Below are 57,671 nucleotides of genomic sequence, written 5' to 3'. Positions count from 1 at the left end.
ACATTTGCTGAACTGAATATAGATGCCGTAAAAATCGATCGGTTCTTTATCGGTAAGATAAGCCACACATCTGAAAAAAACCTGGTCATTTCAGACATTATCTCTATGGCCCATAAAATTGGTTTAAGCGTTGTAGCAGAGGGCGTAGAGGACGAACAGCAAAAGGCGTACCTGAAAAAATATGGGTGCGATATCATCCAAGGCTATCTTCTTAGCAAACCCTTACCGGAAGAGAGTGCCATTAACTTTTTAAGACGTTACGAAAGTGACATACAGCGATGAATTGGCTCAGTAAAGGGGACAAAAGCATAACTTGAATGCACCGGGAAAGTAATTAAAGGAGGATAAAATGGTAGATGGATTTCAAGAAAATAACCTGGGTAAACTTGACTCGGTAATTGAGACTGATCCCCATGAGGACAGCTCAGTTGGAAATCAAACAGAAAATAATCTGAGGGAGGAAAACATCGAGCTTCAGCGCTATATCTCAGTGACAAAAGATTTATTCTGTATTTGTTCATTCAATGGAATAATCATTAAAAGCAATCGGACGTGGCGCGAATCATTGGGTTACAATGATTCGCAGATGATTGGCAAGAGTATTTTTGAGATCATCGTAAAGGATGATTTATATGCCACAAAATTTGCCATCAGTGAGTCAGTGAAAGATGGCGGGCTTGATAAATTTGTCAACCGAGTCCTGAACCATAAGGGGGTAGTCCGTTATTATGAGTGGCGTGTGAAAGTTTTTGAGAATAGTATCTATGCATCAGGACGCGATATCTCAGATCTGATTATGACGCGGGAAAAACTTGAGTTCTATCATAACAGGGATACATTAACAGGGATGTATCAGCGCAGCTTTATCCAGTCTTCATCCGAGGCGATGGTTCTGCCCTATCAACTGCCTCTTAGCGTCATTTTTGTTGATCTGAATGGTTTGAAACTGATCAATGACTCTTATGGGCATGATCAAGGGGATGAATTGTTACGCACGATTTCAGAGAAAATGCTAAGTTATCAACGGGAAGGCGATATTTTTGTCCGTTATGGTGGAGATGAGTTTGTGTTGTTGCTCCCATACACACCTTATGATGTTGCCTATTCACTTGCTGACAAAATAAAAAATAGCGATACTTTAAAAATTTCCGGGAGATTCCCGTCAGAATGGGTTTCTATTTCATTAGGGGTTGCAACAAAGACAGGGATAGAAGACTCTGTTGAAGATATCATTTTGGAAGCAGATAGATTGATGTACGAAGATAAGTTGCGCAAAAGCCGGAAGCACAAAAATTCGATTATTGAAGGTATCAAGTCGAATCCTAGGTTATTAAGGAAATGGGATCCGACGCACGCAGAAAATGTTGCCGACCATGCCGGGAAAATTGCAGAAAAAATGGGACTTGAGCCATACTTACAAAAATTAGTGAAGAAAGCTGCCTTAGTGCATGATATCGGAAAAATCACGATACCGTCAAAAATTCTCAATAAGGACTCTTCATTAACTCAAAAAGAATTAGAGCAGATCAAACGCCATCCTGAATCGGGGTACCAAATCCTTCGGTCCGTAGATGAATACGCATCTGTTGCGATGATTGTCTTGTCCCATCATGAGTGGGTAGATGGATCAGGCTATCCAGAAAAATTGAAAGGAGAGGACATTCCTTTAGCTTCCCGAATCATCGCAGTTGCAGATTCATATGATGCAATGACCAGTGGGCGTAGCTATACCGACTGCAAAACAATGGAAGAAGCTATTCAAGAATTAAGAGCATGCGCAGGATCCCAGTTCGATCCTGAAGTTGTCTCCGTATTCATCGAAAAAGTACTTCTTTATGGAGAATAATGAGGCTGAAGATCACTTTGATCCATTTAAAATAAGGAGATACCCCCCTTTTTGGGTACACAACGATCAGGAATGGATGATGCGATTTCGGCCAGTATTTTTTGCGTGGTAGAGACGCTTGTCGGAAAGATCCAAGAGTTCCATCAAATCTTGCGTTTCGTGGCTTGAGGCGATGCCGGCGCTGATCGTCAACACATGCTCGATGGGAAAATCAGTATTTTTCAGGCTCTGCTGAATGCGTTCACCTATAATTCTGGCGTTTTCCCTGCCTAAATCTGGGAAGACAATCAAAAATTCTTCTCCGCCATATCGAGCAGCGATATCTACTTCACGAATGTTGGAACGGAGGACAGGACCGAACCTGTTCAATACCTGATCACCTACCAAATGGCCGTAGGTATCATTTATGTTTTTGAAGTGATCAATATCCAATAACAAAATAGAGTAGTTTTTATGGTTCAGAAGACTATATTGATGAATAAAAGATAACTTTTCATTCAATGCCGCCCGTGTGTACAACTTGGTCAGGCTATCAATTTCTGCCCGTGCACGCCAGAAAGTCGATTTATGAAGCAGTTCCCGTTTCTGGTTCTCGTCTTCAGTTATATCAAACACATTTCCTACAAGGAAAAGTGGTTTATGATCGGCTGACCATTGCGTAACTTTGCCGCGATCATAAAAAACTTTCCAAGATCCGTCCTTTGCTTGAATGCGATACTTGACTTCCCATACAGGGACTAAACCTTTGAGGTGTGCACGCATTTCATCCATCACAGTGTCATAATCTTCAGGATGCAACTTTTCTGTGAAAAATTCAAATCCTGTTTCTGCAGGTACTTCATCCTGTGAATACCCCAGCGCACTTGCTTTCAAAGGATTGAAAGTTACAATATTTTTTTGGCAATCCCAAAACCACTGCCCCAGGTTTCCCAACCATGGGAATTTCGAGAAATCATCTTCATATAATTGACTGCTCAGTTCCTTGTTCAAACGCTTCAAATAGGCAATTTCGTCCAATAGTCTCTTTTGCTCTGTTTCATTTGTCTTCATGATAACCTCCGTGTCAGTATGCTCCATAACAACCATTTTACCATCATATTTGTGAATAGTCTTGTTGTAAAATGGGGGCTGTATGCTCCAACGAAGGGGCATCGTTTTCCATGAATTCAATATCATTGACAGTCAATCGTTAAGATAATATACTCAATAATAACATTTTTAACAAAATTGTTGCATTCTGAGATTGGCAAAACGGTCCGTATTTATAAATATATTTCCAAAGAGGGAAGAAGACAATGAAATGTTGGTATAGAAAACTAATGAAAGGTATGTTATCAGAAGAAGAAGGGATGACGCTCGTCGAGGTGTTGGCATCCATTCTGCTTCTGTCGCTTATCATCACAACTTTTTTATCCTTTTTTATCCAAGCAGCAAAAATAAATAATAAGACCGATGCCGTCAATGAAGCAACTTTTATCGCACAAGAACAAATCGAATTGCTTACCTACTATTCAGAGACAGAGAGTGTGGGTGATACGTTGAGCTTTATTGAGGACGAAGGCCCTAAAACGGTCTCCGGTTTTGAAGTGACATCTAAAGTTGAATCATCAGAGCTGAATGCTGCCCTTTATAAGGGAACAGTGACGGTTTCTAAGGGAGAAAAAAAATATGCGGAAATGGAAACGCTGCTGTCGTTCCGTACAGCAGAATAGCTCGAAGATTAGTCTGCGGAACGAATCAGGTATGACGCTCATAGAACTGTTGGCGAGCATTGCGCTACTTTCGGTTGTGCTATCGCTCGTAGGGGCCGTTCATCTGTTTGGGCAGAAGCAATACTTGGCTCAGTCCTATTCTGCTGGCCAGTCAAATGATTTCGCTTACACACTCTCTGTCATTTCCAGAGAAGTTCGCAAGAAGCCTTTTGCTGATATAACAGTATCGGAATCAGAATCAGAATCAGGGGATGCCATTTTGACTGTCGGTGCTGAGTCATTCAGCCAAAAAGGCGCACAGCTTGTGAAAAATAATGATCAGGTTTTGGCGGATGGGGTTGCTGATTTTACGGTTGAATTGAATGCTACTGAAAAGAGTGTGGCCATCGTATTAGAAAGTATGGCCAAATACAACAATCAATCAATAGAATATCAAACGAAGATCTATTTGAGGAGGTGAGTGGGAAAATGAGAATCAAACATCTCCGAGAAGAAAAAGGCAGTGGCCTCGTTTTGACATTGATGGTGCTGCTCGTGCTGTCTGTACTTGGTGTTGCAATCGGGACACTCACACTCGGCAGCTATCGTCTGAGTGTTGCCAACCGTGATGATACGTCCGCTTATTATGTGGCAGAGGCAGGAGCTGTTGCAGCTTATGAAGAGATTCAGAGTAAAGTGTTGAGCGCTTATGAAACCAATGCGACAGAGGATTCCTTCGATGCTAAAGTGTCGGCAATTGTGAGCGAGCATAATGATCGATTCGCTGATGGTTCTGTGTACCATTTTGACAGTGGAGCGACCGCAACAACTAAAATAAACCCAGAAACCTACACAATCACCTCCATTGGAGAAGTGGGTGGAAAAAAAAGAACCGTCACCAAAAAATTCAGTGTGACTTGGGTCGATAAGAATACCGGTGGCAGTGGTGGATTGCCGACACTTCCTACTGATGCGGTTTTATTGACCGAAGGAGCTATTTACATTGGTGGTAGTAGTACTATAACAGGCGATAGTATATACACGAATGCTCCAAAAACAGGCATAAATATTTTTGGAAGTACTAAATATAAAGGCAATGAAGTGAAGTCTATTGATTTTGAACCCTATGCAGCTATTAAAGCGCCTGATATAAACAATCTTAATACAGAAATAAACTTAACGATCTCAAAAAAAAGCACTAAGCTCGTTTTAGATTCAGATGTTTATATTTCGGAAATCCAAAATAAATCCAATGAAACGTATACAATCGATACTACAGGACAAGATCGGACGATTGTAGTGAACACGCTGAATAGTGGTGGAAACATTGTAGTTACTGGTGGAGGGACGCTAACAATTGTTACTGATACAATCACGAATATTAATAACATATCTTTCAACGGAGGTGAGTCCGCAAATATCACTTTAGTGTATTTGGGGGATACTGCGTTGGATTTCGCTGGAAATGCAGTCTACAACATGATGCTGATAGCTCCGAATGCGGCGGTCTCGTTAACGGGCACCTGTTCAATAAACGGCATGGTCATCGCAAAAACATTCAAAATGTTGGGCAATGCAAGCCTCAACTATGCGGCCGTAAACACGGCAGGCTTTCCGGTCGGGTCGACGGCGCCTACTGCTGAACCGGATCCGGAAGATATCATCAGCTCAGGGCCAATCATTGAAAACTAGTAGAAAGGTGGGAGAATGTGGCAGATTTTAGGAAGAAAAAACTAGGGGATTTATTGAAAGAAACGGGTATCATAACGGAACTGCAGATTGTGGAAGCACTCAGCATGAAAAAGCAAGACGGAAAACTAGGTGATTTGCTGGTTGATCAAGGGTACATCACTGAGAAGCAATTATTGGATGCACTGGAAATCCAATTGAAACTGGAAAGTGTGTCATTGTATCAATATCCGATCGACATGTCTGTAGTGGAGCTGATATCAAAAGATTTTGCCCGATCGAAATTATTGCTCCCAATCAAAAAAGAGCATAACCGCTTGATTGTGGCAATGAATGATCCGTTGGACTTCTATGCCATAGAGGAGCTTGAATTTTCTACTGGCTATGCTGTCAGGCCGGTGATAGCGACACGGGATGACTTACTGCAGACAATCAACCGCTTATACGACTCAAAAGAAGTGAATATTGAGTATGTCGAGGGTGAGGATGCTCCAGCAGTGAGGATCTTCAATCAATTGCTGGAAACAGGTGTATCGCTTCGTGCATCAGATATTCATTTGGATCAAACTGAACGCCAAGTATCCGTTCGGTACCGCGTAGATGGCCTGCTTCGTAATGAACGACCGTTGCCGAAAACCCTGATGAACGCTTTGGTTGCTCGAATCAAAATCATAGCCGGATTGAACGTTACGGAGACGCGCCTGCCGCAGGACGGACGTATCAGCACGACGGTTTTAGGTAAACGGGTGAATTTGCGTGTGGCTACTTTGCCGACCGTTTTTGGTGAAAAAATTGTGCTGCGGATATTGGATATGTCCAATATGTTCAGAAAAGTAGAGGATATCGGCTTAGAAAAGGATATTTTAGCTGATTATCGGGAATTGATCGCGCAACCGTCAGGACTGATTCTGTTGACAGGTCCGACTGGTTCAGGGAAAACGTCCACGCTGTATGGTTCCATTAATGAACTGAACCATCCCGAAAGTAATATCATTACGATCGAAGACCCGGTTGAATATCAACTCGAGGGCATCAACCAAGTCCAGGTCAATACGCAGATTGGGCTGACCTTTGCGACGGGCTTGCGTTCAGTTTTGCGTCAGGATCCGAATATCATCATGGTGGGAGAAATCCGCGATAAAGAAACGGCTGAGAACAGTGTGCGCGCGGCTCTAACGGGCCATTTGGTGTTCAGCACGCTGCATACGAACAGCGCCATTGAGGCCATTCCCCGCTTGCTCGATATGGGGATCGAACCCTACTTGATTGTATCTGCCTTAAGTGGTGTCGTAGCGCAACGGCTCGTCAAAACCATATGCAAAGATTGTGCCGACACAAGAGAAGCAACCCCGGTAGAGAGGGAAATATTTGAGCGACGCAATCAGACCATCGACACGATCACCTTCGGCAGGGGATGCGATGTTTGCCGTCATACCGGATACCGTGGACGGATGGCCATTCATGAATTGATTGTGATCACGGAAGAGGTAAGGCAGTTGATGATGAATCAGGCATCCATCCAGGAAATCAAGCAACATATCAAGCAACAAGGAGTCCGCTTTTTGGTTGACGATGGCTTGATAAAAGTGAAGGCAGGCAAGACGACGTTGGAAGAGGTGTTGCGGGTTGCTTCAATCAATGAATAAGCATGCGGAAACAATGGAACAATTGGATGCTATATTAATCGCAGCAAATGAAAAAAAAGCTTCCGATGTTCATCTTGTCGTAGGTTCTGCACCGGTTTTCCGGGTGGACGGAAAGCTGATTCCCCAAAAACAAGCTTCCCTTGCGCCTCAAGATACGGAGCAGTTTGCCAAAACATGCCTTAGCCAAGAATCGTGGGAGGTGCTGGAACAGAAACGGGAAATTGATTTTTCGTACGACATCGTTGGTATTGCCCGCTTCCGCGTGAACGTGTTCTACCAGCGCAGTGCGCTTTCGCTTGCTTTTCGGATCATTTCAAAAGAAATTCCCAGTGTGGAAAGCTTAGGTCTTCCCGAAATCGCCAAAAAATTGGTTCAACAACCACACGGACTTTTTTTAGTGACGGGTCCAACCGGCAGCGGGAAAAGCACATCTTTGGCGGCCCTGATCGATTATGTGAACGAAACGATGAACCGACACATCATTACCTTGGAAGATCCCATCGAATATTTGCATATGCATAAGCAATCCCTCATTGAACAAAGGGAAGTCGGATTCGATACCTTATCATTCAAAGAAGGTCTGCGCGCGAGCTTGCGCCAGGATCCCGATGTCATTCTGGTAGGGGAGTTGCGCGATATGGATACCATTTCCACGGCCATCACGGCATCGGAAACGGGCCATTTAGTTTTGGGGACGTTGCACACTTCGGATGCAGCCGGCAGCATTGAACGGATGATTGATGTTTTCCCAGCAGGGCAAAGGGATCAGATCCGTTTGATGCTGGCGAATGTGCTCTTGGGCATCTTGTCGCAGCGATTGCTGCCGACCAAGAAGGTTGATGGTCGCGTGGCAGCAACCGAAATGTTGGTCAATAATGCCGCAATCAAGAATTTGATCCGAGCTGAAAAAATGCATCAAATCCCCAATGTGCTGCAGACATCACTTGATCAAGGAATGCACACTATGGAGATGAGCATCAAGCGGCTCGTGGAAGATGAAACAATCAGCCGGTCGCATCTATTATTATAGTAGAAGAAAACAATCGTTAAATAAGAAAGGAGGGTAATGATGGCTGTTTTTGCCTACAAAGCCAAAACAAGAGACGGAAAACTGATGAAGGGGAAAATAGAGAGCACCAATAAAAAAGAAGCCCTGAATGAACTCAGGCACATGGATCTTATCGTCTTTGAAGTGGATGCGCTGAACGCTGTCTTGAACAAGGACATCAATTTTCGTACCTCATTGAAATCAAAGGATTTCATCGTGTTCCTGAGACAGTTTTCCTCTTTGACGAATGCAGGAATCTTACTTGTCGACGCTTTGGACCTGCTGGCTGTCCAATCAACGAGCCTTGCCCTGAAAGAAGCATTGGAAGAATTATCCGAGGAAATAAGGGAAGGGGTTGCTTTGTCTGAAGCGATGGCGAAAAAACCGAAATTATTCCCTAATTTATTGGTACACATGATTCATTCGGCGGAAGTCAGCGGGCGTTTGGAAGAAGCCCTCCAGCAAATGGCGGACTATTATGAAAAGCAGCACCGCATCAAGCAGAAAATCACGACAGCCATGACCTATCCGCTTATTGTAGGTGTGTTAGCCTTATTAATCACAGCCTTCCTATTGGTATTCATCGTGCCTATTTTCGGGGATATGTTTGCCTCCATGGGAAGTGAACTTCCTGCGATTACCCAGTTTGTCCTGACACTGAGCGGGTTGTTTCAGCATTACTGGTGGCTTATGATCGTAGTGGTCGGAGTTCTCGTGGCGGTTATCATTCAGCTTGGTAAAAAAGATCAGGTCGCGTACGTGTTCGATGTGGTGCAACTGAAGATGCCTATTCTGGGAACCTTCTTGCAGAAAACATTGCTTGCGCGGATGACGCAAACATTAAGTTCCTTGATCAATAGTTCCGTACCGATTCTCCAGGCCATCGAAGTGACCAGTCAAGTAGTGGGCAATCGTGTGGTTGAAAATGTACTGTTGAAAGCACAAAAAGATGTTGAACAAGGAGAATCGTTGGCTAAGCCGATGGTCGACCATTGGTTTTTCCCTCCGCTGATCATTCAGATGATCCAAGTCGGGGAATCAAGCGGAGAATTGGACGAGATGCTGAAAAAAGTTTCGGAAATCTACGATCAGGAAGTGCAGGAGTCATCCGAAAGACTGCAAGCTTTGATTGAACCGGTTATGATAATTTTCCTTTCAGCCATCGTTGGTCTGATCGTTCTTTCAATCGTTGTGCCGATGTTCAGTATGTTCGAAACTTTCGGATAATCCAGCGCTAAATAGATTGCATGTCCAAAATAATTGTTGTATGATTTGGATTGGAAATAAACTTCTGTTGGTTTAAGAAGTGAGTTTTTTTACTAAACAAACATTCATAAAATAGAAAAGAAAATGGAGGGAAAGAATATGAGGAATAAAATCAAACAGTTGTTGAAAAAAGAAGGCGGGTTCACATTAGTTGAATTACTAGGGGTTATCGTAATCTTGGGGCTTATCATTGGTATCTCGATTCCGTTGATCGGGAATGTTGTTGATAAGGCTAAAACCGATACTGATAAAGCTGAAGCAGAGCTAGTTTTCGATGCTGCGAAAATGTACTACCTTCAAGAAACAGATGCAGTAGATCCTGTTACAACTGTTATCTTAATCGATAAAGAATACCTTGAAGCCGGCTATAAAGGTACTGTAACATCAGTGACAAAAGCTGAAGTGAAAGCAGGGAAATTGGCAACAACAACACAGTAACACCCATTTAAATACATAGAAAGACTCCTTCGTGGAGTCTTTCTTGCTTACTAGGAGTTTTTTCATGCAGACAATCGTAACCGTTATTTTTTTCATCTACGGCTTGGTATTTGGGTCTTTCTTTAATGTGGTGGGGTTGCGGGTGCCGAACGGAACGTTATTGGCTCAGACGCGTTCCTATTGTGACACGTGCCAACGGACCTTGACTTGGAAAGAATTGATTCCGGTCTGGTCTTTTTTGCGCCAAAGGGGCCGATGCAGTCAATGCAAGGAACAAATTTCGTTGCTGTACCCAATCATGGAGCTGGCGACCGGAATTTTGGCGGCCATTACTTTCTACCGTTATGGTTGGAATGAACAAACGTTTCTGGGTTTGCTTTTGATTGCGCTCATCATTCCGATCACGGTATCGGATTTGGCCTACAGGAAAATCCCAAATAAGTTACTTTTGTTTTTCACGCCATTGTTTGTGGGTTTGCGCTTCCTGTATCCGCAGCCCTCTCTTTGGGAGTCCTCAATCGGAGCGGTCCTGGCCTTTGTTTTAGTGTTCGTGATCATCCTCGTATCTAATGGGGGCATGGGCGCGGGTGATCTGAAATACTTCACTTTGTTGGGCTTTATTTTCGGACCTTATCTATTTTTGTTGCTTTTCTTTTTGGCCACGCTTTACGGAGCAATCACGGGAATGATCATCATGAAGTTAAAAGGTGGCGATCGAAAAATGACCATTCCGTTTGGTCCCTATATCAGTCTGGCTGCAGTAACTGTTTTTTATTATGGAGAAACGATGATTCAGTGGTACCTAGCACTTTTTAGCTGAGTTGGACCACTTTTTGCGTTTCGGATACGGAGGGAGGCACATTATGTTGTTTCAGAAAAAAACATTGCTTTATTTTGAATTTTTGGAAAGGCGGATCCGCTATCTGGTCGTGGATGCGCAATCCCGCACAGTACTGGAAAAAAATGAGATTCTGTTTGATACCGAAATCCTTCATGAAGGGAGAATCAACAATCCTTCGTTGCTTGAGAATCGACTGAACGCACTTGTTATTGAAAAAAAGTTGAAAAATGCGCAAGCAGCTATCTTGTTGCCGGACGATTTTGTCATAGTGCGTGAAGAAAAAATACCGGCACAGCTGGCACCGTCAGAAATAAAGGCTTACGTCACGCTGCATATGGGCCAGCTGATCCGTTCCCCGTTCAAGGAGACGCGTTTTCAATTTGAGTTGCTTGAGGTTGGCGATATATACCAGACTATTCTTCTGATGCTCTATCCGCAAGAAGTCATTTTCCAGTACGAATCCTTGTTGCAAAAGGCATTCTTGAATCCGGTCGTAGCGGATATTTCTTCCCTATGCCTGTACCGGATCATCTTGCAACAAAATGACTTGGAACAGAGTCCCGATAAGCATGTGATGGTGTTGCAATGGAGCCCTGTAGATCATGCAATCATGGTTTTTCACCAAAATTTGCCCAAATTTTCGCGCCATTCGCGCTTAGCCCGTTTGGTTGATTTATGGGATGTAACCAAAGAAGGTGAATGGATCTGGAAAGACGATCAAAATTCTTTTGAAGAGGCAATTACGGACATGTTGGATGTTTTGGAAAGGCTACTGGAGTTTTATCGCTATTCTGTGATGAACGGCCAAGGCGGAGTGACGCATATCTTTTTGACGGGTGATTTTCCGGATCTGGAAAAGGTAAGGGAACAATTATCTCAGCGTTTCTTCCTGCCGATTCATATTCTGCAGGCTTCTGAAGAAATCGGCTCCAAATTTTTGCCATTATATGGGCTTGCATCGAAAGAGAAGCATGCAGCCGTTCCGAAGAAGGTTGCTCAGAAAAAAGTGAAGCTTGCCAGAAAACAAGTACAGGAGGAAAACGAACATGTTTGAAGTCAATTTTTTTGAGAAAAAACAGAGAAACTTTCTTCCTTATGTGCTCGGTGGTTCTTTCATAATCCTGCTTGTCCTTGTGGGCATTTATTTCTTCTCAGCGCAAGCGTATTATACAAAAGCGGAAATACGTGCCCAGGAGTGGCTTCAAGCCGAGGAAGAGCAGCTGAGGATGTCTCGGCAAATGCAAGAGTACGCGCAATTGACGGATCAAGTGGCAGAAAATAAAGCCACTTTTGAAGCGAAGCAATATCCAATGGCCTTCGTATCAAAGGCAATCATTGAGCAGGTTCCGAACGGGGAACAGCATGTGACCATTTTTAATAAAAATGAAACGAATCAAATCACCTTAGTATTGGAAGGATTGACGGTTACGGAGATTTCCGAAGCTGTCGAAAATTTTAAAGCACTGGAGTACGTCTCGGATGTTCAATTCATAAGCATGGAAAATCAACTGGATGGAGCGGATTCGACAGTTGAGCTCTGGCTGGAACTTGATGAAGCAGCTTTGAGAGAGGAGGTTCTTTCATGAAGCTGAAATGGAATCGCATGTCTTTTGTACTGGCTTTTGTGATGGGGCTGATGGTTCTGGCGACTTTCATTTTCGGGCAAGTGTATTTTCTCGATCCGATTAAGCAGCAAGCTGATCTTGTAGCGCAACAGGTGAATGAAGAAACGCGTTTGAAGGCCGAATATCCACCAGAGGAAACGTTGCTGGCTGACTACAGGCAAAAGTATGAAGAAACCTGGGGATTTTTACCAGAAGGCGAAAAGGTTAATCAACAGCTGATCATTCTGGAACAGACCGCGGCTGAAGAGAATGTCATTGTGCAAAAGATAGCACGTGTCGGAGAACCTCAACCGATCGAAGGACTTGATGAAACTTACATGAAGAGCACTTACGAAGTTGAAATGACAAGCAATACTGCGGACAATATGCAGAGGCTAGCCGAAAGACTCGAGGGATTAGAGCGCATCTGGAATATCTATTCTTTTGGGTTCGAAAAGCTTGCCGAGGAATCTTTCAGCGGTACATTCACTTTTGAATTGTTTTACTATGTGGCTGTTTCCGAGGAGTCGCAGTAATTAAGAAACAATCTGCACCATCACTTAGGCTTGTGATGGTGCAGATTTTTTTGTGTTAGAAAGTAAGTATGTCTGGCCGGCTGCTCCGGCCGCTGAGGGCAGCGCACCTCCGGCGAAGCCGTGCGTCCCCGGAGGTAACACAAGGAGATGATACACCACCTCCGGCGAGGGAAGCTTCCCCGGAGGACAAATCGAGAAGAAGGCGCCAACTCCGACGAGACCTACGCTCATCGGAGGAACGAGCGCAAAATGTTCAGCCGACGGACTACACCGAACTGAAGCTTTCTGATATACTGATAAGAACATTCAGTATATCAGGAAGGAGGCGCTGCAGATGAAAAGGGAGCGACGCTATTACGACTGGCTGCCGGTATTTGCTTGGATGATTGTCATCTTCATCCTCTCGGCTCAACCTGCTGACCAGTCCGTTGTTTTGAGTGGGAGCGTGACGCGCTTCTTCGCAGATGCAATCAATCATGTTTCTGCGTTCATCGAGTATTTTACCCGTGCGCAAGGGACGGTCGTATTTTTGGCAGGCATCCTACTGCTGATTTATCTGTTGGAAACGCAAGAGAATGAACCAAAGCTTTTTGGAATCAAAAAACGCTGGATCATCAGCTCAACCGTCAGTTTTCTGGTGCTGGCAATCAGCTTATTTCTGTTTGTCGATTTCGTGCAAGACACCAGTATTATGTACGCAGGCCGATTGATACGGAAATCCGCACATTTCATCGCTTACCTCATCCTCGGTTTCTTGGTTTCGTATGCACTGAAGAATGAAGACGTTACTGCGACCGCATGGAAACGAAGAGGCGCCAGCCTATTGTTCTGTGTGGCATACGCCGTTAGTGATGAGTTCCATCAACAGTTCGTGCCTGGCCGCGGCCCCCTGCTTAAGGATGTCCTCATCGACGGATCGGGCGCAGCCCTCGGTATCATTCTTTACCTTGGTGCTAGGAAGCTGTGGCTGCTCAGGAAAAATAAATAGCCGAGAAACACTATGAATTCAGTGTTCCTCGGCTTTTTACATACCTACATTTAATGGATAATCAGACAAGTTCATGGAACTATTCAGTATTCTTTTCGGGCAGCCTCTACTACGATCTCTGGACGATCAAACCATTAGAATCAGGGATATGTCACCGAGACACCGTAATGATCGGAAACAGAGGGGTGTTTTTTTCCGTCGAATTTGATTTCATATGTTTCGGCAGCTTGTGGTTGGTTCGAAAAAATATAGTCGATGCGCAACGGTAGTTTATTTTGATTCCAGCCGTCGATTGCCGGTGGAACGCTTGCTGATCCTTCGCGGACAGCTGCGGAGTTGTAGGAATCATACCAACCGGATTGAAGGATGACATCGTAACCCTCGTTGCGTTTATCGGCGGGATTATTAAAGTCGCCCATAATGTAAATGGATTTGTCCTGAATTTTACTGACCGCAGTTTCCAGTGAATGCCATTCTGTCAAAAAAGGTTTTTTCCATTTCCATCTGAATCTCCTTCGCCACCAGGACATGTGGACCGAGAGAAAACAGGCTGAATCGGTCTGAACAACCAATGCACGGCGCGTGTGATAGCTTCGAAAGTCATTTTTGGTGGATAATTGGATTTGCTTAACAGACTGGATTGGTTCTTTGCTCAGGAGGGCAACGCCTTCGTCATAGTGGACGTAACCGACGTGACAGGGAACCCAGGACCAATGGTAGAAAAGGTTCTTTTCAGCTAAGGCCATCACGAGGAAATAAGCAAAGTTGTTTTCCTTGATGGGGATTTGGGTCTGTGTGGCATGATACCATTCCGGATTGCTGATTACCGGGCCAACAGCGAGTTGATTCACTTCCTGCAAAGCAATCGCATCGTATTGGTTAGTGATAATATCTTCTATTAATGGGGCATAGGTTGCGGTATTTGCGCCCTTGATCCAACTATGAGTATTCAGTGTCAGAAGTTTCATATTCAGTCACCATTCCCTTTTCCTGAAGTAGCAAGTATTTCGGATCTCAGATTTCAGCAAAGCTGCTTGCGGATTATAGACAACGTGGGTATATCACTTATTTTGAGTATACCTATTGAGATTTAATCTGTCCAATATTCTCCTGAAAATAATTCATCTCAGATTAAACTCGCGGACGGTATGGATCCTGAGTAAATACATGCGACTTGTCTTGGCTCATATTTATTTGGATTATTTTTTTGTGCGAGGTCAATTATTATGTTCGAATGAAGTAAAATGTGGTAGAATTCAGATAGATATATTTCCCCCAAATTCTCCTCTCTCACCCATTAGGATGATAGATGTAGTATCCTAACCAGCCAAGCTATACCCTCTCATTAGGTTGTTTGATGCATCAATAAATAAAAAAATATGAAACTTTGCTCACCTACTCCAACCCAAAACCATCCCTCAACAGTAACTCCAATTTTCCCCTTATATAAAACGAAACAAAATGTATACGCTTTCAAACAAGAAACTGCGGAGGTTACAACGCTGAATTTCTCGTAATTGCTAAGAAAAGGAGGGAATCCGTTTCGTCAAAACAGTAACATCTTAAAAGTCGAACACGAATTCAAGATAGTCGCGAGTGATACGTTGGATTCGTTGCATCCGAATTTAAACCGGAAAACTTTTACAGAGTTTTGGCAACGGTGAGAAAATGGAATCGTTCCGTAACCGCCACCTATTTCCCCTAAAGCGTGCTGCTGACGAAAATGATGCGCGGAAGCCCATCGTTCCAGTCGGATTATGGGAAAAATGTCCCCAGTGTCAAACAATCATTTACAGCAAGTCCTTGGGAAAGGCGAAAGTATGTCCGCACTGTAATTATCATTACCGGATTACGGCTGATGAGCGTCTGAGCCTGATTATTGATGAAGGTACTTTCTATGAATGGAACACGATCATGCCTTCTCAAAATCCGTTAGATTTTCCGGGTTATGATGAAAAATTGCAGGATGCCAAATGGAGAACAGGTCTGGATGAAGCTGTCGTTACTGGAACGGCTGCCATCAATAATAAAAGGGTCGCTTTGTGCGTGATGGATTCCAATTTCATCATGGCAAGCGTAGGGAAAGTCGTCGGCGAAAAGATTACGCAAGTATTCGAGCGCGCGACTGAAGAACGGTTGCCGATCATCGTGTTTACCGCTTCCGGTGGAGCCAGAATGCAGGAAGGCATCATGTCGCTGATGCAGATGGCCAAAGTGAGCATAGCGGTGTCCAACCATAGTCATGCGGGCCTCCTGTATATCGCCGTACTGACGGATCCGACGACAGGCGGGGTGACGGCGAGCTTTGCTACGCAAGGGGATATCATTCTGGCTGAAGCAAGATCTACGGTGGGCTTTGCCGGCAAAAGGGTCATCGAACAGACCATCAAAGTAAAAGTGCCGGAAGGTTTTCAGACGGCGGAAAAAGCCTTGGAAAATGGCTTCATCGATAAAATTGTCATCAGAAAAGATCTACGGAAAACATTGCAGCATATACTGGCATTACATGATCCGGAAGAAGTGGGTGATGAAGATGAATGATGTGCAGAAAATCATACAGGCGGCAAGGAGCATTTCACGCTTGACGGTATTGGAGGTGATCGACGGCATTTTTGAGGACTTCATCGAATTCCACGGCGATAGGCGTTTCGGGGATGATCCTGCGATTGTGGGCGGCATCGCCAGCCTGGATGGCATGTCGGTTACCGTTATCGGGACTCAGAAGGGGCATGATGTGACAGAAAATGTGTATCGGAATTTCGGGTCACCGCATCCGGAAGGTTACCGGAAGGCGATCCGGCTGATGCGGCAAGCGGATAAGTTCAACCGGCCGATTATCACATTCATCAACACGGCGGGCGCCTTCTGCGATGTGGAGTCGGAAGAACGGGGGATTGGTGATGCGATCTCCGAATCGTTGCTGGTCATGAGCCGAGTGAAAGTGCCTTTGATCGCCATCTTCATCGGTGAAGGGGGAAGCGGCGGTGCTTTGGCTTTGGCGATGGGCAATGAAGTGTGGATGCTGGAGAACAGCATGTACTCCGTCCTTTCGCCGGAAGGATTCGCTTCGATTTTATGGAAAGAAAGTTCCCGTTCCGAGGAGGCTGCGCTCGTCATGAAGCTGACCCCGGATGATTTGCTTAAATTGGAGATAATCGACAGAATCATACCGGAAAGAAGGCCGGAAGAGTTGTTGCCGGATCTGAAAAAAGAGTTGCGAAGTTCGTTGAAGAAATGGAGACGATTGAGTTCCGCCGAAATTGTTGCGCAAAGGCAAGAGCGTTTCCGGAAGTATTGATGCAGCCAGTTTGTTCAACTAATATACTGAAAGGTTATCGTTGACTATGGGGGAATCAATTGTGGATAAAAAAATAGGGATCGTAACAATCATTGATTATAACAATTATGGGAACAGGCTGCAGAATTATGCTTCTCAACAGGTGCTGAAAAAGTTGGGCTACGAGACAGTGACTCTTAAAAATGAGGTGGCAGTCTCTAAGCAAGATAAAAGCTTGTCTGAAAAAATTCGGGACAAGAAAGTAACAAAGTTGCCTTCAGCCGTGATCAAAAAAATACAGTACGAGATGAACAAAGAGTTCCATAAATTGCGGAAGGAATGTTTTATCGGATTCACCAATGAGAACATTGCAACAAGTGACTATGTGCTATCCGATAACCGGATTCCGGAAGGTTTGTCCGATCGGTTTGATTATTTTATCACCGGAAGCGATCAGGTCTGGAATCCAAGATATCGCCTCGGGTCTTCGGTTGATTTTCTGACGTTTGCCGACAAAGAAAAAAGAGTGGCGCTTTCTCCCAGCTTCGGCATTTCCGAAATACCTGCGAAATTTCAACCGAGCTACAAAGAGTGGCTTTCTGATTTCAAGGCATTGTCCGTAAGGGAAGAGTCCGGCGCAAAAATCATCAAAGAGCTTACGGGAAGGGATGCAGAAGTGCTGGTCGATCCAACCTTGTTGTTGGATAAGAAAGAGTGGCTTGAAATAGCACGGGAATCCCCGGTGAAGCCAAAAGGGAAGTATCTCTTGACTTATTTTTTAGGGAATATCCGTAAAGCGGACAGGGCATGGATCGACAAGGTGGCGAAACAAAATCATTTGGAAATTGTGAATTTAGCGGATCCGAAGGACAGAGACTGTTTCATCACAGGGCCAAGCGAGTTCATCGATTATATCGCTTCAGCAAGTCTTGTTTGTACCGATTCATTCCATGGGTCGATTTTTTCCATTTTGATGGAGACGCCGTTCGTTGTTTTTGAGCGTACGGAAAACAGTAAAATACAGATAGGCTCCCGGATGGTCACGTTGTTAAAAACGATGCGCCTGGAAGACAGACATTTCAATGCAGTGAGCAAGCAAGCAGATGTTTTTCAAATGGAGTTTGCTCATACCGGAGATATCATCTCAAAAGAAAAAAAGAGAGTGGAGGATTATCTCACAAAAGCTTTTCGATGAAGGAATGATGAAAATGCGGATCGATGCTGAAATGAGGAAATCGGATGAATTCATACAAAAAATTATTGAATAACTCATTCCTTTTTGCGATAGGCAACTTTGGCAGCAAAATCATCTTGCTGCTCCTGGTTCCCTTGTATACGTATTATCTGACGACTGCCGAATACGGATTCGTGGATCTCATTACGACATCCACCATATTATTGCTGCCGATCGTATCGGCAAATGTGTTTGATGCAGTACTGCGGTTCACGATGGACAAAGAGGAATCCCAAAGCCAAGTGCTCTCGAACAGTTTGTTTGTTGCGGCGTTGGGGTCGATAGCGGCTGTTTCGCTCTATCCGCTCCTCTCCTTGCTGAAGATTGACCAGGATATGCTGAATTACACCTACGTCATTTTGCTCCTGCAGGTGTTCCAGAACATTCTTTCGCAATTTGCCAGAGGGCTGGGGAAGATTAAGGTTTTTGCCATCAATGGCATCTGGATGACGCTTGTCATGAGTATCGCGAATGTCATTCTGTTAACGCGCTACGATATGGGGATTGCGGGATACTTGCTCAGCATCGTCATCGCGAATGTGGCTTCCATCGGATACTTGGTCGTGGCTCTGAAAATATGGCGGTTCCTGGATCTTTCCCATATCAATAAACCGCTTGTGAAAACAATGCTGGCCTATGCGCTTCCGATCATCCCAAACAGCATCATGTGGTGGCTGATAAGTGCCTCGAACCGGTATTTCATTCTGGGCTTCTTAACGGCCAGCGCGAATGGAATCTATGCGGTAGCGAATAAAGTCCCCGCTATTTTGAGCCTGGTCACTTCCATCTTTACCCAATCCTGGCAATTGTCTGCTATCGAGGAATATGAGAGCGAATATAAGTCGGAGTTCTATTCCAAAGTGTTCAGCTACTATTCATCTTTGCTGTTTTTGGGGACGAGCAGCATATTGGTCGTTTTAAAACTTTTTATGGCAAGCTTCATTGCGCCGGAATACTATGAAGCATGGCAATCGGTTCCGTTTCTTTTGCTGGGTGTCGTATTTTCGAGCTTTTCAGCTTTTCTGGGAACGAACTATTTAGCCGCAAAGGAAACGCGCGGCGTCTTTCGGACTTCCGTGTACGGCGGAGCGGCAAGTTTGGTGCTGAATTATTTGTTGATCCCCTATTTCGGCCTGATTGGTGCCGGTGTGGCAAACATGATAAGTTTTGCCATCATGTGGATCCTGAGAATCTTTGACACGAAACGATATATCGTGATAGTCATGAATACACAGATTATGATAGCAAACTTGGTGTTGGTGGGCTGCCAAATCGGCATCTTATTTTTGAATCTCAAATTTGAATCCCTGATCGAAATGCTGTTTTTTGCATTAGTTTTCGCCAACAACAGGGAGTTGCTATCCCCCTTGAAAGGACTTGTAAAAAGCAGAATGAAAAAATAGGGATAATCAGGGACAGGAGATAACGCCTGCCTTTGGGCCTCCTTGCTGTTGCAATGCGCCGCTACAGACGGATGACGGATTGAGCCAACCGGGTGAAGGACGCAGACGACAGTCTGTTGCTGCCAAATGGAAACCTATAGGGAATTAAAGACACGATTGTCTGGGTGTTCCTTTAGCAGAAGTTGTGGCTCTTAAGGAGGGCATTAAAATGAAACTTAAGATGATGGCGCTCATTCCGCCTGTGCTGATGGTGCTTATGTACGGCAAGCTGCCGGAAATTGTACAGGCGCTGAAATCGGAAAGCGCGTTTTACAATAGCGATAATGATGCACTGGTGACGGAAACGGCACAAGGGGAAATAAGCATCGACTCTTTCCCGAAATTGGAGACGGATAAGGATGACACAGAACGCATCCAAAGGGCCGTGGATTATTGCTTGGCCAACGACAAGGATCTTTTTTTCCCGAGTGGCGGATTGTATGTTTTGCGCTCGGTAAACGTTGAGGCAGGGCTCAGAATCGTTGGCTATGGGGCAACCTTCACCTTAGCCGACAATCAATCCAAATTCACCAGAATGTTCACGACCGAGAATCGGTCATGGGAATCGTCGGAGGATTCTGATTATCTGATTTTTGAAGGGATGACCTTTGACGGAAACTGTTGGAATCAAGGCGAATTCCAGAACTACGAATTGGAGCAGCAGTTCGGCATCATGTATATGGGTTCTTTGGAGGATACAGGCATGCTGCGCGGTAAAGTGATCAATTGTCGCTTCCAAAACTGGGCTGCCGACGGGGTGCACATCTATACGAACGCGGATGTTGAAGTCACAGGGTGCACAGCCATCAACTGCTTCAGGGGCGGGATCGTTGCCAGCGGGAGCCCGGCCAACATACGGGTGACCGATTTTATCGCTGAAAAAGGCGAATTCGGGAAAGCGATGGATTTCGAAATCGATACCGGGGAGAAAATAAATCTCACCGTCGATTCGGTGCTCGCTTATCGCGGCGTTGACTTCGAGCTATCAGAGGGTTCAACGGCTAACATAGAGGGATTGACGGTCATCGACAGCTTGACAACTGTGTATGGATTTAAGAATGAAATCACCATCAACAATTCCAATCTGGGGCAACTGGAGGTCATCAATGCCACAAACACCACCATCAATGACAGCACAATCACGGTAACGCCAAGCACCACTGAAGATGTTGACGGAGCCTATGTATGGGTGGTGGACAGCTTTGAAGAGTTGCCTAAGGAAGATTACTATACGGAATTCAATAACTGCACCTTTGTGCGCTTGGACCAAGATAATCCTGTCGAGACGGACAAGGAGATAAATGCAGTGAAGGGTTACTTCGGGAAAATTGCGCTGAATGATTGCACGATTGGGGAAGGTTTCACTAACGGGTACTTTGGTTTTGGGGTGGCCTATGCTTATCTCACCAATGTCTTCTTTGATAGTGACACGGCAGTAGCTATGCAGCCGCTGACTTGGGCAAGGACCTACGAAGTCGTTCACGACAATGTTCAATACGGTGAAAACAACAGTGTTCCGTTCCTTTTTTTGGACTCTATGGAGACGGAGCCCTATACGACAGTAGTATTTCAGAATATGGCGTTGGCCAGCGCAAAGGCGGGCTTTGGCGGAGCTGAAGAGATGGGCACCACTAAAATAGAGAGTAGCCGCACCATTTTCGTCACTGCCGACCCGACTGCCGTTCCGATTCCTGGCTTCATCGGCGATACCGCCAGATTGGTCACGCCTGTGGAAGGGGAACCGGATGAATGGGTGGCGACCACCAGCGATCCCGTATCCGCCACTTGGGAAGTGTCCGAAAAGTAGCATCCCTCAAAGGACAAGGTCACGCCGATTGTCTTTAACAGAGAAAACGGAGGGTATCATTTCTATCTTCCCTTCCTTCAAGATATAATAATACTAAATAAACAATTCCGTAGGGGAAGCGTTTAATTATCCAAGGTAAATCGTTCTATCGCCATACTGAAAAGGGAGGTTGGTATGCATGAAAAAAAATGTATTGGAATATTTTGAACACACACTTCTGAAGTACAGGTACAAAACGGCCATCAAGGATGAGCACAGAGAACTGACTTTCGGCGCCTGGGAGCAAAGCTCCAAAAGGCTGAGTCTTTCCATCCGCCGCAGATCGCAGGATATGAAAAAGCCTATCGCTGTATTTTTGCCGAAAAGCGCTGACAGCCTCGTCGCTTTTATGGGTATCCTTTATAGCGGGAACATCTATGCTCCCCTTGATGTCCATTCGCCTGCCGCAAGAATCCACAATATCCTGGAACACTTGGAAGATCCTCTTGTTATAACTTCGCAAGAATATTTGGAGTCTTTGCTTGCGATGGGCGTAGCCGCCGAAAACCTGATCGGCATCGAGGAGGCGTACGATACCTCCGTATTCTTTGACAATGATGAGGTGCTCGGACGACTGGATGGACTCATCGATACAGATCCCATCTATATCATCCATACCTCGGGCTCGACGGGCACCCCAAAGGGCGTCGTCATCTCCCACAAAGGCGTCATCAACTACATCGATTGGGCTGTGGCATGCTTTGACATCAGCCCAAAGGAAATCATCGGCAGCCAATCACCTTTTTACTTCGATAATTCAACCCTGGACATCTATCTCTGTTTAGCCACCGCAGCAACGCTTGTCATCATTCCGGAACACCATTTTGCCTTTCCGGTCAAACTGATGGAATACGTAGCCTCAAAGAACATCAACTTCGTCTTCTGGGTGCCGTCGGTGCTGATCAACGTGGCCAATACGAAGGCGTTGGACCATGTCTATGTCGGTGGCCTGGAAAAGGTTCTGTTCGCCGGAGAAGCGATGCCGAACAAACACCTCAACTATTGGCGCAGCAAGCTGCCGGACTCTCTGTTCGCCAACCTCTACGGGCCTACTGAAATCACCGTTGATTGCACTTATTACAAAGTTGAGCGGGCTTTCGAGGACAGTGAACGGCTGCCGATCGGGTTTCCGTGCCGGAACGCTGATGTCATCATCCTGAATGAGGAGAACCAAGCGGTGACAGGAAGCGAAATGGGCGAACTGTGTGTGCGGGGCAGCTCCATCGCTTTGGGCTATTGGAATGACGCGGCCAAAAGCGATCAGGTCTTTACCCAAAACCCGCTCAACAACCATTATTTCGACCGCATCTATCGCACCGGTGATCTGGTCTATATTAACGAGTATAACGAAATCATCTATGTGGGCAGGAAAGACACCCAGATCAAGTACATGGGATACCGGATCGAACTGGGCGAGATCGAAACGGCTTTGCTGAGTCTGAGTGGCATCCATAATTCCTGTGTCATTTACAACTCGGACCGAAAGGAAATCACGATGTTTTATGAAGGGCCGACCGATCTCGGCAAGGCGACGATCAGAAAGGAACTGACCCCGCTGCTGCCGAAATACATGATCCCGACCAAAATCATTATGCTGGAACAGTTGCCGTTGAATAAGAACGGGAAAATCGACAGAAAGACATTGGCTGCGGAGTGGTTGCACAGTAATTGACGGGACAACCGCATAGGGAGGAGCAGGGGATATGGAAAAAATTGTGGAGATACTGAAGGAAATACGACCGGAATGCGATTGGGAAAATACCGATGATTTCATTGCAAACGGGATGCTCGATTCCTTCGACATCATCGTTTTGGTGACGGAACTTGAAAGCGCTTATCCGATTTCTATCGATGGGAGCGACATCTTGGCGGAGAACTTCAGCAGTCTGGAATCGATTGCGGATCTTGTGAGAAAGAGTGGAGGGATTGTATGAACTTCAACTATGAAAACAAACGGATCAGCGGCATTCTGACTGTGCTGCCGAAAAACGAAGTCGCATTCGAGGATGAAGCGGAAAATTATAATTTCTCCGTCAAGCAGTCCATGAAGCTGAAGAAAATAATGGGCTATGAGAAGCATCGGATTGTCGAAGGCGATACGAGCGTGTCGGACCTCTGCATCTTCGGGATGAGGCAGCTTCTGGACGAAGGCTTGATCAGCGGTGATGACATCGATGCCCTGATACTCGTCACCCAGACACCGGATTATTATCTGCCTCCGACGAGCAACGTCATCCAAGGGGAGTTGGGGCTGAAGCAGGATATGCTCTGCTTGGACATCAACCAAGGCTGCGCCGGTTATTTGGTGGGATTGATCCAGGCTTTCAACCTATTGGAACAGGATTCGATAAAAAAAGTGGCCCTTTTGAATGCCGATGTACTCAGCCGCAGGACATCCAAACGTGATCGGGGCAGCTATCCGCTGATCGGCGATGCGGCATCCGTGACGATCCTGGAAAGAACCGACGACAATAATCGGATCCATGCGAACCTCAAGATGGACGGGTCAGGCTACAAGGAACTGATCATCCCTGCAGGCGGCATGCGGTTGCCTGCCACAAGCGAAACCGGTGTGATGGAAGTGGATGAGGCCGGGAATTACCGAAGCCTGGACCATCTCAAAATGAACGGGGAAGCGGTATTCAACTTTGTGCAGACAGAAGTCCCGCCGTTGGTTGAGGACTTGCTTGCGGTTGCGGAAACGTCGAAAGAGGACATTGATTATTTCATGTTCCACCAACCGAACCGGTTTATGCTGGAAAAGTTGGCTGACAGGATGGGAGTGGCGCGCGAAAAGCTTCCGAACAATGTGGTCGAAAATTTCGGGAACTCGAGCAGTGTGACCATTCCAATAAACTTGGCCTTCAATCTGGGCGAAAAACTCCTGACGGATTCCTATAAAGTATGCCTGTCCGGTTTTGGAGTAGGGCTTTCCAGCAGCGCCATGCTGATGGACATCGGGAAATTGGATTTTTGCCGGATGATTGAATATTAGGATTTAGGAGGAGAGGCATCATGGAAAACTTCTATGAGGAGTTTGCGGAAATTTTGGAAGTGCCTGAAGTGAACAGGGAAGATTCGTTGGATGATTACGAAGGCTGGGATTCCCTCGGGCTGTTGTCCACCCAAATCATGGCAGAGGAAAGCTACGGCGTGAAGATCGGCAACGATGACCTGAAAGGCCTGACGACTGTCGGGGATATCGCGGATTTGATTCAATCAAGAAGAAAAGCCGAATAAGGGAGGACGACTAATTGAAAACATTGTTGATAGTCGGAGCAGGCGGTCTTGGCCGCGAAACGTACCAGTGGGTTTTGGATCAGGAAAAGGCAGAGAAGCGGTGGGAGGACATCGGCTTTTTGGATGATGACCTCCATGCGTTGGATAACTACAAACTTTCCGCTAAGATCGTCGGAACCGTAAAAGATTATGAACCCAAAGCCGGCGAAGAGGTCATCTGTGCCATCGGCGATGCGGAGATCATCGCTGACATCTGCCCGGTCCTTTTGGATAAGGGAGCGGTTTTCGCGACGGTGATCCATCCGACAGCCTTGTTGGCGGACACTTGTGAGATCGGAAAGGGCGTCATTGTAGGGCCTTATGCCATCATTTCGACGGATGCAAAAATTGCCGATTTTTCGGTTGTGAATTCCTATGTCAGCGTCGGCCACGATGTTTCCGTGGGGAAGGGCTGCGTCATCAGTGGTTTCAGCGATCTGATGGGTTTTTCTGCTTTGGAAGAGGGCGTATTTTTGGGGAGCGGCGCTCGACTGCTGCCGAGTGTGCGGGTCGCAGAGAACGCCAGAGTCGGTGCGGGGAGCATCGTCCTCAAAAATGTTAAAGCGAATACAACGGTTTTCGGCAATCCGGCCAAAATCATTTCCACTCCCTGAACGAAGAGGGCGCTAATTTCTGCGGTGACAAGGGGGCGAACTGAAAAAATGAGTAATCCAGTAATCGTCTATGGAAGTAAATTTTTAGCTGAAATGCTTTTTTATGATTCCTTAAAACATCCAGATTTCAAAGTTGCGGCTTTTGCAGCAGATGAATCGCATGTGGATAAGGCAGGCTTTTACTTAGGTTTGCCGATGGTGGAAATCGAAACGCTTACGGAAAAATATCCGCCATCTGCATACGATATGATCGTTCTGACATCATCTTTTCATGATATGCGCAATCGGGAAGGCATGTACGCGAAAGGGAAAGCTTTAGGGTACACGTTGCGGAATTATATCAGTCCGTCCAGCATTGTTTCGCCAGGCGTTGAAATGGGGGACAACAATCTCATTTTTGAGCAAGTATTCATGGGTCATAGAGGTCGGATGGGATCCAGCAATATCATCCGCCAACAAGTTTATGTGGGCCACGAATTTACGTTGGGGAATAACAATGTCATCACATCAGGGTGCACGATCGGCGGCGAATGCCATATCGAGAATAATTGCTACATCGGTCTCAACGCCACGATTCTGCATAAGATTACGATTTCTGAAGAGAGCTTGGTTGGAGCAGGAAGCGTCGTGATACGAAATACGGATCCTTTTTCAAAGAATGTAGGAAATCCAAGCCGGGTCTTGAGTTACCACAAGGAAGGATTAAAGGTGAATCTTTGACATGGATAAAATAATTGTGAATTTCACCCCGACTGGCATGATACCGACCAAAAAAGATACTCCTTATGTACCCATTTCGCCCGAAGAAATCATCCGTGAGGTTAAGGATGCTTGGGAATTGGGAATTTCGATGGTGCATGTACATGCCAGAAACAGCGACGATGAAAAACCAACGTATCGAAAGGAAGTTTATGCTGAAATCATCTCCGGCATACGACAATTCGCACCGGAACTCGTCATCTGCGCTTCGACATCCGGAAGGAATTTCAATACGGTGGAAGCCAGAACGGACGTTTTATCGCTTGAAGGGAATTTAAAACCGGACATGGGCAGCCTGACACTAAGTTCTCTTAATTTCAACAGGACCACCAGCGTGAATGAGCCTTCCATGATTGTCGCCTTGGCGGAACGGATGAGAGATAACGGCATTCGGCCTGAATTGGAAGCCTTTGATTTGGGAATGGTCAATTATTGCAACTACCTGATCAAAAAGGGGGCGGTGACTGCGCCTTACTACGTTAACTTGATATTAGGCAACATCGCCTGCGCCCAAGGAGATCTGCTGCATATTGGGTGTATGCTCAAAGACATCCCTGAAGACAGTGTTTTTTCGCTGGGTGCTGTCGGAAGCGATCAATTGAAGATGAATTCTCTGGGCATCACCATGGGCTGGGGCGTACGCGTCGGACTTGAAGACAACTTTTGGTATGATGAAAATCGGACGAGGCTAGCAACGAACATGGACCTTCTGAACAGAATCCATAAGCTGATTTCAGCGAACGAGAAAGAGGTCATGACATCCAAGGAACTACGGAAAAAACTCAATTTAGACCCGGGATTCGGCAAATATGGCGTTGCCGGCTCCAACGCTTAAGGAATCAGAGAGAAGGGATATTATGGAACATGCTTATCTGATACTGGCACATCATAATTTTGATACTTTAGCCATGTTGTTTCGGCTACTCGATGCGCCCAACAACAACCTTTATTTACACGTCGATGCGAAAGCGAAGGATTTTAATGAAGAAGATTTGCGGAGCGTTTTAAAGTTTTCGAAGTTGACTATGCTGCCTAGGCAAGTCGTTTATTGGGGTGGGTACAGTCAGATTGAAGCAACCCTGAACCTGGTCGAATACGCCTTGAAGGACGGTTTCGATTATTGCCACAGCATCACTGGTGTGGATCTCCCGCTGAAGACTCAATCGGAGATAGATCGTTTTTTTACCGAACATGCAGGATATGAATTCATCAACTTCAGGCCAGAGCGCTATGACTATGCAGAGTACAAATGTGCGTATTATCATCCTTTCGTGGAAACGAAATACAATCGGAAGTACAAGTTTGTCCGTCTTGCGGATCATGCGGTAGCCATGCTTCAAAAAACACTGGGACTGAAGAGAAGTGATACCAAGTTTTATCAGGGATCGGCCTACTTTTCGATCAGTGAAGATTGCGCCAAGTATGTCATTTCAAAAAAGGATGAAATAAGGAAAAATTATCGGTACACAGTCGGCGCGGATGAGGCGTATTTGCAGACGATCATCATGAGCTCCCCTTTTAAGGACAAACTGTACCGGTTTGAAGAGAAGTATTACGGTAATGCGATGTTGGTGGATTGGGACAGGTCCGAAAACAGGAACAATTCCCCGCACACGTTCAGAATCAGCGATTACGACAGCTTGGTGGGCGTCGACGAAGGCATCCTGTTTGCCCGGAAATTCGATGAGAACATTGATTCGGAAATCGTCCATAAGATGTTCCATTATGTCAACGAAAAACAAATAAACGAAGCAAACGACAACCGAACACATGCCCTAAAAGAGCATTCTGATCAAGCGGTTGTGGATTGAACAGGCTGGTCATTAGGTGGCGAATGAAAATGATAATAAGGAGTGTGCAGTGGTATGTACTATCAGAGATATTTCAAAAGGCCCTTGGATTTTCTGTTGTCATCAATGGCCATTGTAGGCTTAAGCCCTGTCCTTATTGTCATCGCATGGTTGGTCAGGGTCAAAATCGGCAGTCCGGTACTTTTCAAACAAGAGCGCCCTGGTCTTAACGAAAAAATTTTTTCCTTGTATAAATTCCGGACTATGACGGATGCGAAAGGGGAGAGCGGGGAATTGCTGCCCGATGAGGCTCGTCTGACGAGGTTCGGCGAGCTGTTGCGGTCGACTTCATTGGATGAATTGCCGGAATTGTTCAACATCCTATTCGGGGACATGTCCATTGTCGGGCCGAGGCCGCTGTTGGTGAAGTACCTCCCACTCTATGACGAGCATCAAAAAAGGCGCCATGCTGTCAGACCGGGATTATCCGGGCTGGCGCAAGTGAACGGCAGAAATGCCATCAGTTGGAAAGAAAAATTTGCTTTGGATGTTCAGTATGTCGATGAGGTTACTTTTTTTGGGGATTGTAAAATCATCTTTCAAACTATCCAGAAGGTTTTGTCGCGGGAGGGCATCAATTCCGCAGAATCTGCGACAATGGAAGACTTTAAGGGGAACGAAAGCGACGGGGAAAAGCCGTTCGCATATGCGGAATCAAGGGAATGAAAAAAGGCAACGGCAGGAGGTGGTTTTTTTGCAACTCTATCACTATCTATTTCTATTTTCTTTGTTGTTGAAGCCGTTCTATATCTTCAGCTCTGGCGGTTTGCAGATAGCGGATCTGTTTTTTATCCTGTCTTTCGTTCTGTATGTCGTTCTCGCGGGTAAGAAGGCTAAAATCACTATCCATAAGACCGACAAGTGGCTGTTGTATTTCGTCATCTTGGTTTTTGGCATCAATTTAGTCTATTTTCTGTTGTACGGAAGATTCGAATTTTTGAAAGCATCCCTGTACTACATCTATAATTTTCTGACCGTGCTGTTTTTCCGGATATATTCTGAGGACGAACGCTTTCTGGTGAACGTAGGGAAAGTCTGCAAACTGAATATCGTGATTCAGCTGGGCATCTATGGACTGAATATCGGCAGGTATTATGCAGAGACCCGTTATATGGGCACTTTCAATGACCCTAACCAAATGGCTTTCTTCATCTTCATGTCGCTGATCACCGCCTTCATCATCTCAAAGATCGAGCGCGGCAAACTGCATGTACTGTATCATATCATGGCAGTCGGATTGATCTTCCTTACGTCATCCACCGGGATATTTCTGGGGATCGGAGTTTTCTATGCAGTCAGCACTGCACTCGCAATCAGAAAGCTGACGAAGCGCAGCCATAATGTGATGGCAATTTTATCCATCACGGCATTGCTGATGCTGGGATTGATGTTCAGCTCGCAGATAACTGATTACGTCAAGGGATTTTCGGAATCATCCATAATGGATCGAGTCGAGCAGAAGTTGGACAGACTCAACGAAAGCACAATTGGTCCGACCAATATCCAAGACCGGGGCATCGACAGGCTGGTGATCTATCCAGAAAAGATCATTTACGGAGCTGGGGAAGGTTATCATGGACGCTTTGACAGATCCTATTCCATGAATGAAGTGCATTCGACTTTGTTGAGCATTCTCTTCTATTACGGCATCATACCGACTTTGCTGTTTTTGTTTTGGTGCTATCAAAACATACGCATCCTCACGGTAAACAACCTGGCTGTGGTCTTGGCTCTACTCGCCGAAAGCCTGACCTTGCTGAATCAACGACAGCCCCTTTTCTGGATGGTTTTCCTCACACTCAACATCCTGTACCAACAGGAGTTGGCAGCGAAGAAAGCTTTGCAAAATGAAACAATCCTGGCATCCGAGCAATGGGACACCCCGTTCAGCTCCAATAACCTTATGGGCATTTCAGAAAAATAGAAGGCAAGGAGTGAGCATCTATGCGGATTTTGTATGTTTCAACTATATCGGCGACCATCAATGCGTTTTTAATCCCGCATATACACCTGTTACTGGATTTGGGACATACGGTGGATATGGCTTGCAATGTAAAAGATCCCATTGATCCATCACTTTTGGAACGCGGATGCCGGGTATTCCCGATGAGCTTTCAGCGTTCCCCTTTAAAGAAGAGCAACTACGCAGCCTATCAAAGCCTCAAGCAACTCATCAGCGAAGGGAAGTATGATTGTGTGCATACGCACACGCCAGTTGCTTCAACAGTGACGCGGCTTGCCTGCAGGAATATGCCTGATGTGAAGGTTATTTATACAGCACATGGTTTCCATTTCTTTGAAGGTGCACCGCGGAAGAATTGGTTAATTTATTATCCAGTGGAAAAATGGCTTTCCGGCTATACCGATCTGTTGATCACCATGAATAGTGAAGACTATGGACAGGCCAAAAAGAGGTTCCATGCCAAAGCGGGCCGCTTTGTGAAAGGTGTGGGGGTCAATTTGGATAAATACGTTGTTCCGTCTGAGAATGAGAAGCAGAAACTGCGTCAGGAATACGGCTTCGCTTCAGAAGCTTTTATCCTTGTCTATCCGGCTGAGCTGAGCTACAGGAAACATCAAGATTTGTTGATTGAGGCGATGGTAGGAGTCGCGAAGAATATCCCGAACAGCAAATTGCTGTTGGTCGGAGATGGACCGAGTGAAGAAGATTATCGACAATTGATCAGCGAACGCCAGCTCGAAAATCATATCGTGCTGATGGGATACAGGAAAGATGTCGCTAAACTGCTGATGCTTTCTGATGTGGCCGTTTCCTCATCCCGCCAGGAAGGCTTGCCGGTTAACGTCATGGAAGCGATGGCGACCGGGTTGCCTTTGGTTGTGAGCAATTGCCGGGGGAACAGGGATCTGGTCAAGGACGGCAGGAACGGGTATGTGATCACGGGCGATTCGCCGGAAACGTATGCTGAAAAGATAGGTCAGCTTTATAAGGATGCCAACGTTAGGGAAATGATGAAACACGCCAATTTGACGGATATCCAACATTATTCCACTGAAAGTGTCTTGAAGGAGATGGAAATCATCTACAAAGAATTGCTTGTCTAAGCGTGCTGACGGGAAATGGCAAAGCGCTAACTTTTGCTCCGGAAAGGAAGCCAAACAAATAATGGGGGGAAACACCATGATAAAAATAACGGTCATCATGGGTGTCTACAACGGCGCAAAAAAGCTGACGGCGGCAGTCGAATCAATCTTGAATCAGACAGTTACGGATTTTGAATTCATCGTGTGCGATGATGCATCATCCGACAACAGCCTCCAAATTCTCGAAGGACTAGCGGCAAGGGACAAGAGAATCAAGATCATCAGGAATCCCCACAACCTGAGTCTGGCGCCAACGCTCAACAACTGCCTACAGGCTGCCAGTGGTGAATATATAGCCAGGATGGATGCTGATGATATCTCGCATCCGGAAAGGTTTGAGAAAGAGGTGGCCTTTTTGGATGCACATCCTGAATATGCCATCGTCGGCACAGGCCGCAATATATATGATGACGGCGGCATTTGGGGGAGCCAGGGGGTTAGGGGAGAACGGTCAAAGTTGGATATCTATCGTGGGCTGACTTTTCTTCATCCTTCCATAATGATGCGCAAGGAGGCTCTGCTTGCTGTCGGAGGATACACGACTGGGTCGGAAACTGAAAGGCTGGAGGATTTCGATTTGTGGTGCAAATTGTACGAAAAAGGCTACAAAGGCTACAACCTGAGTGATGTGTTGATTGATTATTTTGAGGCCAAGGAATCTTACCGCAAACGAAAATACAAGTATAGGGTAAATGAATACAGGCTAAAAAAGAAATGGCGGAAAAAACTTGGGTTGCCTCTGAAATACCACTTACATGCTTATAGGACGCTTGCTGTCGGTCTGGCGCCACCGAGACTGATCCTAGCCTATCATGGTTGGAGATATAGGGGCAGGTCATGACAGCAGGTTAGATAGGATGGTGGCCAATTGCTTGCGTCGGGAACGATCCTGAGAAACTCGAAAGAGCATTGGGGGTGAGCGGATGTCACGCACAAAAAATTCACTGATCAATTTAACGGCAGCGATGGTCGGACAATTGGTGGCGGTGCCTATCGGGTTCGTGGCACGCTTGGTCTTCATAAGGATCCTGGGTGCCGAATATCTCGGTATCAACGGCCTCTTCACCAGCATCCTGACGATGCTTTCGTTGGTGGAATTGGGAATTGGCCCAGCCATTATATTCAGCCTCTACAAACCCTTGGCGGAAAATGATACAAAAAAAGTGCAGGCCATCATGCAACTCTACAAAAAAGCTTATACCATCATCGGTACAGGGATAATTGTTTTGGGCATGGGCATGACGCCATTTCTATCGTACCTCATCAAAGACGTACCCGACGTCAACAATATTGAAATCATCTTCCTGCTGTTCGTCGGCAACTCAGCCATCTCCTATTTCTATGCCTATAAGCAAAATCTGATCGTAGCGGATCAGCGGCGTTATATCGTTACCATCTACCGCTATGCTTTCTTCTCGTTTCTCAATCTTTTGCAGATCGCATTTCTGTACGTCACCAGAAATTATATCTTTTTCTTGATTGTGCAAATTGCCTGTACCATGCTGCAGAATCTCATGGTGGCAAGAACTGCCGATAAGTTGTATCCTTTTTTGCGGCAAAAAACTGCAGAGAGAATGGATGATGACACGGTCAAGGAAATCAAGAAGAATACAGGCGCGATGGTTTCGCACAAAATAGGGGAAATTGTGACGAATTCAACCGACAACATCGTGATTTCTGCGATAGTTGGGACAATTTGGGTGGGGCTGTATTCGAACTATGTATTGATCACCATTGCGCTGAATGGGATAATGGGCCAATTTTTTTCTGCGATAACCGCAAGCATCGGAAATCTGGGGGCAACGTCCAACAAGGAACGGCTGTTGGTTGTCTTCCGGAGGGTACAGTTTGCAACTTTCTGGATTTTTGGTTTCAGCGCCATCTGTTTGTTCTATCTTTTCAATCCCTTCATTGCTGTCTGGATTGGGAAAATCTACTGGCTGTCTATGGATACAGTGTTGCTGTTGGCTGTGCTGTTCTATGTTCAGGGGATGAGAAGAGCGGTGCTTACCTTCCGTGAGGCGCTTGGCTTGTACTGGTATGATCGCTATAATCCCTTGTTTCAAACCGTGATCAATATAGGCGTTTCGATTGCTCTTGCGCCGAAATTTGGTGTTTCCGGGGTCATCATCGGGACATTGGTAAGCTTATTGACGACTTGTTTTTTGGTGGAACCATATTACCTGTACAAAAAAGGGTTTTCCGCTCCATTGAAATCATACTATTACAGATATGCCGTCTATACCGCGACAACGGCGGCTGCAGGCGGGGCTACCGGAAAATTCATTGGATTTATTACTGGAGAAACGCTTTCGGCATTGACCGGGAAATTCGTAGTTTGTTTAACGGTTCCGAACCTCATTTTCTTCCTGCTTTTTTGTCGGACGAAAGAATTCCAGTATTTCTTTTCACTGGCAAATAAGTTTGTGTTCAAAAAAGTAATGAGGAAAACAGAGTAATAAGGCATGAGACTGCCATACAAGATGAATCTTAACAGATTAGGTGATTAAAAGCGTAATCAGACGGGCTTTTATGATATAATCAGGGTATATAAAAAACAAATTTTCACCCCTCATCTTCAAAAAAATAGAGCAACAGCGCAAAATATTTTGCTGTTTGTTGCACACACTAACCTCGCATATCCCGCATATCCCGCATATCCCGCATATTTTCATCCAATCTCCATCTTTTTCCTTCCTTTCAATCCAAAATCACGCTATTCGACCTGCTTGTTTAACTGTGGTCAAATCTGCCTTTAAAGCAAAAGCCAACTCTTGTCTCTTGATAATAAAATAACTGAAATGTTAGGTGGTGCAGGATATGAAAACGTTATCTTTCAGAGGAAAAATGGTTGTGCTGATGATTGCTGACATCGGGTGTATCACATTGGCGGCTTTGCTGGCGTACTGGCTACTTGAAAATTATATCGCTCTGCCGGATGTTTACTATTATGTGATGGTGGGCATAACATGTGGCATCTATATCTTGTTGGGAACAATGCGGCATTTGTTCTCGAATATGCCCCATTATACAGACATCCACGATGTAGTCATCAATATTCAGATTTTGTCGGTTGCCTTTTTGCTCTCCGCAGTCGTTTCAACTGGGATTTTTGACCTGGTGAGTCGCCGCTATATCCTATTGACCTATCTTTTTAGCCTGTTTTTTATACCAGGCATTCGGATAGCCTGGCGCATGTTTCGCGAACGCAATGAGGATCTTTCCCGACAGAATATTTCGGATGGTAGAGGAAAAGTCAGAACGTTGGTGGTCGGTGCCGGGGAAGGCGGACGCCTCTTCATCTCGAGCTTGATGCACCGGCCGAATGAGATTGAAATCATCGGCATCGTCGACAGGGATGAGAAGAAGCGTAATTATCGGTTGATGGGCATCCCCGTGCTGGGTAAGGAGGAAGACATCCCACGACTGGTGGCCGAGATGGAGATTGATCAGGTGACGATTGCCATCCCTTCGCTGAAGCCTAAAGAAATGGAACGCATTTTGGATTACTGCAACCAAGTGGGCGTGAAAGTCAACCAGATGCCGAAGATAGAGGACGTCATGACAGGGAAATTGTCTGTCAATCGCCTCCGCGATATTGACGTAGTTGATCTGTTGAGCAGAGAAGAGGTCGAACTGAACAAAGAGTTGATTTCCGAAAATCTGAAGGACAAAGATATTCTCATCAGCGGTGCGGGTGGATCGATTGGATCCGAAATTTGCCGACAAGTAGCGAAGTTTGAACCAAGAAGCATCATATTATTGGGACATGGAGAGAATTCGATTTACTTGATCCACAGGGAGCTGAGCCTTCTTTATGGGAAAACGATAGATATTGTTCCCGTGATTGCCGATGTGCAGGACCGCAAGCTGATTTTTGAAGTGATGGCGCGCTATCAACCGGAATATGTTTTCCATGCTGCTGCCCATAAGCACATTCCGATGATGGAGTGGAATCCGCGGGAAGCGGTCAAAAACAACATCTACGGCACCAAGAATATGGCTGAAGCGGCCAAAGCCGCCGGAGTGAAGAGCTTCGTTATGATTTCAAGTGATAAGGCGGTTCGCCCTACCAATGTGATGGGTTCGACGAAGCGTATTGCGGAAATGATTGTGACGGCACTGAACGAACCCGGCAAAACAAAATTTGCAGCGGTCCGTTTCGGAAATGTCCTGGGCAGCCGAGGCAGCGTCATTCCCGTATTCAAAGAACAGATAGAAAAAGGTGGGCCTGTGACGGTGACCGATTTCCGTATGATCCGTTATTTCATGACCATACCGGAGGCAAGTCGTTTGGTCATCCAAGCCGGCGTGCTGGCAAACGGAGGAGAGATCTTCATACTCGATATGGGGGAACCCGTAAAAATAGTTGATTTGGCTAAAAAAATGATCAAACTGTCCGGCTACACGGAAGGGGATATCACGATTGTCGAAACAGGGATACGCCCCGGAGAAAAACTCTACGAAGAGCTGTTGGCAGACGAAAGCTTGCTGGATAGCCAAGCCTACGAAAAGATATTCGTCGGGAAAGCATCCGCTTACAAATTGGAAGACACCCTCGCTTTTGCGGACGAACTCGTCCAGCTTCCTGTCGGAGAAATCCGCCAGAACCTGATTGATTATGCTTGCGAGCATCAATAATTGTCTGTCATCAAGAAAACTGATAAACCACCTAAAGAAATATCCACCAAATACCTCGAAAGAAACCCTCAACATAAAGACACTCAACAGAATCAACCACAAGATAAAACCTCAAGAGATCATTCAAAAAATCCCCCAAATACAGCTTCGTGTATTTTTAACGAATAAGCTGTTCCTCATTCTGCTACCCACGGAAGGGAGACGGTTTTAATGACGGAAAAGAAAGAAAAGAGAATATTGTTGGCTTCCCCGCATATGTCGGGTTACGAAATGGACTATATCCAAGAGGCATTCGATACGAATTGGATTGCTCCGCTGGGACCGAATGTCACTGGATTCGAACAGGAAATATGCGCCTATACGGGCGCAAACTATGCAGAGGCTCTTTCTTCCGGTACGGCTGCCATTCATATGGCGCTGATGTATCTGGGTGTGGGCAAGGGGGACGTTGTATTTTGCCCGTCCTTGACTTTTTCCGCATCCGCTAATCCCATTATGTATCTGGGGGCAACACCGGTATTCATCGATTCGGAAAGGGAATCATGGAATATGTCGCCGATAGCTTTGGAAAAAGCTTTTGCGAAATATCCTCATCCAAAAGCGGTGGTCATCGTGAATCTTTACGGACAATCTGCCGATTATGATCAACTGAAGGCGATTGCGGATGAACACCATGTGCCGATAGTGGAGGATGCTGCCGAAAGTCTGGGAGCCACCTACAGGGGTGTGAAGACGGGTACAATCGGGGAAATCGGAATCTACTCTTTCAATGGGAACAAAATCATCACAACGTCAGGTGGCGGAATGTTGGTGGCGCGCGAGAAAAAAATAATCGAGAAGGTGGAATTTTGGGCAACGCAGGCAAAGGAAAATGCCCCCTATTACCAGCACAAGGAAATCGGATATAACTACCGGATGAGCAATGTCGTCGCTGGAATCGGCCGGGGGCAGTTGCAGGTATTGGATGATCGTATAGCCAAGAAAAAATATATTTTCGATTATTACGCGAATGCCTTTCAGGATATCGAAGAGTTGGAAATGATGCCGATTGCGGCTTATGGCGAACCGAATTATTGGCTTAGCTGCATGACGATCAGACCGGAATATGATATACGTCCAAAAGTCTTGTTGGACTATCTGGCAACGAAAAAAATTGAGGGGCGGCAAATCTGGAAACCGATGCATCTGCAGCCCGTTTTCAAAAGCTTCGATTTTTTCAGCAACAATCCGGAAGGGACAAGTGTGTCGGAAGACATCTTCGCGAGAGGGTTGTGCCTTCCGTCGGACACGAAGATGACGGATGAGGATCTGGAGAGGGTTGTGACGCGGGTCGGTTGGTTTTTTGGCGCTGAGGCCGCGCGTGGATCGAGTTTGATTCTGACTTTGATCCATAAGGGGATTCCTTTCTAGTACCTATGGAAATATGGTATAATGAAGACAATCATAAGGGGCGAAGCGGCACGTTGAGAACCTTTTCATCAGTTGCCTATTTGCCTTTGTCAGGCTGATTGTCATATGCCGAATACTAGGAGGGAATGCGATGAAGGAAGAAGTTTCTTTAAGAGACCTGATGGCAATAATAAAGCAAAGAATGATGATCATCATAAGCTTTGGCGCCTTTGGTCTTATACTCTCAGCAGTCTACACGTTTCTGGTTGTGACCCCGATGTACGATTCTACCACTCAATTACTGGTGAACCGTACAAATGATGGGACCAATAGTATTCAGCTCAATGACATCAATTCGAATGTACAAATGATCAACACCTATAAAGACATCATAAAAGGACCGGTCATATTGGATGGGGTCAAAGAGGATTTGGGCCTTGACTACTCTGTCACAGAATTGGCTGAAATGGTAGTGATTGACGTAAATCAAAATTCACAGGTTTTCTCGCTGACTGTTACGGGACCGAATCCAGACGAAGCAGCTGAGATCGCCAACGGAATCGCTGCGACATTTCAAAGTGCCATTTTTGACATCATGAATGTCGAAAATGTAAGTATCATTTCCGCAGCGGCTGTCAATTCAAAACCTGTTTCTCCTGTTGTAGTAAATAACTTGGTGATAGGTCTGGGGGTCGGCTTGCTGCTCGGATTCGGAGTAGCTCTGCTGCGCTATGCGATGGCGAAGACGGTTGACGATTATCAGTTCATTACACAAACCATCGGCTGGCCAAACTTGGGTATCATTTCAGAATTGAATAAGGAAGAGCGGACGGCCATCATTGCTTTGCAGAAACAAAGACTTGCAGCCGAGAGAGCTGCAAAAGGTGTGGTGGCTGAAACTGGACAAGTGGCTATCCCAAAACGGATTCCTGATGATGAAATGCCTTCCGTTGCGGTAGAGCAGCTGGAAAGCCCTAGGACGGCAGTTGATAGTGCCGTTGAGCAGGAAAAGGAAAAACAACCCAAGAAGCACCCGAAACAGCATTCGGCATCACATTCGGGCTTGAGCCGCGAACGTCTTGTGACAGTTGCGGACATGTCGAGGGAAAAAATCGGCGTCATCCTACAGAACAGTGATGGTACCCAATCCGTGGATTCAGGCAACAAGAGGGGGGAAAGATGATGGTGGAGGTAGCTAAAAAGAAAGCAAAAAAATCCAAACAATCCCACCGCATATACGGGCTGATCACCTTGGCCAGGCCGAACTCCCATGTTTCGGAGCAATTCAGGACGTTGCGGACCAATATCCAGTTCTCGATGGTCGATAAAAAATTGAAGTCGCTGATTGTGCTATCGGCAACGCCCGCAGCCGGGAAATCGACAGTGGCCGCGAACCTGGCGGTGACCTTCGCGCTACAGGGGAACCAAGTCCTGTTGGTTGACTGCGATCTGCGCCGTCCATCGGTCCACCGCGAATTCGGACTGCAGAACCAAGAAGGACTGACGAACCTGTTGGCCAATCAGAACGGGAACGGGATTGATGCTTATCTGCACTCGTGCGAAGTCGAAGGTCTGTCGATTCTGACTGGCGGACCGGTGCCTCCGAATCCGGCCGAATTGCTCTCCAGTAATCGGATGAAGCAGCTGGAAAAGGATGTTGCGGAACGGTTTGATTTAGTGATCTACGATACACCGCCTTTGTTGGGGTTCACTGATGCACAGATCTTGGCTGGTCGCGTGGATGGCACCATTTTCGTGGTCCATTACGAAGAGGACACAAAAGAAGATGTCCTGAAGGCGTCTGAATCATTGAAGATGGTCAATGCCAATGTGTTGGGCGTCGTCTACAACCGTGCGCCAGTCGGTCAGAAAGATCAAAGCTACTATTATTATAGCTATCACTACGAAGAATGATCTGTGTATTTATGTGCGTAGAAATGCGTTGAAACAGGGCGGTCTCGGATGAGGTCGTCTTTTTTTCGTGGATATGTGCTATTCCGAATAAGCAGGCTTTGGTCGGAAAATCCGGCTAGACGCAGCCTCATTGGAGCAACTGCCGCATTTCTGGGCTGTTCTCTGGTGAGGGTTTTTTGGCCAGAGAAGAGAATCTCGGTGTAAGACTACCTCCGGTCAGCACGGCTTCGCCGGAGGGACTGTGCTCCCCAGGCCGTTAACGCCGGCCAAGGGTACTCTCGCCGGAGTTCGCATCCCAAAAATCTCCAAATCAACCGCAAACCCTTTCGCCAAATTCCATTCCCCATATTGGTACTCACACATATATGAGGAATTTTATCAAAGGATGAAATTTATTTAGTCATCGCCCGCATTTAATGTATAATGAAAAAGAATACTTTATAGGAAGAGGATAGAATATATATGATAACTTTAAAATCTGAACGTGAAATTCAAGCGATGGAAGCGTCAGGCGCAATCCTAGCGGGAGTCCATGAAGAATTACGCGGTTTCATCAAGCCGGGTTTGACGACGATGGAAATCAATAACTTTGTGCAGTCACGCATTGAGGCTGCTGGTGCCATCTGTGAACAAATCGGTTTCGAAGGATATGAATATGCGACTTGCACAAGCGTCAACGACGAGATTTGCCATGGTTTTCCGGGTAAATATGTACTGAAGGACGGCGATCTGATCAAAGTTGACACGGTGGTGAACTACAACGGTGCCATGTCCGATTCTTGCTGGAGTTATGTGGTCGGCGAGGCTACACTGGAAGTCAAACATCTGATGGAAGTGACTGAGAAGGCTTTGTACTTGGGTATCGAGCAGGCGAAAGCAGGCAACCGTGTCGGCGACATCGGCCATGCAATCCAGACTTACGTCGAAAGCGAAGGGTTCTCTGTCGTGCGCGAATTCATCGGCCATGGCATCGGACCAACGATGCACGAAAGTCCATCCATTCCGCATTACGGTGAAGCCGGTAAAGGTCTGCGCCTGAAGGAAGGCATGACAATCACAATTGAGCCGATGGTCAACACGGGCATTTGGAAATCCAAAATGGATGACAACGGCTGGACAGCCCGAACGAAAGACGGTGGCTTAAGCTGCCAATTCGAGCACACAATCGCCATCACCAAAGAAGGCGCGAGAGTATTGACGCAACAACAATAACCAGAAGAGAGAGCATCTTATTCATAAAGATGAAGCCCTGAATTTATATTCCGGGCTCTTTTTTATTGAAATATTGATAGAAATCACCGAATAAAATATTGATAAATTTAGAGTGATTCAGCAATTTAATTTCGGGATATGGTGAAATTTACTTTCTTTTCGGGGGATTATGTAATAAGCGATATGCTCCTGAACTAGTACTTTGAAATCCAATAAAATACTTATAGTTATTTCAACAATCGTATAGTACAATGGTTTATAGTGGGAAAATCCGACACAAATGTCGTTTTTTGTTGTTTGAATAAATTTAGTTAATTTAAAATGTATAACCAGGAGGGAAATTATGGAGGAAGAAATATCATTAGGTGAAATTTTTGCAATATTGAAGCAACGGCTTGGCTCAATTATCTTGTGGAGTCTGGCGGGGTTGTTGTTGGCTGCTCTTTATACATTCTTTTTTGTGACACCGGCTTACCAATCGACATCTAAAATCGTGGTGAATCAAACACAGAACGCTGAACAGGCAATCACAAACACGGACATACAGACAAACCTGAGTTTGATTAATACCTATCAAGGCATAATAAAGGAACCGATTGTGCTTCAAGATGTAATTTCGAGTACCGAATCAGATTTAACTGTGGAAGAACTCGGAGAAAAATTAACGGTTCAAACGGAAACCAACTCTCTTGTATTTGGAGTCACAATTACAGATGGAAATCCGTACACAGCTGCTGAATTGGCGAATGCTACAGCCATTTCTTTTGAAGAAAAAATTGGCGATATTCTTGATGTGAACAGTGTGACGATTTTATCGCAAGCAGTGGTAGATCCTGATCCAATTTCTCCGAATATTCCAATGAATTTAGTGCTTGGTTTGTTGGTCGGATTGATGATCGGTGTGGGCCTAGCTTTCCTTGCGGAGTTCATGGATAAGACAGTAAAAGATGAAAAATTCATCGAACAGTTTGGTTGGTCTAATTTGGGTTCTGTCATGCAGATGTCTGAAAAAGAGCTTGTATCAACGCGCTTTGTACAGGTGAATCCTAATTTAGAATCTCGGAAATCGAAAAGACGTGTATAGGAGACGAAAAGTATGTTTAGATCTAATAAAAAGAAAATAATGAAGTTGAATAACCAACAACGCAAAGGTTTAAGTTTGATTTCAAGGATGAGACCAAAATCAGTCATTGCAGAACAATATAGAACTATTCGTACCAATATCCAATTTTCTATGGTGGATCGTGAAGTGAAATCCATTGTTATGACATCTTCGGGACCATGGGAAGGGAAATCTACGACGTCAGCCAACTTAGCTTCGGTTTTTTCCGATCAAGGAAAGAGTGTTTTGTTAGTTGATGCTGATATGCGCAAGCCCACCGTTCAGAAGACTTTTGGTATTAGCAATACACAAGGCTTAACCACTTTGCTCAGCACGCCGGGGCAGGAGGTTACCGAAACTATTCAACTGATTGATGGGACGGATCTACATGTATTGACCAGCGGGCCGATTCCTCCAAATCCATCTGAATTATTGAACTCAAAGAGAATGAATAATTTGATGAAACAACTGGAAAGCATGTATGATGTCATCATTTATGATATGCCTCCGGTTACTTCTGTAACGGATGCCCAGATTATGGCTGCAAAAGTGGATGGTGTGATTTTTGTTGTTCGTCATGGGGTTTCGCAAAAAGACGCTGTCTTAAATGCGAAAGATTTATTGGAAAATGTGAATGCGAACATATTAGGATTTGTCCTTAATGGGATTGAGAAGAAAAGCGGCCATGCCTATTATGGTTACGGCTATACGAGCGAAGGTGTTGAATAATGATTGACCTTCATTGTCATATTTTACCTGGTGTAGATGATGGAGCGCGCTCACTTGAAGATTCTTTAGCTATGGCTCAAAAAGCGGTTTCTGAAGGTATCGGACATATTTTAGTGACTCCTCACCACATGAATGGAAAATTTTTGAACAAAAAAGAAGATGTTATCAAAGCAACAGAATCTTTACAAATCGAATTAGATAATAGAGGGATTGATTTAACCCTATATCCAGGGCAAGAAATTCGGATCAATGGTGATTTGATTCAGGATATTGAAAATCACAATATATTATTTGTCGATGATGAAGAACGGTATGTTTTGATAGAATTTCCAACTTTGTCTATACCACACTATACAGAAGCTCTCTTTTTTCAACTAGGACAAAAGGGAATCACTCCAATCATTGTGCATCCTGAAAGGAATCAAGAAATTATTGATAATCCGGATATTTTGCTCCCGTACATTGAGAGAGGTGCTTTGGCCCAACTTACCGCCAGTAGTTATGTCGGAGTCTTCGGTAAAGAAATAGAAGAGCTCTCTGCGCAACTGATTGAAGCAAATTTGGTGCACATTCTTGCTTCTGATGCGCATAATATTAATGGTCGTGGGTTTCACATGAAAGAGGCGTACGCAAAGCTAGAAAAAAATTTTGGTTCAGAAATAAGCGACTATTTCTCGAGCAATACAAAAAAAATTTTTAATGGCGATTTTCTCCATTCAAATCCACCAACTGAAGTAAATCATAAACGTAAAAAATCCCGGAAGTTTTCTAATTTCATGAATAAACTTGTTAAGAGAAATGAAATAGGATCTTGAACGAATCATTTCATTTTCAAATGACTGTTTGAATAAGGAATCTTTTGACTATTCGAGACGTTTATTGCCGAGAATAGAAGCCAGTAAAAATTTTAAATGATAAAAAGAGCCTTCGATTGTTATCGCAATCTAGGGCTCTTTCTTTGTCATAGTGAATACGACTTTTCGTTTTTGCTAGCACCTTTTTTTGCATTGTCAGGTACAAGAGAAGTTTGTTTTTTTATTATGATTTTCAAAATTTCTTTTTTAGTATCCTAAATTGTTTTATACTGATAAAAGTATATAGGATTCTATCGCATAACGTTTTTTTGTGATAGACAACAATTCAGCAGGGGATGAGGAGCGCAACGATGGATGATTCCAAGAGCAGTTTCAAAAAAAAGAGAGTTCAGAAAAGACTGTTGCTTCTTTTCTTTCTTGGGGTTTTGGTGGTTTCGGGAGGCTGGATGTGGCGAGCATATGACCATATGGACAGCACGTTGGATGCTGTGTTTTATGGTGTGGAAACGCGGGACAAACGCAAGGATGCGGTGTCCTTATCTGCTGCGCAACCGATTTCCTTTGCATTGTTGGGAATCGATAGTTATGGCGATGAGCTGGAGGAGATGGGCGGGCGATCGGATACGATTATCGTTGTAACGATCAATCCTCAGACAAAGCAGACTACCTTAGTCAGCATTCCGCGCGATTCTTACACCGAAATGGTAAATTATCAAACGGATATAAATAACGAATACAATGATAAAATTACACATGCTTATGCTTTCGGGGGAACAGAGATGGCGCTCAATTCCATCCAAGAGTTCCTGAATGTGCCTGTCGATCATTATGTCGAAATCAATATGCACGGCTTAGAGTATTTAGTCGATGCCATCGGTGGGATCGAAATCACCAGTCCATTGACGTTCGAATATAACGGAGCTTCCTTCAAATCTGGGGATACCGTGACCTTGCAGGGGTGGGAGGTGTTGGCCTTCGCCCGTATGCGGTATGATGACCCACAAGGGGATACCGGACGTCAGCAACGTCAACAGTTGGTCATAAAAGCAATCATTGACCAATTATTGAGTATCGAAGGTATTTCTAATTATGAAGCGATCCTCTCATCAGTCGGAATGAGTATGCGCACGAATTTGACGTTCGAGAATCTGGTCGATATTCAAAAATATTACAGCGACTCCATCACTTCCTATGAGCAATATTTGATTCCAGGGGTAGGAATGTATATGGAAGATATCTATTATTATTATGTCCAACCAGAAGAACGTCTTCGTATTTCCAACTTGTTACGGGAGGAGTTGGGATTGGAGCAGGTTAGTGTTGATGATTTGAACTTCTCGGACGCGGATCTGCAGTTCGGATATGGGGGCAATGGCACTTTGGCGAAATGAATATGTTATAATAGGGATACATTTTTTTGTAAAACGGAATATAGAAAGATCATCAATTGAAAAGAGGAATCCTATGTCAGTATTAATAACAGGCGGCGCCGGTTATATCGGCAGCCATACCGTAGTGGAATTATTGAAAGCAGGCCAAGAAGTGGTCATCGTCGACAACTATTCGAACAGCAAGCCGGAAGTATTGAACCGGATCGCAAAAATCACTGGCAAAACACCGACTTTCTATGAAGTGGACGTGCTGGACCGCGAAGCGCTGGACGCAGTCTTTTCAAAAGAAGATATCGATTCTGTCATCCATTTCGCTGGCTACAAAGCAGTCGGCGAATCCGTAGCGAAACCGATCGAATACTACCACAACAACATCACGAGCTCTTTGGTATTGTGCGATGTGATGCGCAGCCATGGTGTGAAAAAGATCGTCTTCAGCTCATCCGCGACGGTTTACGGCATGAACAATGTGTCGCCGTTGACGGAGGACCTGCCGACAAGCGCAACCAACCCATACGGCTACACGAAAGTCATGATTGAACAGATCCTGAAGGACGTGGCGTTCGCCGATTCCGAGTGGAGCATCGCGCTTCTGCGTTATTTCAACCCGATCGGTGCGCATGAGTCCGGCTTGATCGGAGAAGACCCGACCGGCATCCCGAACAACCTGATGCCGTACATCACGCAAGTGGCTGTAGGCAAATTGCCGCGTTTGAGCATCTTCGGTGACGATTACGATACACCCGACGGCACAGGCGTGCGCGACTACATCCACGTCGTCGACTTGGCGTTGGGCCACATCAAGGCTTTGGAAAAAATCAAGGAAACCAACGGAGTCGGCATCTACAATCTTGGGACGGGTATTGGATACAGTGTGCTGGACTTGACGTATAACTTCCAGAAGGCTACAGGCGTCGAGATTCCGTACACGATCATCGCCAGACGCCCTGGGGATGTCGCTACCTGTTACGCGGATGCGACAAAAGCCAAAGAAGAACTGGGCTGGACAGCTCAGAAGACATTGGCGGACATGTGCCGTGATTCTTGGAACTGGCAAAAGAATAATCCGAACGGCTACGAAGCATAAAGAAAACAAAAAAACTCTTTCCAATTACTTGGAGGGAGTCTTTTTGTTTTTGTCTTAAATTCGGATTTTGTATTTTTTATGCAACATTAGTGTGCTAAACTAATTGTTGTACTTATATCTATTATTAAGAGGAGGCTTTTTATTGAAAAGGTTAACGGTTTTGTTAAATAAAAGCCTGCATCTGAGCCTGTGCCTGATGGTTCTTCTTTCAGCATTTTACTCAGGCGGTGGTGCGGTTTTTGCAGCCGAGGAGGTCGGCAATCAGAATGTATCGCAGTATATGGTTACTTATGACGGCAAGGCCACAGAGATTAACTTCGAGGAGAAAGGCATTCTTCATCTCACAGAGGTCAGTGCAGAAAAGCCTGATGTTTTGACAGGAAGATTTGAAGACTTGACCAAGGAAATCCAAGTGGATAGCAGTGCTACCGTTACAAGTGAAGCTGTTACTACAGAAGAGTATGCAGTGGACGGAGCAACCGAGTATGAAGAAACTTTGTCGACTGGTGAAGTCATCGTATTTTCTTTGGAATATGGGGATACTTTGGCAGTGGTGCCTGTAACTCTGCCAAGTGATGTGGTCGCTGTTTCCGAAACCGAATCGACCTCAGATACTGAAACGCCTTCGGAATTCGAAAAGACGGAGGTCGTGACCACCAATGAGAATGGTTCATTTATCGAACGCATTTATATTGTTGATGCTGCAGGCGAAGTAAGCAGCGAAATTGGCTTTAACTATTATGCGTTGAATGAAACTGGCAACAGTGTTGAAATCACGAAAGCTGAATACGATCAATTGAACGGAACGATTCAATCGCTGGCTAGCACCAATCTAACCGTGAGCGGTCCATCGGTGGTATACAATACTCATGTTCAAAATATTGGTTGGCAAGCAGATGTATCAAATGGTGCAACAGCCGGAACGACAGGCAAAGGTTTACGCCTCGAAGCGATGAGAATCTCCTTATCAGGCGGAAGTTATTCTGGTTCCATTTCTTATCGTACTCATGTTCAAAATGTGGGGTGGATGGATTTGCAATCAGATGGAGCAGTCAGTGGATCACTGGGGAAATCGCAACGGATGGAAGCTATCCAAATACAACTGACAGGTGACATTGCAGCAGCTTATGATGTCTATTATCGCGTTCACATTCAAGACATCGGTTGGACAGCTTGGACTGCCAACGGGAAGTTAGCGGGTTCTGAAGGTATGGCCAAACGTTTGGAAGCGATGGAAGTGAAGCTTGTAAAAAAAGGGGACACTTCTCCCGTTACTGGTAAGGCTTATTATTCTGCCGTAAATACTTTGCCTTTCTCCCCAGCAGTAAACTACAGTTCCCATGTCCAAAATGTCGGTTGGCAAACCGAAGTGAAAGACGGCGCAATCAGCGGGACGACTGGTCAAGCGCAACGCATTGAAGCAGTCAAAATTCAGTTGAGCCATCTTTCTGTTGAGGGGTCCATCAAATACCGCACCCAAGTCGAAGGCATTGGTTGGACAAGCTGGTCTCAAGATGGGGCAGTTAGTGGTACGAGTGGACAGGCGAAGCGCGTTGAAGCTATCGAGGTTCAACTGGCGGGCGAAATTGCAGCTTATTATGATGTTTATTACAGCGTTTATTCCGAAACTTACGGTTGGTTAGGCTGGGCTAAAAATGGCGAGTCTGCCGGGACGGAAGGTTTGGGGAAACGAGTGGAAGCCATCCGGGTCTTGCTGGTGGAAAAAGGCAACAGTGCTCAGGTGCCTAAAAGTACATCTGTTGCTTTCCTGAAAGACAGCAGGCCGGTAATTACATACCAAGCACATGTGCAGGACTATGGTTGGCTAGCTAAGGTCGCTGAAGGAGAGTTGAGTGGCACGACGGGGACAGCTAAACAATTGGAAGCTTTCCAAATTTCGTTGGGAGGCAGTGGCACTTCAGGTGGCATTACATATCGTTCGGATGTGGATGGAATTGGTTGGAAAGACTGGACTACAAGTGGCTCCACCAGCGGAACGATTGGCGCGGGTAAAAAAGTAAAGGCAATTGAAATCAAGCTCACAGGCTCATTTGCCGATAATTACGATGTTTACTATCGTGTCCATGCTCAAAATTATGGCTGGCTTGGTTGGGCTAAGAACGGCGAACCTGCAGGAGTCGAAGTTAATAATACGCGACTCGAAGCCTATGAAATAAAAATTGTGAAAAAAGGAGAAGCTGCTCCAGGATCAATTGCTAGTCCGTATATTGAGGCGAAGCAGCTCATCTACCTTGATCCCGGACACGGTGGCTGGGATAGTGGTGCATCCTTCAATGGGGTGTATGAAAAAACAATCAATTTAAAAGTTGCCAATAAAGTGAAGGCTTTGCTGGAAGCGAAAGGCTACAATGTCGCCATGACACGAACCACTGACGTTTCAGTAAGTGGGACTACCGATCTTTCTACCGAACTTTTGGCTCGCGCAGCCATGGCCAATGCCGCTAAGGCAGATATTTTTGTGAGTATCCACCACAATTCAGCCGGCTATACTTCAACGGTTTCAGGAATAGAAACATTTTATTATGGTTATTATGCAGGTTGGGAACCAGAAATTAACCAAGCGATGCACTTGGATCCTGCCAGACTGGCGAATAGCGTCACCTTGGCCGATGAAATTCAATCTTCTTTGATCAGTGCTACTGGTGCAAAAGACAGAGGAATATATGATGAAACCTTTGCTGTGCTTCGCGAAACGGCTATGCCGGCTGTTTTGTTGGAGTTGGGATTCATGAGCAATGCTACCGAATTGGCAAAGCTAGCAACAGATAGTTATCAAAATATCCTAGCCCAAGCGGTTGCGAACGGCATCTTTAATTATTATCAATAAATAGAAGGAGTTTGGACAGTGGTCCAGGCTCCTTTTTTGTCTGGTTAAAAAAATCTAGCATATCCCAATATTCCATAGCACATTTTGTTTGTTTATAATATAATAAAATTAACTTCGAATTAAATAGTGTTAAAAGATTATACAGACTAATAAGTAGTGGGGATTTATAAACAAAATTTATTGTAAATTTTTAAAATTATCAGAAATAAGGGGGAGTTTGCGCATGAAAAAATGTACGCGGAAATGGAAATTAAAAGGATTTTTTTTGGTGGTGATGGGGATCACCTTTGTAGGACTGGAAACAGCGACAGATACGATCAATATGTTTGACGGTTTGTTTATGACGGAAGTCCATGCTGCTACAACTGAAATAGGTACAGCAAATATTACAATTGATATTGCAGATTGGGAATCAGGTCTAGAGAGACACTATACATCTTCCAATGATGCAGATATTTATGTTCATTGGAATGCTGAATCTTCGGCAAGTGTGTTTATGGATAATGGGAACGGCTATACTGAAACAACGTTGTACGATGGGAACTCAAAAACAGGTTCAACGCAAGCATATATTGGTATGGGTTATACAACAGTCAACTACAATGTTGTTGATTCTAGAGTTACGACAGCTACAGTAGATACGACCATTGCAGCGACTGCGACTGCTACAACAGATACGATAGCTACCACAGTCACAGCTGAAACTCCATTTTCCCTTTCATACCAATCGCATATTTCGGATATTGGTTGGCAAGCCGATAAGCACGACGGGGAATTGAGTGGTACGGAAGGAGAAGCACGCAGACTGGAAGCCATCCAGATCAAAAGGAGCGACAGCCTTCCAATCGGGGATATCGTATATCGTACGCATGTCCAAGACTATGGTTGGTTGAACTGGGTTTCTAATGGGGAGTCGAGTGGTACAGAAGGAAAAGCTAAACGGTTGGAAGCAATCGAAATCAATCTGACAGATGATCTGGCTCAACAATATGATATCTATTATCGTGTCCATGCGCAAAATGTGGGCTGGTTGGATTGGGCGAAAAATGGCGAATCATCAGGAACAGCAGGCTATGGTTATCGTCTGGAAGCAATCGAAATAATACTGATAGAAAAAAATGGGGAAGCACCCGGGCCTACGATAAGATCATTTGTAAAATATCCAACAGTTTCTTATCAAACGCATGTGCAAAATATTGGCTGGCAACATGATGTGAGCAATGGAGATTCAAGTGGGACTACAGGGCAGGCGCTAAGATTGGAAGGAATTAAAATTCAATTGACAGACTTGCCTTATGCAGGATCTATCTCCTACAGCACCCATATTCAAAATATTGGGTGGCAAAATTATGTGAATGAGGGACTTCTAAGTGGCACTTCAGGACAAGGACTGAGACTGGAAGCAATAAAAATCAAACTAGATGGAGAAATGGCACAAAAATTTGATATCTATTACCGCGTTCATGCGCAAAATGTTGGCTGGACGGGTTGGGCGAAAAATGGAGAACCCTCAGGAACGGCAGAATATAGCTATCGTTTGGAATCCATTCAAATTAAAATCATGCCAAAAGGCAGTGAGGCACCGGGAAAGACCACCGGAGCATTCTTAGAAAACCCAAAAGTCGTCTTAAATGTTCCCTTTGTATCACAATTAACCCCAACATATGCTCCAATGGGGTGTGAAGGTGCAAGCTTACTGATGGGACTACAGTATAAAGGCTATTCAAGCGTCTCGCTTAAAACCTTCTTAGATAAAATGCCCAAGAATAGCAATAATCCGTTTGAGTCGTTCGCGTCCTCTCCTTATAAGATTGTGAACGGGGTCTTCCAGTCTATTTTCCCCGGGGCTCTGACAGCATACGGTAAAACGTATAGCGGGAAAGTTGCTGATGCATCAAATTTCACTACAACACAATTAAAATCGGAAATCAAACAAGGTAATCCAGTGGTCGTCTATGTAACCAATGAATTTGCTGCTCCTAAATGGGAAATATCCTTCATGGGTAGTGCTGGTTATGTCAGATCAGTTGATAACATGCACGTGATGACCCTGGTTGGCTATGATGAACAAACAGGCAATTATTTGGTGAATGACCCAAATTCATATGCAATTAGCCAATACTGGGTAACGAAAGAAAAGTTTGAAAAAGCATATAATGCATTAAGATATGCTGTTGTTGTGAGATAATCTGAAAAGAATAGTCTTTTACAAGGCTTCAATTGAAAGAAAAAAATAGAAGCCAGAATAAATCCCAGCTGAAAAATGAAAATAGGAGTGAGCTTATCTGAGTTGGATGAGTTTACTCCTATTTCTATTAGCCAAATTGACTGTTGCGAAAATTAAGTATTTATAAAACTATTTTTCAGTCTATTTACGGAATAATTCGTTTGTGATATTGTCGGTTAGACTGATTTGCCCGTGGGCTTTCTTTCGGAAGACTGTTATTATATATAATAGACAGAAATAAATTAATTAGATTTGAGGTAGTTTCAACAATGGAAAAAATATCTTTAAAACGGAATGCATCTCTTAATGGGATAAGGACCGTGATTGCAATCATATTTCCATTAATAACTTTTCCTTACGCGACGAGGGTATTGCAAGTTGCTAATTTGGGGAAAGTGAATTTTAGTAGTTCCATCGTCAACTACTTTTTGTTAATGGCGGGACTGGGCGTTGCAACCTATGCCATCAGGGAGGGGGCGGGGTTGAGGAACGATCCGGAAAAATTAAATGAATTCGGGAACCAAGTGTTCACAATCAATCTGATTTCGACAGTGATTTCCTATCTTTTCCTGTTTACCATTTTGTTCACCGTCCCTTCGTTAGCTGATTACAGGTTGTTGTTGATTATCCAAAGCTTGAGCATCATTTTCACAACGGTAGGTGTGGAGTGGATCTATAGTATCTATGAGGATTTTCTATTCATAACACTGCGCAGTTTGGTCTTTCAGGTTTTTTCACTGATTCTGCTGTTCGTTTTGGTGAGAGATACAGAGGACTACTATTTATATGCGCTGATCACTGTCATCTCGACTGTCGGGTCCAACTTAATAAACTATGTCCATTCGAGAAAATATACAAAGCTGAGATTAACCAGACAACTTGGTCTGAAGAAGCATTTAAAACCCATCTTGATTATTTTTTCAAATAATATTTTATCAACATTTTACGTCAATTCTGATATTACGTTATTAGGGTTTATGGTCGGGAACTATTCCGTTGGTATTTACAGTGTAGCCGTAAAAATCTATACCACTGTCAAATCCGTTCTGGCTGCTGTCATTATTGTCGCCATTCCGAGGCTGTCTTTCTACTTGGCCGACAACCGTATGGAAGACTACCGAAATACAGTCAATAAAGTTTTTAACTATATTTCTGTGCTTATTTTGCCGTCGGTAGTAGGTATCAATCTGTTAAGTGAGGAGCTGGTCATCATTCTATCCGGTGCTGACTATCTTGAGGCTGCTGTTTCACTCAGAATACTGAGCGTGGCTTTGCTCTTTTCAATATATGCGACAGTCATCGTGTCCTTGATTCTGTTGCCGATGAAGTTGGAAAAATATATCTTACAAGCGACATTGGCCAGCGCCATCGTGAATGTGGGATTGAACTTCGTCATGATTCCAGCTTTCCAAGAAAAAGGGGCAGCTGTGACTACGATGATTGCAGAATTGCTTGTATTGCTGATGAGTTATCATTATGCCAAAGAGCACATCGAGTTGAAAGGTATTTTAAAAAATATCGGTGCCAGCTTGGTTGGCTGTGTGGCATTAGTAGTCGTCGCTTTCGTGCTACGCAATCTGATCGCTAATGTAATTCTGTATACGTGTGTGACTGCAGGATTGGGTGCTGCTGTCTATTTCTTAATTATGCTGGCTTTGAAGAACGAGGCAGTGTTGGAAGTGGCTGGGCCGTTGTTCTCGAAGTTAAGGAACAAAAAAGATTAAAATTAAATGGAGTTGTCGGACATTTTTGCACAAATAAATAATAGATTTGAGGGGAATAAATTGGGAAAGAGTGTTCACATTGTTGTTTTGAATTACAATGGTTACGAAGATACAATCGCGTGTGTGGATAGTTTGATGAAGATTCAATATGAGAATTTCAAAATCATCGTGGTGGACAACGCGTCTGCTAATGACCTCTCCGCCTTGCAACAGAATTTGCCAAGTGAGATTATTTTGTTGCAGAGTGGGAAGAATTTGGGTTATGCCGGCGGAAATAACGTTGGCATTCGCTGGGCTTTAGAAAACGGTGCTGATTATGTTTGCGTATTGAATAATGACACGGAAGTAGATCCTGGTTTCCTGAAGCAGTTGGTCGATTTCGCAGAAGCTAATCCTGATTATGGAATGGTGGGGCCGGCAATTCTGGAATTTGATGAACCGGAAATTGTCCAAACGACTGGCGCGAAGATCAATATCTCCAAGGGAGCCGACTTGCCCCTAAATCAAGGGAAACATATCGATGAGGTAGAGAAAGTCATTTCCTGCGATTATATCGGAGGTGCTTGCATGTTGGTGCGGAAAGAAGTGATGGTAAAGATCGGTTTGATACCGGAAAATTACTTCTTATTCTATGAAGAGACGGAATGGTGTTGCCGGGCTAAACAAGCCGGATATGGCGTTTATTGCCTGACATCTGCGCATATCTACCATAAAGGATCCAGTTCAATCAATAAGGTCAAAGGTTTGAGTAAATATTTATTGTATCGAAACCGAGTGGTCTTTGTGAAACGGAACGGAACTTTTTCCGAAAAAGTGAAGTTCTTTGTTTACTTGGGGTTGAAAATGGTCCAGACATTAGTATTCGATTTTTCCAACCGAGAGGAGATAAAATATTATCTTCACGGGGTGTTCAACATAATCGATAAGAAAAAGTATCCTTTTATCATCATAAACCAATAGCGAACGGAAGGAAATTCGCTCAAAAGCAAATCACTCGGGCAACACAGAAAGGCTGGAGACTGAATCGGATTTTACTGATTTAGTTTCTGGCCACTCTTTGTATTATTTTGCTTTTTTGCTGCGAGATGAATTATTTAGGACTTGTTACTTTGTTAAATTTTTAATATATTTTTGATTTAGCCTTTTTTAATCAAGACTAATCCTTTATACTAAAAAATGACTATTTGTGAATGGGCCTATTTTTTTGTTAAACCTATTTAAGGAAAGAGGATAAAAAATAATGAATAAAAGTAGAAGTCGGCAACAGAAAAGTAAAAGAATAATAAAAAGTAGTTTAGCTGTACTTGCTGGCCTAGTTATCATTTTAGGGCTCTTTTTTTGGAAGTCCTATTCAGAGGTTGATAATACCGTAACAGCTATGTACGAAAGTGTTGAAACAAACAATCTTAGAGAAGAAAAAGTATCCACTGATGCAACCGAGCCGATTTCTTTTGCCTTGTTTGGGGTTGATAACGGAGCTTTGGGGAGAGATACGGATGTTGGCCGGAGTGATGCAATCATTATCGGAACAATAAATCCGACTACAAAGACAACTACGTTGGCTAGTATTCCCCGTGATTCTTATGCAGAAATGGTAGATTACAATGGCTTAGATGGATTTCCGTATTATGATAAAATAACTCATGCTTATGCTTTTGGTGAAACGAGCATGGCTATCAATTCGGTCCAGCAGTTCCTGAATATTCCGATCGACTATTATGTGACAGCGAATATGCAGGGCATTGTGGATATTATCAATGCAATAGATGGCATTGAAGTTGTTAGCCCATTAACTTTTGAATATGATAATTTTGAGTTTATTGAGGGTGAAACAGTTGAGTTGGATGGTCAAGCGGCGTTGGCCTTTGCCAGAATGCGCCATGACGATCCCGCAGGCGATGCGGGCCGACAAGATAGGGAAAAATTGGTTGTGGAAGCCTTGCTTAATAAAATCGTTAGCTTGGATTCGCTTAAGAATTATCAAAAGATTTTAGACACGCTCTCGGCAAATGTTAAGACCAATTTGACATTTGATGAGTTGGTTGACCTTCAATCTGGGTATAAGAGTTCCTTGCAGAATTTTGTGCAAGATTCTCTTGTTGGTGAGGAAACATATATAAATGAAATATACTATTTATATGTGAATCCGGAAGAGCGTTTGCGCATTTCCAATATTTTCCGAAAAGAGTTGGGATTGGATGAGATTGTCGAAGATGATCTTGAAATGACAGATATTGATTTCGATGGCACCTACAACGAGAACGCTTATTATTACGAAGACACATATGAGGAAGAAGTCTACTCAGAAGAAAGTTACACCGAGGATACTTACATAGAGAGCGACTACACAGAAAATGATTACACCAACGATGAGACTTACTCAGAGGCATACAGCTATTAGCACTATTATTCGTAACAAACGAGGGTGGACAAAAGTCCCACCCTCGTTTTTTTTAGGTGAATTATTTGTTATAATAATAAGGAGAAAAGTAGAAAGAAGGTCAGGAATGAAAAAAATTAAAAAAGCGGTTATAACAGCTGCTGATTTTGGGATAGATTTCCTTCCGGCTACCAAAGCCATGCCAAAGGAAATGTTACCTATTGTTGATAAGCCTGTTATTCAATTTGTTGTTGAGGAAGCCATTGCTTCTGGCATAGAAGAAATATTAATCATAAGTGGAAAGAACAAATCTTCGATAGGCAATCATTTTGACCGGAATGTCTTTTTGGAAAAACTTCTGATGGAAAAGAATGAAAGCGAAAAATTAGCAGTACTTGCCGAATCTGATGTTCCGAACATCTATCACATCAGACAAGCTTATCCTAATGGTTTGGGCGATGCGATCCTGCATGCGGAGTCTTTTGTTGGCGATGAACCATTTGTCATTTTGTTGGGGGATGACATCATGCCAAATGGTAAACCGTTGACTAAGACCTTGATGGATCTATATGATAAACACCAAACACCCATTATTGCCATGATGAAAACGGGAATAGAGGAGCTGGCCCATTCAGGTGTTGTGGAAGTGGTTGGAGTGAGAGGGGAAAACCTTTTTGGCATCAGGCATGTATTTGAAAAAATCGGTTCTTCAGTTGCAACCAATGATTTGGGCATTATCGGCAGATATGTGATGACGCCAGATATATTTCCCAAGTTGCATGCTTTGTCCGCAGATGCAAAGCCCCACCTACAGTTAACTGATGCCATCGAGGCGCTGAACAGGGAACAAGAAGTGTTGGCTTACGAATATCAAGGGGAAAGACACGATGCAGGGGATAAATATGGACTGCTTATTGCCAATATCGAATTAGGATTGAAGCACAAGGAAACAGCCCAGCCATTGGCTGAATATCTAAAAGAATTAAGCAAACAATTGAAGCGGGAATAACTGTTTCAACGATGCTGTTCAAGTGAACTCAGTTAGGAATGCAGGTACCGAAAAAAGTATGAGAAGTACGCTGAGAGGCGCTTAAAATAGGAGAAAAATATGAAAAAAATGTTATATATGATGCATATTGATTGGGATTGGATTTTCCAAAGACCGCAGATTTTGGCTTTGGAATTAGGTAAATATTTTGATGTAACCGTCCAGTATCGTTTTGCCAATAATCGCAAAACCGTCAGGAAAAACAAAATTCGTCCACCGAAACAAGTTATCTATTTTCAACTGCCGAAAAATAATTTACCGATTATCAAACAACTCAACACGATGATCCGCAGCAGCTACAAGAGAAAAATCATCAAGGGTGATTATGCCTATCTTTGGGTTTGCTCTCCTGAGCTGTTCGATGCCATACCTGAAGGTTATCAAGGTATAATCATCTATGATTGTATGGACCGTCATGTGAATATGGCGAGAAGTGAAAGGAAGGAAAAAGTACAAGAGATGGAGTTAGCTTTAATCGCGAAAGCCAGTTATATTTTTGTCTCAAGCCAAAGTTTGTATGAGGACATCAAGCGCGTGGTTCCAAACAAAAAGATAGCGATAATCCGCAACGGGTTTGTACAAAGTGAACTATTTTATGATGAGCGGGATGCCTCTGCTGGGGAAAAGGCGAGCTATAAAGTGGCGTACATCGGGACTGTCGATACTTGGTTTGACTTCGACACGCTTGCGAGCAATATCGCTCATTTTAAAAATGTGACCTATGATATTATAGGACCGACCGTTGTGAAGAAACCGATTGAGAGAGTCCATTACCGTGGCATCGTTCCGCATGACGAATTGTATTCGAACATCAAGGATGTCGACTGCCTAGTGATGCCGTTTATTTTGAATGATACGGTTCTGGCGGTGGATCCGGTTAAGTTATATGAATATATCAGTTTCGGAAAATGCATCATCTCGGTCTATTATCCTGAAATAGAAAGATTCGGTGATTTCGTGTATTTCTACCGTAATGCCGAGGAGTACAATGAATTGATGCAAGCGTTGATCGTAACCAACTTCAAGCCGAAGTATTCCCAAAAACAACAGGGTGATTTTTTGGTGAATAACACTTGGGACAGACGGGTATCAGATATTGTCGAGATTCTGACAGAGAAAATTTAAGGGTGTGCAAAATGAAAAAGATAAAAGTTATGACAATTTTTGGAACAAGGCCTGAAGCCATAAAAATGGCTCCTCTAGTGAAAGAACTAGAAAAACAATCTGATCGATTCGAGTCAATTGTTACTGTGACTGCACAGCATCGACAAATGCTTGATCAGGTTTTGACTATTTTTGACATCAAACCGGACTATGATTTGAACGTTATGAAGGATCGTCAAACCCTATCTCAAATCACTGCCAATGTCTTAATGGGGTTAGAGGCGGTCATGTTGGAAGCTAAACCGGACATTGTCTTGGTTCATGGAGATACCACGACCACTTTTGCGGCTGCTATTTCAGCATTCTATCATAACATTAAAGTAGGCCATGTTGAGGCAGGCCTGCGTACTTGGAACAAATACTCTCCTTTTCCAGAAGAAATCAATAGACAAGTAACAGATGTCATCTCTGACTTGTATTTTGCGCCAACAACGCAGAGCGAAATCAATCTTCTGAAGGAAAACCACGATAAAAACACCATTTTCATTACTGGGAATACGGCAATCGATGCCCTAACACACACAGTCCGAGAAGATTACGAGAATGGAATCTTAAGCAGCATTCCTGAAGGACGCAAAATTATCTTAATGACTATGCATCGCCGCGAAAATCAAGGTAAACCTATGGAACAAGTATTTCGTGCAATCAGACAAGTCGTGGATGAGTACCCTGATATCGAAATTATCTATCCGGTCCATTTAAATCCGGTGGTTCAGGAACTGGCTAATGCTTTTCTGGGTAACCATGAGCGCATCCATCTTATTGCACCGTTGGATGTTATCGATTTTCATAACGTTGCAGCCAGAAGCTATATGATTATGAGCGACTCAGGTGGCGTCCAAGAAGAAGCGCCATCACTTGGTATACCCGTACTTGTCTTGCGTGATACCACTGAAAGGCCAGAAGGAGTCGACGCCGGGACACTGAAGTTAGTAGGGACGGAAACAAATGATGTAATCGAAGCTATGACGGAACTGCTTGATAATCCCGCTTTGCACAAA

The 57,671-nt window shown here is 44.5% G+C and carries 52 protein-coding genes (2 of these 52 cut by a window edge); 50 read left to right on the top strand and 2 right to left on the bottom strand.

Annotated features, from left to right (window positions below; all coding sequences use genetic code 11):
- Positions 1 to 282: the end of a putative bifunctional diguanylate cyclase/phosphodiesterase gene (locus tag PH235_RS11420; RefSeq protein ID WP_272162460.1), read on the top strand. 1,983 nt of this gene lie to the left of the window's left edge; the window shows 282 of its 2,265 coding nt (coding positions 1,984-2,265); its start codon lies beyond the left edge, outside the window; the stop codon is at positions 280 to 282.
- 67 nt (positions 283 to 349) lie between these two features.
- Positions 350 to 1,846: a sensor domain-containing diguanylate cyclase/phosphohydrolase gene (locus tag PH235_RS11415; protein WP_272162459.1), complete on the top strand. Its 1,497-nt coding sequence runs from the start codon at positions 350 to 352 to the stop codon at positions 1,844 to 1,846.
- A 66-nt stretch (positions 1,847 to 1,912) separates the two neighbouring features.
- Here the strand turns inward: PH235_RS11415 and PH235_RS11410 are convergent, their stop codons facing one another.
- Positions 1,913 to 2,896 (bottom strand): sensor domain-containing diguanylate cyclase, encoded by a 984-nt coding sequence (locus PH235_RS11410; RefSeq protein WP_272162458.1) that lies wholly within the window; start codon positions 2,894 to 2,896, stop codon positions 1,913 to 1,915.
- Positions 2,897 to 3,141: 245 nt separating this feature from the next.
- Here PH235_RS11410 and PH235_RS11405 point away from each other — a divergent pair, with 245 nt between their 5' ends.
- The 12 genes from PH235_RS11405 to PH235_RS11350 all read left to right on the top strand — a co-directional run bounded on the left by PH235_RS11405 (position 3,142) and on the right by PH235_RS11350 (position 13,593).
- On the top strand, positions 3,142 to 3,558 hold the full coding sequence (locus PH235_RS11405; protein ID WP_272162457.1) for a hypothetical protein: 417 nt from the start codon (positions 3,142 to 3,144) through the stop codon (positions 3,556 to 3,558).
- A complete protein-coding gene (locus PH235_RS11400) occupies positions 3,515 to 4,018 on the top strand; it encodes a PilW family protein (protein WP_443080880.1) in 504 nt (167 codons plus the stop codon). Before PH235_RS11405 ends, PH235_RS11400 begins: the two co-directional genes overlap by 44 nt.
- An 8-nt stretch (positions 4,019 to 4,026) precedes the next feature.
- Entirely contained in the window at positions 4,027 to 5,229 is a 1,203-nt protein-coding gene (locus tag PH235_RS11395; protein ID WP_272162455.1) for a PilX N-terminal domain-containing pilus assembly protein, read from the top strand.
- Positions 5,230 to 5,246: 17 nt separating this feature from the next.
- The gene (locus tag PH235_RS11390; RefSeq protein ID WP_272162454.1) at positions 5,247 to 6,872 is read left to right on the top strand and encodes a GspE/PulE family protein; all 1,626 of its coding nucleotides are present in this window, start codon (positions 5,247 to 5,249) and stop codon (positions 6,870 to 6,872) included.
- Positions 6,853 to 7,902, top strand: coding sequence for a type IV pilus twitching motility protein PilT (locus tag PH235_RS11385; protein WP_272162453.1), 1,050 nt, complete (start codon positions 6,853 to 6,855; stop codon positions 7,900 to 7,902). The genes PH235_RS11390 and PH235_RS11385 overlap by 20 nt, the downstream gene beginning before the upstream one ends.
- A 39-nt stretch (positions 7,903 to 7,941) precedes the next feature.
- Positions 7,942 to 9,147: a type II secretion system F family protein gene (locus tag PH235_RS11380; protein WP_272162452.1), complete on the top strand. Its 1,206-nt coding sequence runs from the start codon at positions 7,942 to 7,944 to the stop codon at positions 9,145 to 9,147.
- Positions 9,148 to 9,285: 138 nt separating this feature from the next.
- Positions 9,286 to 9,624, top strand: a complete 339-nt coding sequence (locus tag PH235_RS11375) for a prepilin-type N-terminal cleavage/methylation domain-containing protein (RefSeq protein WP_272162451.1) — start codon at positions 9,286 to 9,288, stop codon at positions 9,622 to 9,624.
- A 64-nt stretch (positions 9,625 to 9,688) separates the two neighbouring features.
- On the top strand, positions 9,689 to 10,444 hold the full coding sequence (locus tag PH235_RS11370; protein WP_272162450.1) for a prepilin peptidase: 756 nt from the start codon (positions 9,689 to 9,691) through the stop codon (positions 10,442 to 10,444).
- Positions 10,445 to 10,487: 43 nt separating this feature from the next.
- Positions 10,488 to 11,519, top strand: a complete 1,032-nt coding sequence (pilM, locus tag PH235_RS11365) for a type IV pilus biogenesis protein PilM (protein WP_272162449.1) — start codon at positions 10,488 to 10,490, stop codon at positions 11,517 to 11,519.
- Positions 11,512 to 12,051: a hypothetical protein gene (locus tag PH235_RS11360; RefSeq protein ID WP_272162448.1), complete on the top strand. Its 540-nt coding sequence runs from the start codon at positions 11,512 to 11,514 to the stop codon at positions 12,049 to 12,051. Before pilM ends, PH235_RS11360 begins: the two co-directional genes overlap by 8 nt.
- Complete coding sequence (locus PH235_RS11355) at positions 12,048 to 12,605, top strand: hypothetical protein (RefSeq protein ID WP_272162447.1); 558 nt, start codon at positions 12,048 to 12,050, stop codon at positions 12,603 to 12,605. Before PH235_RS11360 ends, PH235_RS11355 begins: the two co-directional genes overlap by 4 nt.
- A gap of 334 nt (positions 12,606 to 12,939) precedes the next feature.
- Positions 12,940 to 13,593, top strand: a complete 654-nt coding sequence (locus PH235_RS11350) for a VanZ family protein (RefSeq protein WP_272162446.1) — start codon at positions 12,940 to 12,942, stop codon at positions 13,591 to 13,593.
- A gap of 140 nt (positions 13,594 to 13,733) precedes the next feature.
- On the opposite strand, the gene PH235_RS11345 is transcribed toward PH235_RS11350, so the two are convergent.
- Positions 13,734 to 14,561: an endonuclease/exonuclease/phosphatase family protein gene (locus tag PH235_RS11345; RefSeq protein WP_272162445.1), complete on the bottom strand. Its 828-nt coding sequence runs from the start codon at positions 14,559 to 14,561 to the stop codon at positions 13,734 to 13,736.
- Positions 14,562 to 15,261: 700 nt separating this feature from the next.
- Here PH235_RS11345 and accD point away from each other — a divergent pair.
- The 36 genes from accD to wecB all read left to right on the top strand — a co-directional run.
- The gene (gene accD, locus PH235_RS11340) at positions 15,262 to 16,134 is read left to right on the top strand and encodes an acetyl-CoA carboxylase, carboxyltransferase subunit beta (RefSeq protein ID WP_272162444.1); all 873 of its coding nucleotides are present in this window, start codon (positions 15,262 to 15,264) and stop codon (positions 16,132 to 16,134) included.
- Positions 16,127 to 16,891, top strand: a complete 765-nt coding sequence (gene accA, locus PH235_RS11335; protein WP_272162488.1) for a carboxyltransferase subunit alpha — start codon at positions 16,127 to 16,129, stop codon at positions 16,889 to 16,891. Before accD ends, accA begins: the two co-directional genes overlap by 8 nt.
- A 61-nt stretch (positions 16,892 to 16,952) precedes the next feature.
- Positions 16,953 to 18,065 (top strand): polysaccharide pyruvyl transferase family protein, encoded by a 1,113-nt coding sequence (locus PH235_RS11330; protein WP_272162443.1) that lies wholly within the window; start codon positions 16,953 to 16,955, stop codon positions 18,063 to 18,065.
- Positions 18,066 to 18,109: 44 nt separating this feature from the next.
- The gene (locus PH235_RS11325) at positions 18,110 to 19,507 is read left to right on the top strand and encodes an oligosaccharide flippase family protein (RefSeq protein WP_272162442.1); all 1,398 of its coding nucleotides are present in this window, start codon (positions 18,110 to 18,112) and stop codon (positions 19,505 to 19,507) included.
- A gap of 208 nt (positions 19,508 to 19,715) precedes the next feature.
- Positions 19,716 to 21,353 carry a right-handed parallel beta-helix repeat-containing protein gene (locus PH235_RS11320; RefSeq protein WP_272162441.1) on the top strand — a complete coding sequence of 546 codons (1,638 nt, stop codon included), beginning with the start codon at positions 19,716 to 19,718 and terminating at the stop codon, positions 21,351 to 21,353.
- A 178-nt stretch (positions 21,354 to 21,531) separates the two neighbouring features.
- Complete coding sequence (locus PH235_RS11315; RefSeq protein WP_272162440.1) at positions 21,532 to 23,064, top strand: amino acid adenylation domain-containing protein; 1,533 nt, start codon at positions 21,532 to 21,534, stop codon at positions 23,062 to 23,064.
- A 31-nt stretch (positions 23,065 to 23,095) separates the two neighbouring features.
- Positions 23,096 to 23,326 (top strand): acyl carrier protein, encoded by a 231-nt coding sequence (locus tag PH235_RS11310; RefSeq protein ID WP_272162439.1) that lies wholly within the window; start codon positions 23,096 to 23,098, stop codon positions 23,324 to 23,326.
- A complete protein-coding gene (locus tag PH235_RS11305) occupies positions 23,323 to 24,387 on the top strand; it encodes a 3-oxoacyl-ACP synthase III family protein (protein ID WP_272162438.1) in 1,065 nt (354 codons plus the stop codon). The genes PH235_RS11310 and PH235_RS11305 overlap by 4 nt, the downstream gene beginning before the upstream one ends.
- Before the next feature lie 20 nt (positions 24,388 to 24,407).
- Positions 24,408 to 24,632 carry an acyl carrier protein gene (locus PH235_RS11300; RefSeq protein ID WP_086942941.1) on the top strand — a complete coding sequence of 75 codons (225 nt, stop codon included), beginning with the start codon at positions 24,408 to 24,410 and terminating at the stop codon, positions 24,630 to 24,632.
- A 14-nt stretch (positions 24,633 to 24,646) separates the two neighbouring features.
- Positions 24,647 to 25,285 (top strand): acetyltransferase, encoded by a 639-nt coding sequence (locus tag PH235_RS11295; protein ID WP_272162437.1) that lies wholly within the window; start codon positions 24,647 to 24,649, stop codon positions 25,283 to 25,285.
- A gap of 48 nt (positions 25,286 to 25,333) precedes the next feature.
- Positions 25,334 to 26,005, top strand: coding sequence for a hypothetical protein (locus PH235_RS11290; RefSeq protein WP_272162436.1), 672 nt, complete (start codon positions 25,334 to 25,336; stop codon positions 26,003 to 26,005).
- A 1-nt stretch (position 26,006) separates the two neighbouring features.
- The gene (locus PH235_RS11285; RefSeq protein WP_272162435.1) at positions 26,007 to 26,879 is read left to right on the top strand and encodes a 3-keto-5-aminohexanoate cleavage protein; all 873 of its coding nucleotides are present in this window, start codon (positions 26,007 to 26,009) and stop codon (positions 26,877 to 26,879) included.
- 22 nt (positions 26,880 to 26,901) lie between these two features.
- Positions 26,902 to 27,855 (top strand): beta-1,6-N-acetylglucosaminyltransferase, encoded by a 954-nt coding sequence (locus PH235_RS11280; RefSeq protein WP_272162434.1) that lies wholly within the window; start codon positions 26,902 to 26,904, stop codon positions 27,853 to 27,855.
- A gap of 54 nt (positions 27,856 to 27,909) precedes the next feature.
- Complete coding sequence (locus tag PH235_RS11275; RefSeq protein WP_272162433.1) at positions 27,910 to 28,560, top strand: sugar transferase; 651 nt, start codon at positions 27,910 to 27,912, stop codon at positions 28,558 to 28,560.
- A gap of 28 nt (positions 28,561 to 28,588) precedes the next feature.
- Positions 28,589 to 29,818 carry a hypothetical protein gene (locus PH235_RS11270; protein ID WP_272162432.1) on the top strand — a complete coding sequence of 410 codons (1,230 nt, stop codon included), beginning with the start codon at positions 28,589 to 28,591 and terminating at the stop codon, positions 29,816 to 29,818.
- Between the two features lie 20 nt (positions 29,819 to 29,838).
- Positions 29,839 to 30,960, top strand: a complete 1,122-nt coding sequence (locus PH235_RS11265) for a glycosyltransferase family 4 protein (RefSeq protein WP_272162431.1) — start codon at positions 29,839 to 29,841, stop codon at positions 30,958 to 30,960.
- 76 nt (positions 30,961 to 31,036) lie between these two features.
- Positions 31,037 to 31,840 carry a glycosyltransferase family 2 protein gene (locus PH235_RS11260; protein WP_272162430.1) on the top strand — a complete coding sequence of 268 codons (804 nt, stop codon included), beginning with the start codon at positions 31,037 to 31,039 and terminating at the stop codon, positions 31,838 to 31,840.
- A gap of 82 nt (positions 31,841 to 31,922) precedes the next feature.
- Positions 31,923 to 33,458, top strand: a complete 1,536-nt coding sequence (locus PH235_RS11255) for a lipopolysaccharide biosynthesis protein (protein ID WP_272162429.1) — start codon at positions 31,923 to 31,925, stop codon at positions 33,456 to 33,458.
- A 361-nt stretch (positions 33,459 to 33,819) separates the two neighbouring features.
- Positions 33,820 to 35,640, top strand: a complete 1,821-nt coding sequence (locus PH235_RS11250) for a polysaccharide biosynthesis protein (RefSeq protein WP_272162428.1) — start codon at positions 33,820 to 33,822, stop codon at positions 35,638 to 35,640.
- 210 nt (positions 35,641 to 35,850) lie between these two features.
- A complete protein-coding gene (locus PH235_RS11245) occupies positions 35,851 to 37,050 on the top strand; it encodes a DegT/DnrJ/EryC1/StrS family aminotransferase (protein WP_272162427.1) in 1,200 nt (399 codons plus the stop codon).
- Between the two features lie 130 nt (positions 37,051 to 37,180).
- A complete protein-coding gene (locus PH235_RS11240) occupies positions 37,181 to 38,212 on the top strand; it encodes a YveK family protein (protein ID WP_272162426.1) in 1,032 nt (343 codons plus the stop codon).
- The gene (locus tag PH235_RS11235) at positions 38,209 to 38,943 is read left to right on the top strand and encodes a CpsD/CapB family tyrosine-protein kinase (RefSeq protein ID WP_272162425.1); all 735 of its coding nucleotides are present in this window, start codon (positions 38,209 to 38,211) and stop codon (positions 38,941 to 38,943) included. Before PH235_RS11240 ends, PH235_RS11235 begins: the two co-directional genes overlap by 4 nt.
- A 462-nt stretch (positions 38,944 to 39,405) precedes the next feature.
- The gene (gene map, locus PH235_RS11230) at positions 39,406 to 40,155 is read left to right on the top strand and encodes a type I methionyl aminopeptidase (protein WP_272162424.1); all 750 of its coding nucleotides are present in this window, start codon (positions 39,406 to 39,408) and stop codon (positions 40,153 to 40,155) included.
- Positions 40,156 to 40,498: 343 nt separating this feature from the next.
- Entirely contained in the window at positions 40,499 to 41,239 is a 741-nt protein-coding gene (locus tag PH235_RS11225) for a YveK family protein (protein ID WP_272162423.1), read from the top strand.
- 12 nt (positions 41,240 to 41,251) lie between these two features.
- Positions 41,252 to 41,986, top strand: a complete 735-nt coding sequence (locus PH235_RS11220; RefSeq protein ID WP_272162422.1) for a CpsD/CapB family tyrosine-protein kinase — start codon at positions 41,252 to 41,254, stop codon at positions 41,984 to 41,986.
- Complete coding sequence (locus PH235_RS11215; protein ID WP_272162421.1) at positions 41,986 to 42,801, top strand: tyrosine-protein phosphatase; 816 nt, start codon at positions 41,986 to 41,988, stop codon at positions 42,799 to 42,801. The genes PH235_RS11220 and PH235_RS11215 overlap by 1 nt, the downstream gene beginning before the upstream one ends.
- A gap of 446 nt (positions 42,802 to 43,247) precedes the next feature.
- A complete protein-coding gene (locus PH235_RS11210) occupies positions 43,248 to 44,192 on the top strand; it encodes an LCP family glycopolymer transferase (RefSeq protein ID WP_272162420.1) in 945 nt (314 codons plus the stop codon).
- 73 nt (positions 44,193 to 44,265) lie between these two features.
- On the top strand, positions 44,266 to 45,279 hold the full coding sequence (gene galE / locus PH235_RS11205) for a UDP-glucose 4-epimerase GalE (RefSeq protein ID WP_272162419.1): 1,014 nt from the start codon (positions 44,266 to 44,268) through the stop codon (positions 45,277 to 45,279).
- Positions 45,280 to 45,421: 142 nt separating this feature from the next.
- A complete protein-coding gene (locus PH235_RS11200; RefSeq protein WP_272162418.1) occupies positions 45,422 to 48,127 on the top strand; it encodes an N-acetylmuramoyl-L-alanine amidase in 2,706 nt (901 codons plus the stop codon).
- Positions 48,128 to 48,350: 223 nt separating this feature from the next.
- Positions 48,351 to 50,315: a C39 family peptidase gene (locus tag PH235_RS11195; RefSeq protein WP_272162417.1), complete on the top strand. Its 1,965-nt coding sequence runs from the start codon at positions 48,351 to 48,353 to the stop codon at positions 50,313 to 50,315.
- Positions 50,316 to 50,623: 308 nt separating this feature from the next.
- Positions 50,624 to 52,078 carry a flippase gene (locus PH235_RS11190; protein WP_272162416.1) on the top strand — a complete coding sequence of 485 codons (1,455 nt, stop codon included), beginning with the start codon at positions 50,624 to 50,626 and terminating at the stop codon, positions 52,076 to 52,078.
- Between the two features lie 60 nt (positions 52,079 to 52,138).
- Entirely contained in the window at positions 52,139 to 53,038 is a 900-nt protein-coding gene (locus tag PH235_RS11185; RefSeq protein ID WP_272162415.1) for a glycosyltransferase family 2 protein, read from the top strand.
- A gap of 280 nt (positions 53,039 to 53,318) precedes the next feature.
- Entirely contained in the window at positions 53,319 to 54,479 is a 1,161-nt protein-coding gene (locus tag PH235_RS11180) for an LCP family glycopolymer transferase (protein ID WP_272162414.1), read from the top strand.
- A gap of 106 nt (positions 54,480 to 54,585) precedes the next feature.
- Positions 54,586 to 55,467, top strand: coding sequence for a UTP--glucose-1-phosphate uridylyltransferase (locus PH235_RS11175; protein ID WP_272162413.1), 882 nt, complete (start codon positions 54,586 to 54,588; stop codon positions 55,465 to 55,467).
- Between the two features lie 99 nt (positions 55,468 to 55,566).
- Positions 55,567 to 56,631, top strand: coding sequence for a hypothetical protein (locus PH235_RS11170; RefSeq protein WP_272162412.1), 1,065 nt, complete (start codon positions 55,567 to 55,569; stop codon positions 56,629 to 56,631).
- An 11-nt stretch (positions 56,632 to 56,642) separates the two neighbouring features.
- Positions 56,643 to 57,671 carry the 5' portion of a non-hydrolyzing UDP-N-acetylglucosamine 2-epimerase gene (wecB, locus tag PH235_RS11165; RefSeq protein ID WP_272162411.1) on the top strand. 117 nt of this gene lie beyond the right edge of the window, so 1,029 of the gene's 1,146 nt are visible here — the first part of the coding sequence; its start codon is at positions 56,643 to 56,645; its stop codon lies off the right edge, out of view.

The organism is Trichococcus sp. K1Tr, assembly GCF_028309625.1.
Classification (GTDB): domain Bacteria; phylum Bacillota; class Bacilli; order Lactobacillales; family Aerococcaceae; genus Trichococcus.
Note: the sequence above shows the minus strand (reverse complement) of the source record. Positions and strands in the feature narration are given on the sequence as shown.

Coding starts and splice junctions, on each gene's coding strand:
- PH235_RS11190 (WP_272162416.1), top strand. CDS start 50,624: ATGGAAAAAATATCTTTAAAACGGAATGCATCTCTTAATGGGATAAGG.
- PH235_RS11395 (WP_272162455.1), top strand. CDS start 4,027: ATGAGAATCAAACATCTCCGAGAAGAAAAAGGCAGTGGCCTCGTTTTG.
- PH235_RS11265 (WP_272162431.1), top strand. CDS start 29,839: ATGCGGATTTTGTATGTTTCAACTATATCGGCGACCATCAATGCGTTT.
- PH235_RS11240 (WP_272162426.1), top strand. CDS start 37,181: ATGAAGGAAGAAGTTTCTTTAAGAGACCTGATGGCAATAATAAAGCAA.
- accD (WP_272162444.1), top strand. CDS start 15,262: ATGGAATCGTTCCGTAACCGCCACCTATTTCCCCTAAAGCGTGCTGCT.
- PH235_RS11310 (WP_272162439.1), top strand. CDS start 23,096: ATGGAAAAAATTGTGGAGATACTGAAGGAAATACGACCGGAATGCGAT.
- PH235_RS11375 (WP_272162451.1), top strand. CDS start 9,286: ATGAGGAATAAAATCAAACAGTTGTTGAAAAAAGAAGGCGGGTTCACA.
- pilM (WP_272162449.1), top strand. CDS start 10,488: ATGTTGTTTCAGAAAAAAACATTGCTTTATTTTGAATTTTTGGAAAGG.
- PH235_RS11355 (WP_272162447.1), top strand. CDS start 12,048: ATGAAGCTGAAATGGAATCGCATGTCTTTTGTACTGGCTTTTGTGATG.
- PH235_RS11360 (WP_272162448.1), top strand. CDS start 11,512: ATGTTTGAAGTCAATTTTTTTGAGAAAAAACAGAGAAACTTTCTTCCT.
- PH235_RS11320 (WP_272162441.1), top strand. CDS start 19,716: ATGAAACTTAAGATGATGGCGCTCATTCCGCCTGTGCTGATGGTGCTT.
- PH235_RS11225 (WP_272162423.1), top strand. CDS start 40,499: ATGGAGGAAGAAATATCATTAGGTGAAATTTTTGCAATATTGAAGCAA.
- PH235_RS11410 (WP_272162458.1), bottom strand. CDS start 2,896: ATGAAGACAAATGAAACAGAGCAAAAGAGACTATTGGACGAAATTGCC.
- PH235_RS11245 (WP_272162427.1), top strand. CDS start 35,851: ATGACGGAAAAGAAAGAAAAGAGAATATTGTTGGCTTCCCCGCATATG.
- PH235_RS11275 (WP_272162433.1), top strand. CDS start 27,910: ATGTACTATCAGAGATATTTCAAAAGGCCCTTGGATTTTCTGTTGTCA.
- accA (WP_272162488.1), top strand. CDS start 16,127: ATGAATGATGTGCAGAAAATCATACAGGCGGCAAGGAGCATTTCACGC.
- PH235_RS11290 (WP_272162436.1), top strand. CDS start 25,334: ATGAGTAATCCAGTAATCGTCTATGGAAGTAAATTTTTAGCTGAAATG.
- galE (WP_272162419.1), top strand. CDS start 44,266: ATGTCAGTATTAATAACAGGCGGCGCCGGTTATATCGGCAGCCATACC.
- PH235_RS11180 (WP_272162414.1), top strand. CDS start 53,319: ATGAATAAAAGTAGAAGTCGGCAACAGAAAAGTAAAAGAATAATAAAA.
- PH235_RS11170 (WP_272162412.1), top strand. CDS start 55,567: ATGAAAAAAATGTTATATATGATGCATATTGATTGGGATTGGATTTTC.
- PH235_RS11235 (WP_272162425.1), top strand. CDS start 38,209: ATGATGGTGGAGGTAGCTAAAAAGAAAGCAAAAAAATCCAAACAATCC.
- PH235_RS11260 (WP_272162430.1), top strand. CDS start 31,037: ATGATAAAAATAACGGTCATCATGGGTGTCTACAACGGCGCAAAAAAG.
- map (WP_272162424.1), top strand. CDS start 39,406: ATGATAACTTTAAAATCTGAACGTGAAATTCAAGCGATGGAAGCGTCA.
- PH235_RS11280 (WP_272162434.1), top strand. CDS start 26,902: ATGGAACATGCTTATCTGATACTGGCACATCATAATTTTGATACTTTA.
- PH235_RS11215 (WP_272162421.1), top strand. CDS start 41,986: ATGATTGACCTTCATTGTCATATTTTACCTGGTGTAGATGATGGAGCG.
- PH235_RS11250 (WP_272162428.1), top strand. CDS start 33,820: ATGAAAACGTTATCTTTCAGAGGAAAAATGGTTGTGCTGATGATTGCT.
- PH235_RS11415 (WP_272162459.1), top strand. CDS start 350: ATGGTAGATGGATTTCAAGAAAATAACCTGGGTAAACTTGACTCGGTA.
- PH235_RS11345 (WP_272162445.1), bottom strand. CDS start 14,561: ATGAAACTTCTGACACTGAATACTCATAGTTGGATCAAGGGCGCAAAT.
- PH235_RS11210 (WP_272162420.1), top strand. CDS start 43,248: ATGTGGCGAGCATATGACCATATGGACAGCACGTTGGATGCTGTGTTT.
- PH235_RS11315 (WP_272162440.1), top strand. CDS start 21,532: ATGAAAAAAAATGTATTGGAATATTTTGAACACACACTTCTGAAGTAC.
- PH235_RS11300 (WP_086942941.1), top strand. CDS start 24,408: ATGGAAAACTTCTATGAGGAGTTTGCGGAAATTTTGGAAGTGCCTGAA.
- PH235_RS11370 (WP_272162450.1), top strand. CDS start 9,689: ATGCAGACAATCGTAACCGTTATTTTTTTCATCTACGGCTTGGTATTT.
- PH235_RS11175 (WP_272162413.1), top strand. CDS start 54,586: ATGAAAAAAATTAAAAAAGCGGTTATAACAGCTGCTGATTTTGGGATA.
- PH235_RS11285 (WP_272162435.1), top strand. CDS start 26,007: ATGGATAAAATAATTGTGAATTTCACCCCGACTGGCATGATACCGACC.
- PH235_RS11405 (WP_272162457.1), top strand. CDS start 3,142: ATGAAATGTTGGTATAGAAAACTAATGAAAGGTATGTTATCAGAAGAA.
- PH235_RS11400 (WP_443080880.1), top strand. CDS start 3,515: ATGCGGAAATGGAAACGCTGCTGTCGTTCCGTACAGCAGAATAGCTCG.
- PH235_RS11325 (WP_272162442.1), top strand. CDS start 18,110: ATGAATTCATACAAAAAATTATTGAATAACTCATTCCTTTTTGCGATA.
- PH235_RS11305 (WP_272162438.1), top strand. CDS start 23,323: ATGAACTTCAACTATGAAAACAAACGGATCAGCGGCATTCTGACTGTG.
- PH235_RS11350 (WP_272162446.1), top strand. CDS start 12,940: ATGAAAAGGGAGCGACGCTATTACGACTGGCTGCCGGTATTTGCTTGG.
- PH235_RS11255 (WP_272162429.1), top strand. CDS start 31,923: ATGTCACGCACAAAAAATTCACTGATCAATTTAACGGCAGCGATGGTC.
- PH235_RS11195 (WP_272162417.1), top strand. CDS start 48,351: ATGAAAAAATGTACGCGGAAATGGAAATTAAAAGGATTTTTTTTGGTG.
- PH235_RS11380 (WP_272162452.1), top strand. CDS start 7,942: ATGGCTGTTTTTGCCTACAAAGCCAAAACAAGAGACGGAAAACTGATG.
- PH235_RS11220 (WP_272162422.1), top strand. CDS start 41,252: ATGTTTAGATCTAATAAAAAGAAAATAATGAAGTTGAATAACCAACAA.